This window comes from Akkermansia sp., from assembly GCF_020860705.1.
Taxonomy (GTDB): domain Bacteria; phylum Verrucomicrobiota; class Verrucomicrobiia; order Verrucomicrobiales; family Akkermansiaceae; genus Akkermansia.
Window position 1 is genome coordinate 1 of sequence record NZ_JAJBTT010000008.1, and the last position, 57,671, is coordinate 57,671.

General features: G+C 58.4%; 47 protein-coding genes and 1 CRISPR repeat array. Of the genes, 24 read left to right on the plus strand and 23 right to left on the minus strand.

The annotated features are described in order from the left end of the window. Positions 1–571 precede the first annotated feature (571 nt). The 8 genes from LIO64_RS01575 (at position 572) to LIO64_RS01610 (ending at position 9,159) form a co-directional block, all read left to right on the plus strand. Positions 572–1,306 (plus strand): PEP-CTERM sorting domain-containing protein, encoded by a 735-nt coding sequence (locus LIO64_RS01575; protein ID WP_290547697.1) that lies wholly within the window; start codon positions 572–574, stop codon positions 1,304–1,306. 157 nt (positions 1,307–1,463) lie between these two features. Then, complete coding sequence (locus LIO64_RS01580; RefSeq protein ID WP_290547698.1) at positions 1,464–2,933, plus strand: carbohydrate porin; 1,470 nt, start codon at positions 1,464–1,466, stop codon at positions 2,931–2,933. 85 nt (positions 2,934–3,018) lie between these two features. Further along, positions 3,019–4,239: a hydrogenase small subunit gene (locus tag LIO64_RS01585; RefSeq protein WP_290547699.1), complete on the plus strand. Its 1,221-nt coding sequence runs from the start codon at positions 3,019–3,021 to the stop codon at positions 4,237–4,239. Between the two features lie 24 nt (positions 4,240–4,263). Then, positions 4,264–6,021, plus strand: a complete 1,758-nt coding sequence (locus tag LIO64_RS01590) for a nickel-dependent hydrogenase large subunit (RefSeq protein ID WP_290547700.1) — start codon at positions 4,264–4,266, stop codon at positions 6,019–6,021. Beyond that, entirely contained in the window at positions 6,018–7,190 is a 1,173-nt protein-coding gene (locus tag LIO64_RS01595) for a cytochrome b/b6 domain-containing protein (protein WP_290547701.1), read from the plus strand. Before LIO64_RS01590 ends, LIO64_RS01595 begins: the two co-directional genes overlap by 4 nt. A 12-nt stretch (positions 7,191–7,202) precedes the next feature. Beyond that, entirely contained in the window at positions 7,203–7,748 is a 546-nt protein-coding gene (locus LIO64_RS01600) for a HyaD/HybD family hydrogenase maturation endopeptidase (RefSeq protein ID WP_290547702.1), read from the plus strand. Next, positions 7,741–8,082, plus strand: a complete 342-nt coding sequence (locus LIO64_RS01605) for a hydrogenase maturation nickel metallochaperone HypA (RefSeq protein WP_290547703.1) — start codon at positions 7,741–7,743, stop codon at positions 8,080–8,082. The genes LIO64_RS01600 and LIO64_RS01605 overlap by 8 nt, the downstream gene beginning before the upstream one ends. 129 nt (positions 8,083–8,211) lie before the next feature. Continuing rightward, complete coding sequence (locus tag LIO64_RS01610; protein WP_290547704.1) at positions 8,212–9,159, plus strand: hypothetical protein; 948 nt, start codon at positions 8,212–8,214, stop codon at positions 9,157–9,159. 182 nt (positions 9,160–9,341) lie between these two features. Continuing rightward, a CRISPR array of direct repeats spans positions 9,342–10,736; the repeat unit is 31 nt; unit sequence GTTTCAATCCACGCACCCGTGAGGGTGCGAC. 907 nt (positions 10,737–11,643) lie between these two features. Here LIO64_RS01610 and LIO64_RS01615 read toward each other — a convergent pair. Next, a complete protein-coding gene (locus LIO64_RS01615; protein WP_290547705.1) occupies positions 11,644–12,174 on the minus strand; it encodes a DUF4870 domain-containing protein in 531 nt (176 codons plus the stop codon). Positions 12,175–12,227: 53 nt separating this feature from the next. Between LIO64_RS01615 and LIO64_RS01620 the strand changes: the two genes are divergently transcribed. Beyond that, complete coding sequence (locus tag LIO64_RS01620) at positions 12,228–12,989, plus strand: hypothetical protein (protein ID WP_290547706.1); 762 nt, start codon at positions 12,228–12,230, stop codon at positions 12,987–12,989. 293 nt (positions 12,990–13,282) lie between these two features. Here LIO64_RS01620 and LIO64_RS01625 read toward each other — a convergent pair whose 3' ends face one another. The 5 genes from LIO64_RS01625 to LIO64_RS01645 all read right to left on the minus strand — a co-directional run bounded on the left by LIO64_RS01625 (position 13,283) and on the right by LIO64_RS01645 (position 18,849). Next, positions 13,283–15,553: a family 20 glycosylhydrolase gene (locus tag LIO64_RS01625; protein ID WP_290547707.1), complete on the minus strand. Its 2,271-nt coding sequence runs from the start codon at positions 15,551–15,553 to the stop codon at positions 13,283–13,285. 205 nt (positions 15,554–15,758) lie between these two features. Beyond that, positions 15,759–16,403, minus strand: a complete 645-nt coding sequence (locus LIO64_RS01630; RefSeq protein WP_290547708.1) for an NAD(P)H-dependent oxidoreductase — start codon at positions 16,401–16,403, stop codon at positions 15,759–15,761. Between the two features lie 32 nt (positions 16,404–16,435). Then, on the minus strand, positions 16,436–17,527 hold the full coding sequence (gene hisC / locus LIO64_RS01635) for a histidinol-phosphate transaminase (protein ID WP_290547709.1): 1,092 nt from the start codon (positions 17,525–17,527) through the stop codon (positions 16,436–16,438). 329 nt (positions 17,528–17,856) lie between these two features. After that, entirely contained in the window at positions 17,857–18,627 is a 771-nt protein-coding gene (locus tag LIO64_RS01640; RefSeq protein WP_290547710.1) for a GrpB family protein, read from the minus strand. Positions 18,628–18,696: 69 nt separating this feature from the next. Then, the gene (locus tag LIO64_RS01645; protein ID WP_290547711.1) at positions 18,697–18,849 is read right to left on the minus strand and encodes a hypothetical protein; all 153 of its coding nucleotides are present in this window, start codon (positions 18,847–18,849) and stop codon (positions 18,697–18,699) included. A gap of 216 nt (positions 18,850–19,065) precedes the next feature. On the opposite strand from LIO64_RS01645, the gene LIO64_RS01650 reads away from it, so the two are divergent. The 4 genes from LIO64_RS01650 (at position 19,066) to LIO64_RS01665 (ending at position 23,065) form a co-directional block, all read left to right on the plus strand. Further along, complete coding sequence (locus LIO64_RS01650) at positions 19,066–19,557, plus strand: hypothetical protein (protein ID WP_290547712.1); 492 nt, start codon at positions 19,066–19,068, stop codon at positions 19,555–19,557. Positions 19,558–19,785: 228 nt separating this feature from the next. Then, on the plus strand, positions 19,786–20,550 hold the full coding sequence (locus tag LIO64_RS01655; protein ID WP_290547713.1) for a hypothetical protein: 765 nt from the start codon (positions 19,786–19,788) through the stop codon (positions 20,548–20,550). Then, on the plus strand, positions 20,531–21,370 hold the full coding sequence (locus LIO64_RS01660; RefSeq protein ID WP_290547714.1) for a hypothetical protein: 840 nt from the start codon (positions 20,531–20,533) through the stop codon (positions 21,368–21,370). The genes LIO64_RS01655 and LIO64_RS01660 overlap by 20 nt, the downstream gene beginning before the upstream one ends. 48 nt (positions 21,371–21,418) lie before the next feature. Next, positions 21,419–23,065: a fumarate hydratase gene (locus LIO64_RS01665; protein WP_290547715.1), complete on the plus strand. Its 1,647-nt coding sequence runs from the start codon at positions 21,419–21,421 to the stop codon at positions 23,063–23,065. A gap of 100 nt (positions 23,066–23,165) precedes the next feature. On the opposite strand, the gene LIO64_RS01670 is transcribed toward LIO64_RS01665, so the two are convergent. Then, on the minus strand, positions 23,166–23,702 hold the full coding sequence (locus tag LIO64_RS01670) for a hypothetical protein (protein ID WP_290547716.1): 537 nt from the start codon (positions 23,700–23,702) through the stop codon (positions 23,166–23,168). Positions 23,703–23,874: 172 nt separating this feature from the next. Here LIO64_RS01670 and LIO64_RS01675 point away from each other — a divergent pair, with 172 nt between their 5' ends. Beyond that, positions 23,875–24,327 carry a 6-carboxytetrahydropterin synthase gene (locus LIO64_RS01675; RefSeq protein ID WP_290547717.1) on the plus strand — a complete coding sequence of 151 codons (453 nt, stop codon included), beginning with the start codon at positions 23,875–23,877 and terminating at the stop codon, positions 24,325–24,327. A gap of 199 nt (positions 24,328–24,526) precedes the next feature. On the opposite strand, the gene LIO64_RS01680 is transcribed toward LIO64_RS01675, so the two are convergent. The 8 genes from LIO64_RS01680 to ffh all read right to left on the minus strand — a co-directional run bounded on the left by LIO64_RS01680 (position 24,527) and on the right by ffh (position 33,268). Then, positions 24,527–25,285: a hypothetical protein gene (locus LIO64_RS01680; RefSeq protein WP_290547718.1), complete on the minus strand. Its 759-nt coding sequence runs from the start codon at positions 25,283–25,285 to the stop codon at positions 24,527–24,529. A 215-nt stretch (positions 25,286–25,500) separates the two neighbouring features. Next, entirely contained in the window at positions 25,501–26,670 is a 1,170-nt protein-coding gene (locus LIO64_RS01685; RefSeq protein ID WP_290547719.1) for a radical SAM protein, read from the minus strand. A gap of 68 nt (positions 26,671–26,738) precedes the next feature. Beyond that, positions 26,739–27,023 carry a hypothetical protein gene (locus LIO64_RS01690; RefSeq protein ID WP_290547720.1) on the minus strand — a complete coding sequence of 95 codons (285 nt, stop codon included), beginning with the start codon at positions 27,021–27,023 and terminating at the stop codon, positions 26,739–26,741. Positions 27,024–27,246: 223 nt separating this feature from the next. Continuing rightward, a complete protein-coding gene (locus LIO64_RS01695) occupies positions 27,247–27,447 on the minus strand; it encodes a hypothetical protein (RefSeq protein WP_290547721.1) in 201 nt (66 codons plus the stop codon). 141 nt (positions 27,448–27,588) lie between these two features. Continuing rightward, positions 27,589–27,981 carry a hypothetical protein gene (locus LIO64_RS01700; protein ID WP_290547722.1) on the minus strand — a complete coding sequence of 131 codons (393 nt, stop codon included), beginning with the start codon at positions 27,979–27,981 and terminating at the stop codon, positions 27,589–27,591. Between the two features lie 317 nt (positions 27,982–28,298). After that, entirely contained in the window at positions 28,299–29,708 is a 1,410-nt protein-coding gene (locus tag LIO64_RS01705) for an alpha-L-fucosidase (protein WP_290547723.1), read from the minus strand. A gap of 309 nt (positions 29,709–30,017) precedes the next feature. Further along, the gene (locus LIO64_RS01710) at positions 30,018–31,667 is read right to left on the minus strand and encodes a beta-N-acetylhexosaminidase (RefSeq protein WP_290547724.1); all 1,650 of its coding nucleotides are present in this window, start codon (positions 31,665–31,667) and stop codon (positions 30,018–30,020) included. A 152-nt stretch (positions 31,668–31,819) separates the two neighbouring features. Continuing rightward, positions 31,820–33,268, minus strand: coding sequence for a signal recognition particle protein (ffh, locus tag LIO64_RS01715; RefSeq protein ID WP_290547725.1), 1,449 nt, complete (start codon positions 33,266–33,268; stop codon positions 31,820–31,822). A gap of 111 nt (positions 33,269–33,379) precedes the next feature. On the opposite strand from ffh, the gene nadA reads away from it, so the two are divergent. From nadA to LIO64_RS01730, 3 genes are all read left to right on the plus strand, one after another. After that, a complete protein-coding gene (gene nadA, locus LIO64_RS01720; protein WP_290547726.1) occupies positions 33,380–34,315 on the plus strand; it encodes a quinolinate synthase NadA in 936 nt (311 codons plus the stop codon). Between the two features lie 31 nt (positions 34,316–34,346). Further along, a complete protein-coding gene (locus tag LIO64_RS01725; RefSeq protein WP_290547727.1) occupies positions 34,347–35,345 on the plus strand; it encodes an SAM-dependent methyltransferase in 999 nt (332 codons plus the stop codon). 178 nt (positions 35,346–35,523) lie between these two features. Next, positions 35,524–35,646 carry a hypothetical protein gene (locus tag LIO64_RS01730; protein WP_290547728.1) on the plus strand — a complete coding sequence of 41 codons (123 nt, stop codon included), beginning with the start codon at positions 35,524–35,526 and terminating at the stop codon, positions 35,644–35,646. A 175-nt stretch (positions 35,647–35,821) separates the two neighbouring features. Here the strand turns inward: LIO64_RS01730 and LIO64_RS01735 are convergent, their stop codons facing one another. Beyond that, positions 35,822–36,832 (minus strand): IS110 family transposase, encoded by a 1,011-nt coding sequence (locus LIO64_RS01735; protein ID WP_290547729.1) that lies wholly within the window; start codon positions 36,830–36,832, stop codon positions 35,822–35,824. A gap of 543 nt (positions 36,833–37,375) precedes the next feature. On the opposite strand from LIO64_RS01735, the gene LIO64_RS01740 reads away from it, so the two are divergent. From LIO64_RS01740 to LIO64_RS01770, 7 genes are all read left to right on the plus strand, one after another. Then, on the plus strand, positions 37,376–37,630 hold the full coding sequence (locus LIO64_RS01740; protein ID WP_290547730.1) for a hypothetical protein: 255 nt from the start codon (positions 37,376–37,378) through the stop codon (positions 37,628–37,630). Between the two features lie 447 nt (positions 37,631–38,077). Next, the gene (gene nuoB / locus LIO64_RS01745) at positions 38,078–38,659 is read left to right on the plus strand and encodes an NADH-quinone oxidoreductase subunit NuoB (RefSeq protein WP_290547731.1); all 582 of its coding nucleotides are present in this window, start codon (positions 38,078–38,080) and stop codon (positions 38,657–38,659) included. Positions 38,660–38,708: 49 nt separating this feature from the next. After that, positions 38,709–39,293, plus strand: a complete 585-nt coding sequence (locus tag LIO64_RS01750; protein ID WP_290547732.1) for an NADH-quinone oxidoreductase subunit C — start codon at positions 38,709–38,711, stop codon at positions 39,291–39,293. Between the two features lie 35 nt (positions 39,294–39,328). Next, a complete protein-coding gene (locus LIO64_RS01755) occupies positions 39,329–40,147 on the plus strand; it encodes a hypothetical protein (RefSeq protein ID WP_290547733.1) in 819 nt (272 codons plus the stop codon). Then, positions 40,144–40,455, plus strand: a complete 312-nt coding sequence (locus tag LIO64_RS01760; RefSeq protein ID WP_022397389.1) for a hypothetical protein — start codon at positions 40,144–40,146, stop codon at positions 40,453–40,455. The genes LIO64_RS01755 and LIO64_RS01760 overlap by 4 nt, the downstream gene beginning before the upstream one ends. Positions 40,456–40,467: 12 nt before the next feature. Further along, on the plus strand, positions 40,468–41,595 hold the full coding sequence (locus tag LIO64_RS01765; protein WP_290547734.1) for an AMP-binding protein: 1,128 nt from the start codon (positions 40,468–40,470) through the stop codon (positions 41,593–41,595). 280 nt (positions 41,596–41,875) lie between these two features. Then, entirely contained in the window at positions 41,876–44,656 is a 2,781-nt protein-coding gene (locus LIO64_RS01770) for a hypothetical protein (protein WP_290547735.1), read from the plus strand. 148 nt (positions 44,657–44,804) lie between these two features. On the opposite strand, the gene LIO64_RS01775 is transcribed toward LIO64_RS01770, so the two are convergent. The 7 genes from LIO64_RS01775 to argS all read right to left on the minus strand — a co-directional run bounded on the left by LIO64_RS01775 (position 44,805) and on the right by argS (position 57,535). Continuing rightward, a complete protein-coding gene (locus tag LIO64_RS01775) occupies positions 44,805–48,461 on the minus strand; it encodes a LamG-like jellyroll fold domain-containing protein (protein ID WP_290547736.1) in 3,657 nt (1,218 codons plus the stop codon). Positions 48,462–48,629: 168 nt separating this feature from the next. Then, positions 48,630–49,442: a hypothetical protein gene (locus LIO64_RS01780; RefSeq protein WP_290547737.1), complete on the minus strand. Its 813-nt coding sequence runs from the start codon at positions 49,440–49,442 to the stop codon at positions 48,630–48,632. A gap of 449 nt (positions 49,443–49,891) precedes the next feature. Next, positions 49,892–51,214, minus strand: a complete 1,323-nt coding sequence (locus LIO64_RS01785) for a Gfo/Idh/MocA family oxidoreductase (RefSeq protein WP_290547738.1) — start codon at positions 51,212–51,214, stop codon at positions 49,892–49,894. Positions 51,215–51,235: 21 nt separating this feature from the next. After that, positions 51,236–53,338, minus strand: a complete 2,103-nt coding sequence (locus tag LIO64_RS01790; RefSeq protein ID WP_290547739.1) for a M3 family metallopeptidase — start codon at positions 53,336–53,338, stop codon at positions 51,236–51,238. A 144-nt stretch (positions 53,339–53,482) separates the two neighbouring features. Beyond that, positions 53,483–54,037 (minus strand): DapH/DapD/GlmU-related protein, encoded by a 555-nt coding sequence (locus LIO64_RS01795; RefSeq protein ID WP_290547740.1) that lies wholly within the window; start codon positions 54,035–54,037, stop codon positions 53,483–53,485. Between the two features lie 114 nt (positions 54,038–54,151). After that, positions 54,152–55,765 (minus strand): hypothetical protein, encoded by a 1,614-nt coding sequence (locus tag LIO64_RS01800; protein ID WP_290547741.1) that lies wholly within the window; start codon positions 55,763–55,765, stop codon positions 54,152–54,154. Between the two features lie 12 nt (positions 55,766–55,777). Beyond that, a complete protein-coding gene (gene argS, locus LIO64_RS01805) occupies positions 55,778–57,535 on the minus strand; it encodes an arginine--tRNA ligase (RefSeq protein ID WP_290547742.1) in 1,758 nt (585 codons plus the stop codon). Positions 57,536–57,671 lie beyond the last annotated feature (136 nt).

Below are 57,671 nucleotides of genomic sequence, written 5' to 3' on the forward strand. Positions count from 1 at the left end.
GCGGATTAGAAATCCGTACAGGCAAACAGTTTTTTATATTTCAAATCCGCAGGCTCCTCTTATTTATTCCCTTCGTCCATATCACCTCATGCCATGGATGCATCAAAATCAAGCTAATGCATTCCTAAGTTCACAAACCATATTTGTTCTTTCTGCACGCCGCAGAAAAAGATGAATCATGAATCTCGTTCCGGTATTTTCGACCATAGACTTCCATAAAAGAAATTTCAGAAAAACAGGAAAGCTCGCCGTCTCCATGTGAGCGTCAACCGGAGCTCCTTCGTCATTGAGCCCGGAATCTATGCTCCGCTTAAAGAGATGACGAATTCTTAATCCGTCAACAATGCTAAATACTAAGAAGCAAACTTATAAGGTAACCCAAGTCATTCCATATTAACAAAATACATAGCCGTTGGTCTTTTTTTATTAAAATTTCCTACATGATAATAAGAAGGTTATCCAATTTATACACGGAAGGTGAATAACCACCCGGATTAAGAATCCGCTATAATTTCAATCGTTATCAGGAATACCATTCTTTATTCTCTATTTTATCCATTCATTTCCCAGTATGAAAAAAACCATTACCTTACTATTGGCCGTATCCGCCTTGGCTTCAGTATCCCACGCGGCAACGGTATTTACTTACCAAACCGAGCAAACGGGTAGCACCGGCGTTGCCCAGGTGTACGGATTCCAGTTATCTCTCAGTTCTGGCGTCCTGTCCCCGTCCAACAGTGATTCTCCACCTTCCCTCACCGGTGACGTCCAATTGAACCAGCTGACCATTGCGGGCCGTACTGGCTACGGAAGTAATGTAACTTACGGTCTGCTGGTGCTGAATTTAGCTGACAATACCGTAATCGGTAAAAGCACTAATACAGGAACGGCCGTAAACAATCCCACTTTCACTTTCTCAGCTACGGATGGAGCTTCCCCTCTGATTCTGGACGCCAGCAGCACCTACCGTTTTCTGGCGGTCACAGAAGACACGCTGAAGTTGGTTACAGGGGGCTCCGGCGTAACCTATCTGTATAATGCAGGAGGAGAGAACGCTGTTACATCTTCCCAAGAAAATAATACCGTTACCATTTCCCAGGGGCTTGCCAGGCCAGGAGTCACGGTTCAGACAAACGGTAAGGCTGATGACAAATGCAACTTCATCAGCAGCACGGATGGACAAAGCATCGTCAACTGGAATCCCATCCTGACGGGAATCGAAGTAACCCAGGTTCCGGAACCGGCCGCGGCGTCCCTCAGCTTGATTGGACTGGCCGCCCTCATGATGCGCCGCAGACGCGTCTGAACGAAAAACCATCTATCATTCTATTTGCCGGAGGCGGGAGAAATCCCGCCTCCTTCTTTTTCCGGAAAGAAGGAAAAACAGTATTCGTGTCAGCATTCCAGTTGAGTTATGACAGTTGCAGGCGCAGCCTTGTCTGTTTGTCTATATGAAACATGTCATGCTCCCCTCCTTGTGCGCGGCTGCTGTCGTGACCTCCTGTGATCCCGTTCTGGCCCAGCAGGCCACGCCGCCCGTAACCGCGGCCCCTTATCTGAATACGGAACGCGGCCTGCGCGTGAAAGCCCTGGAAGGCAGGGAAATAAGCCCCAGCCTCCTGAAGGGGATGCGGCCGGAAGAACAAATCACCAAGAGGACGCCCGGTGTTCCCACCAAGCCCAGCGTGCTTCTCCAGCATGAAGGCAGGCCCTCCGTCCCCGGCATTGAATGGTTTGCGCCCAAGCCGCTGAAGATGATGCCGTATCTGGACAGTTCCTACGTCTTTGGCAACACTTGCGTGGAACCGAATGCCTGGATCCGGGAAGACATGATCTCCACCGGGGCGCAGAAGCTTAAGACCGCCCTGTCCAAATACGGCATCACCTATTCCGCCCAGTTCGGATTCAACTACACGGGACTGACGGGCGGAGGCCTGACCGGAAAAACGGATTTCCCCTCTTACAACGGCTCCCTGCTGAGCAATATCACCATTTTCCGCAACAACTCCACGGGCAGCGGCCTGTATCTGGCCTCCGAGTTCGACTTCGGCAACGGCTTTGACTTCAATGAAGGGAGGAAAGGCCCCCAGACCACTCTGGGCTCCCTCCAGAACCCCACCAGCTCCTTCCAGGGGCCGGACCCGCACCTCAGCAACCTGAGCCTGGCATGGGTGGGAGCAGGCGGGAAGCTCCTGCTGATGGCGGGCCAGCTGGACACCACCAACTACATGGACCACAACGCCTACGCCAACTCCCACAACAACAACCTGACCAACAGCGTTTTCGGCAACAACCCCATGCTGCCCCTGACGGACAATTCCCTGGGCTTCCATTTCGCATGGCAGCCCACCACCTCCTTTTATGTGATGGGCGCCACCGCCGCCAACAACATGACCCAGAACCACAACCCGTTCAAGAACATGAATTCGGACAACTGGACGAACGTTCTTGAGTTCGGCTATGTGGCGGAGGATTTCTGCGGATGGGGGCCGGGCGTGTACCGCCTCCAGCCCTTCTTCACCACCAGCGACAGTGAAAACGGCGGCGGGGTGGGGGTCAACTTCCAGCAGCAGCTCGGACGCCACAGCCACCTGGGCTGGTTCTTCCGCGGCGGCTGGGCCAGTGAGGACGCCGCCACGCTTACCGGCGTGCGCTGTGCGGCCACCACGGGGCTGGTGCTTCTTTCCCCCTTCCAAGGAAAAGGCGCTTCCAATGACGGCTACCTGGGCCTGGGATTCCTCTGGCAGCAGGGAGCCAAGAAAAATGGCCCGTACGTGAACAAGAATGAATACGGCATTGAATTGACCTATGTAGCGCAGGTGACGCCCACCATGACGCTCCAGCCGGACATCCAGCTGGTCAAGAATCCCGTCAACGGCCGCAGGGGCCAGACGGCCGTAGTCTTCCAAATCCAGAACGTCTGGTCCTGGTAGGAACTCCCGCTGGAAAATTGGAAAATATTGATCGCATTTATTGGAAAATGTGTCTAAATGGAAACGATTTATTTGGACCACGCACATGAAGCGCACTCAGCAACCTTCCATGCAGGAGGCGGAGCAGGCCTCCCTGAATCATGAGATCCTAACCACATGGCGCCCCGGAGAAACCCTGGGGGAACACATGGAGCGCCGCGGCGTCAGCCGGCGTGAATTCAACAAATGGTGTCTGAAAATGATCGCCCTGATGGGCGTAGCCACCGTAACCGGAGGCGTTTCCAACGCCCAGGAGATTGCAGACAAGATGGCTGGCCTGAAACGCCCGGTAGTCATCTGGCTCCAGCTCCAGGAATGCACCGGATGCCTGGAAAGCACCATCCGCAGTTACAATGAGGAAATAGGGGACATGGTGCTTTCCGCCGTTTCCATGCCTTATGTGGAACTGCTCATGGCCCCTTCCGGAGAAGCCGCGAACCAGGCGCTGGAAGAAGCGATCAAGGAGCCCCACATCCTCGTCATCAACGGATCCGTTCCGGTCAATGACGGCGGCGTGTACTGCACGGTGGCCGGGGATACGGTGGAGCACATGCTGCGCCACTGCGCTGAAAACGCCTCCTACATCCTGGCGGTGGGCTCCTGCGCGTACTTCGGCTCCATCCAGGCCGCCCGCCCCAACCCCACCGGGGCCGTAGGCATACGGGACATCCTGACGGACCGCACCGTCATCAACGTGCCGGGCTGCCCGCCCATCGGGGACGTCATCACGGCCGTCATCATGTACATCCTCACCTTTGACCGCGCCCCGGAATGCGATCTGGAAACACGCCCCCTGATGGCGTACGGCACCCGCATTCACAACAACTGTCCGCGCCGTGCCCACTTTGACGCCGGACAGTTCGTCAACGTGTTTGACGACGAGAACGCGAGGGAATGCTTCTGCCTGTACAAAGTCGGCTGCAAGGGGCCGGACACGTTCTCCCCCTGCCCCATCGTCAAATGGAACGGAGGCGTCAGCTTCCCCATTCAGTCCGGCCATCCATGCATCGGCTGCACGGAGCTTTACTTCTTTGACCGCATGACTCCCTTCTACAAGACGCTGCCGAACGTGAACGGCTTCGGCGTGGAGGCCTCCGCCAACGTGATTGGCGCCGTGGGCGTGGCGGCCGCTGGCACGGCCATTGCCGCCCATGCCGTAGGTTCCGCCATCCATTATAAAAAGCAGCACATGAAGGAAGAGGCAAACGTGGCGCTTCCCGCCTTCGGGGACGCCCCCGGCACCCCTGACAAGGAAACGGAAGAATAAGGACACCTTTACTACCAGATTACCATGAGTAACTACACATCAGCGGACGTTCCGGAATCCAGCCGCGTCGTCATTGACCCGGTCACACGCATTGAAGGCCACCTGCGCGTGGAAATGGAAGCCGGGGACGGCGTGATCAAAAACGCCTGGACGTCCACCACGCAGTACCGCGGCATTGAGGTGATCGCCTGCAAGCGGGATCCCCGGGACGTATGGGCCTTTGTAGAACGTATCTGCGGCGTCTGCACGGGCACGCACGCCATTGCGGCCCTGGCCGCGGTGGAAGACGCCCTGCAATACCCCGTGCCCATCCAGGCCAGACTCATGAGGGACCTGGTCAGCGGAGCCCTGGGCATCCAGGACCACGTCATCCACTTTTACCAGCTCCAGGCCATGGACTGGGTGGACGTGGTCTCCGCGCTGAAGGCGGACCCCAGGGAAACCGCCGCCATTGCCAAATCCCTTTCCGACTGGCCTCTGTCCTCCGCCACGTACTTTGCCGGAGTGCAGCAAAAGCTGAAGGACTCCATCGCCCACGGCCAGTATTCCATCTTCACGAACGGCTACTGGGGCCATCCCGCCTACAAGCTGCCGCCGGAGGTGAACCTGCTGGGCGTGGCCCACTACCTCCAGGCCCTGGTCTGGCAGCGGGACATGATCAAGATCCACACCATCCTGGGCGGCAAGAATCCGCACCCGAACTTCCTGGTGGGCGGCATGGCCTGCGCCATCAACATGAACAATGACCAGGCCATCAACCAGTTTTCCCTGAGCTACCTGAAGCAGCTGGTGCAGACCTGCCATGATTTCATCCACAAGGTGTATTACCCGGACATCGTGGCCATTGCCGGGTTCTACAAGGATTACGCCCACATCGGCGCGTCCAACCCCAATTTATTCTGCACCGGGGGCCCGTCTGAAATCAACACCGGCGCTCCCGCCGGCAAGGGCTTGATCAAACCCGGCGTTCTGCTGAACGGGGATTATAAAAACGTCCTCCCCTTTGACCAGGACAAGATCAAGGAATTCGTCACGAGCGCCTGGTACAAGTACACGGAAGGGCGGGACGCGGGACTGGCTCCGTACGACGGGGAAACGAACGCGGATTACAACGGCCCCAGGCCGCCCTACAAGTGGGTCTCGGACCATCCGCAGTACACCTGGGTGAAAGCCCCGCGCTATGACGGCCACGCGATGGCCGTGGGCCCGAACGCCCGCATGATGATCGGCTACGCCCAGGGCGTGCCCGCCATCGTGGAACGGGTGGACGCAGCCTGCGACAGGCTGGGCCTGCCGCGCGACAACGCGTTCATGAACTCCACGCTGGGCCGCGTGTACGGCCGCGCCCTGGACGCCCTGATCAACGTGGACATGATGGTGGACCAGCTTCAGGAAATGACGGACCGCATCAAGAACGGGGAAACCGCCACCTTCAACCCGGAAAAATGGGAACCGGAAACCTGGCCCTCCTCCTGCAAGGGCGTGGGCTGGGTGGAAGCGCCCCGCGGAAGCCTGAGCCACTGGGTGAGGATTGAAAACGGCCAGACGGCGAACTACCAGGCTGTGGTGCCCAGCACCTGGAACAGCTCCGGCCGGGATGCGGAAGGGCAGATGGGGCCGTATGAATATTCCCTGGCCCATACCGGGAAACACCCGCTGGTGGATCCCACCCGCCCGGTGGAGCCCCTGCGCACCATTCACAGTTATGACCCGTGCCAATCCTGCGCCGTCCATTTGTTTGACGAGGAAGGGGAGGCCATTCTGACCAGACAGGACCCGTGAAAACGACGCTTATCGACAAAGACCTCACCCTGGCGGTGGAGGACGCCATTCCGGCAGCCCCGGACTATACGCCGGAGGAAATCCTGGCCCTGGCCGTATGCGCCTCCCCCAACGGAAGCAGCGACCCGGGAGACCTGGCCCTGCTCCATGCCGCACGGGAACGGGGCGTGGCGCTCCCGTATGCCCAGCAGGAAAACTCCTGGGAGGCACCCTCCCGGGAAAGGCCGTACAGCACGGCCGTGCTGAAAGCCACGGACAAGGAGGACGCCGTCCCCTTCATGGTGGCCCGCGGCAACCTGAAGGCCCTGGCCCGGCTGTGTGAAGTCGGCCACCAGGAAAAAGAGAGCCTGAACAAGGCCTTTGAGGAATATTCCCCTTCCGGCTTTGAACCCGTAGCCGTAGCCGTCCACCGGCCCGGCGCTCCGTGGCGTCTGCTGGGCGTGGTGCCCATGCACGCCATGAGGGACGTGCGCCACCTTTCCATGGCCAAGGCGAACTTCCGCTACTTCCATGTGTGGGACTGGCCGCTGCGCGTGCTGCACTGGACCTGGGTGTTCTGCATCATCGGTCTGGCCGTCACCGGCATCTGCATTGCGGAAGGGTGGTTCCTGAAAATGGGGGACCTGCACGGGGCCTTCCAGTTCGGCACGCTCCGCTTTGTGCACTACGCGCTGGGGTGGACCCTGGTGGTGGTGATGATGCTGCGCTTCTCCTGCTTCTTCATGGCGTCCAACAAGTACCAGAGCTTCCGCGCCCTCTTCCCCGTCTCCAGGCAGCAGTGGAAGGACCTGTACGCCACAGCGGTGGACTACGTTTTTGCGCGGAGCTATGACGGCCCGCGCTACATCGGCCACAATCCCCTCCAGCAGTGGACGTATACGGGCGTCTACATCCTGTTCACCACCATGATTGTGACCGGGCTGGCCCTGTACGCGCTGTATGAGCCGCGCCACTGGTTCTATCACTGGTTCATGCCCCTGAACGACCTGATCGGGGTTCCGTATGTGCGCCTGGTTCACCTGATCGGCATGTGGTGCTTCATCATCTTTGCCATGGTCCACGTGTACCTCTCCATCCTTTCCGGGAACGTGGACCGGGACGGCACCATCTCCTCCATGTTCAGCGGAGGACGCTGGCTGCGCAAGGGCGTCAAATTCCGGGATGAATAACCTGCTCCCTCCATGGAAACTGAGGAATACACGGAAGAACTCCGGGGCTGCCCCGTCAAGGGAAACGCCTATCCCGTGCTCGTGCTGGGCGTTGGCAACCCGCTCATGGGGGACGACGGCATAGGCGTGGAACTGGCCCACCGGCTCCAGAAGCGGGACTACGGCCCGCTGGTCCAGGTGGAAGAGGGGGGAACGCTGGGTATGACCCTGCTGCCGCTGCTGGAAGACGCGGATACGGTCATCCTGCTGGATGCCGTCAGGACGGGGGCGCCCCCCGGAACCGTCGTCACGCGCAGCCGGGATGAACTCCCCCGCCATTTTTCCCACGTCATTTCACCCCACCAGATAGGCATGAAGGAAGTGCTGGGCGCGGCCCAGCTGTGCGGCACCCTGCCCCGTGCCATCACCCTGGTGGGGGTGGAAGCGCAGCATACGGACTTCTGCCGCCCCATGTCCGCGGAGGTGCGGGAAGCCATGCCGCAAGCGCTGGACCTGGTGGAAACCCTCATTTCCCGCGCCGTGGCGGAACAGGAGGAGCGGAAAAACGCCCATGCATGAGGTAGGCATCATGGAAGGGGCGCTGGACATGGCCCGGCAACTTATGGAAAAAAACAGGGGAACCCGGCTGATGCGGGTGCACATGACCGTCGGCAGCCTGAGCGGCGTGGTGCCGGAGGCCCTTCAATTCGCCTTCCAGGCCCTGAAAGACGCATATGCGGCGCAAAATGCCGCCCTGGACGTCACCTGGGTGGAAGCGCTGTGCCGCTGTGACACGTGCAACGCGGAGTTCTCCTTCACGGAGCACGGCTACATCTGCCCCGGCTGCGGAGACCCGGCCCTGGCCATCCTCCGGGGGCGGGAACTGGAACTGACCCGGGTGGAATGGGAGTGAACCGCGTTTTTTCCATCCGGAAGAAAATAAGATAAATTTACCCGAACATTTTACCCCACTGGACGGTCTAATACTATTGGCGCATATCTACCGCGCCTCAAACGTCAAACCAACTATGGAACCAACGCCATGAGCAATATCAACCCATTCATTCTAACCGGGATGATGCCGCTTTCAGCCTCATCCATGAACCGCGTCTCCTACATGTGCCCGGTCACCATCAACAACGATGTGGTGCAGGGCCAGACGGACATTCAGGATTCCCTCACCGTTGATGTCGGCGGCAATCTTTACATCATCAACGCTCCCGTTTTCGTGGGAGGCCCCAACCAGCCGGACCACGGCCACCGCACCGCCCACCTGGTCATCCGGAACGGAGGCACCATGACGCTCCTGGGCAACCTGCCGGACCACATGACCGTTTTCTTGGGCAGCAAAGCCAACGGAAGCCTGGAAATCAACGGCGGCCGCCTTCTAATGGGCCAGGGCCGCATTCAGGGCTCCAAAGAGCATGAAGGCAGAATCGTCATGACGGATGGCTGGCTGTTCGCCGCGGAAGCGGACCTTCCCGCGGAAGGCTCGGAACTCATCATCAAGCACGGCCTGATGCGCATCAGGAAACTCTCCGGCAGCGTGTCCACCCACATTTACGGCGGCGTGCTGCATGTGAAGGAAGAAGCCCATGCCGGACGCATCCATCTGGTAGACGACGGCGTGCTGCTGCTGGGCAGTGTCAGCAGCCAGCCTTCCGCAGACGTCATGGCCGGGGCGGGCATCAACTTCCGCGGGGACGGCGGCGCGCTGGTCATCCGCGTGCCCCATCCTGAAAACGCACTGACGCGCACGAGAGAAGCGGAACATGTCTTTGACGAACTGCTCAGGAGAGGCAAGCTCTTCCATGACAGCGAACCCATGACCAGCTTCCAGGGATTCCACATGAGGGAATTCACCGGGCATGACAGCCTGACGTACGCCGCACTGCGCCCCTCCGCCCAGCTGCGTGCGGAACAAAACCAGGTCACGCGCCTGCTGCACTCTTTCATGTACGGAGGCAGTGAAAAAGAGATCCCTATCTGAACAGGTCCGGAAACAGGAACTCCTGAAAAATGCAAGCCTTCACAAAACTGAAAGGTTGGGCATCTTGTTCCAGGCTTTCTCTTCATTTCTGAAAAAAGAACAAAGGCACCCCGGCATCATTTTCCGGGGAACATCCGCGTAGGAAGCGGCGCTGGGCCAGGCAAAAAGAAAGCCCATATAAAGTTTTAATCCACGCACCCGTGAGGGTGCGACTAGCATCCTGTTTAGTATCATCCCCTCCATCCCAGGTTTCAATCCACGCACCCGTGAGGGTGCGACTGACTTGTTTTGCGTTCATAATGCATCACTTTCAAGTTTCAATCCACGCACCCGTGAGGGTGCGACTCAATCCCAGCAGGCAGCCAATGATGCAGTAACTGTTTCAATCCACGCACCCGTGAGGGTGCGACTGCAGGTGGAGCTGGATTGGGATGACGACAACACGTTTCAATCCACGCACCCGTGAGGGTGCGACCCCCGGCGGCAGACAATCCGGCGGGGGCTCCCTTGTTTCAATCCACGCACCCGTGAGGGTGCGACTGGGGATCGACGATGATTTGCTTGTCCCGGTCCGTTTCAATCCACGCACCCGTGAGGGTGCGACGTTTCTCTCTACCCGCGCTTCCAGAGGGTTGCTCGTTTCAATCCACGCACCCGTGAGGGTGCGACTTGAGGAAGGAGAATTCGCCGTTGCCCATGTGGTGTTTCAATCCACGCACCCGTGAGGGTGCGACTGTGATCAGCTGCTTTCTGGTGCTGTCCGTTCAAGTTTCAATCCACGCACCCGTGAGGGTGCGACCTGGACATACTTCAAACCGGAGCAGAAACCGCTGGTTTCAATCCACGCACCCGTGAGGGTGCGACCGGTTCCCGTGTCTCTCCTTTCCCTGTGTACCGGTTTCAATCCACGCACCCGTGAGGGTGCGACACTCGCGGGACGTTTCCACCATCTGGATGCGCTTGTTTCAATCCACGCACCCGTGAGGGTGCGACAGCTCTCCGCCCTGCGCCATACCCTTTCTGCGGGTTTCAATCCACGCACCCGTGAGGGTGCGACCATTACGACCGCCTGGCGCGCCCTGCTGAAAAACGTTTCAATCCACGCACCCGTGAGGGTGCGACTCTCGTCGTGGGGGCTCTTATAGATTTTTCTCGGTTTCAATCCACGCACCCGTGAGGGTGCGACAAATCTGAAAGCACAAATGGGATGGGGAGGAGAAGTTTCAATCCACGCACCCGTGAGGGTGCGACACACGCGCCTGACCAACCGCGCCCGGATGCTGGGAGTTTCAATCCACGCACCCGTGAGGGTGCGACACCTAAAACCTGTCTTACACGGCTCCGGTAATGAGTTTCAATCCACGCACCCGTGAGGGTGCGACGGGCGGAAGAGCAGCGTGCGCGTGCTGAAGGGTGGTTTCAATCCACGCACCCGTGAGGGTGCGACCCGGAACCGGGCGCAGGCCGGGCGCGAGTACCAGTTTCAATCCACGCACCCGTGAGGGTGCGACCTGGGTGCCCTCCGCCATCCTCGAAAAAGCGGACGGTTTCAATCCACGCACCCGTGAGGGTGCGACGGCGGAAGGGAATATGCGTTGAAAGTTAATGGTGCAAACAGCTTTTTGCGCCAACCTCTTCCCTTAGCGATATTCCCCACGCTTTTTATGTTGTTTCCAGGTATGTCAATCTTCCGTTTCCAATGACTTATAGAAATCGCCGATCTCCCGGGGAATTTCTGTGAGCCTGGGGTTGGCGCAAACAAGGCAACAGTTTTTCAACAACTGGCAGGCAAGATTGTCGTTTTTCTTTTTCTTGAAGCACCCTGTATGGTGTTTATGCTAGACATTCCCCTTCCTTTCGTCCAGCAACTTTTCCATGCTGTTCTGAACATGGAAGGCCATTCCGTTATCCAAGGCAAAAGGACCGGAAAGGAAAAGCAGGCGTAAGTTGATTTTTTCACGTCCCTCTCTTCAGTCTAAGATTTCCCGGATGACCTCCAAGGATCGTGGGGAGAAGCCGGCGAAAGAATCCATCGCCGGGCGAAACGAATTTTCTCTCATTTCTCCGTCAGGCATTCCAGAGAACAGACAGGCATTCCAGGGCAATACGGACATCCCGACAACCTCTCCTTTCCTGCCTTTCACGGCAGTAACAGCAAGTTCATGCTCCCCCCACGTCCGGGCCATTTCTTCTGGAAAAACGCATTCCAACCCTGACCGGAATCGCTTACCGGAACAGGCCGGCCTTCACGTCTTCCCTGGACAACGTGAAAACAGGGCACACACAGGCCCTCCGCCGCCCGCAATAGCAGGAAGAGACGAGAACCGACAACGGAAATAAATACTTCCCGGCCGCCTCCGTGTCAGGAAGCCCTTTTTACCTCCATCCTTCCAACCACTCCCCGTTCAAGAAACGTCAATGGAAAAGCCGCCGGCACAGGGACGGCCCACGGCTTTTCATCAACATGGAACCAACGGGAGCCGGTTATTTCAGGAACGTAATCGTCAGGGGCATCACGTAGTTGTAATCCCTGTTCGCTATCTTGACGGCAGTGATAATGGACAGGACGATCCATGCGATCCCCACAATGATTAACAGAGGAATACCGATCAGGAAGGGCCACAGCAGGATGCATACAAGGGTGTAGATCGTCCAGGAAATCTGGGCATTGAGAATATTCTTGCCCAAGCGGTCCACGAGGGGATTTTCATTTTTCCAGATCAGCCAGCATATCAGCGGAGCAACGATGTTCACGCCAATGGGCCCCACTAAAAGAAGGGCAACCAGGGGAGAAACCCCGGTAATCGTCGCCTGGGTCGTATCAGGCTGTTTTTCAGGGGCGGGCTCCTGAACCGGTTCCTGTGTTATTTGCTGTTCTTCGTCCATATCATTCAAGGGATGGGAAGCGGGGAAGGAACGGAAGCTTTTTCCGTTCTTTTCCGCCGCCATTAATCCCTTTTTTACATATTCCGCCATGCAGTCAAGCTCCCAGACCGTTTCCGGAACAAAAAGCATGACTCCGCAATCATCCTTGCCGCCGCGGAAGGAAAGAGATACACATGCAAGCCATGACCAACGCCCTGATGCCGCTCACTCTTTCCGTCCTCCTGGGGGCCTGTTCTCCCGGCGTTCCGGAGATTCTTCCGCCCGCCTCTTCCGTCACCCGCCGTGAAGCTCTGGAAACCAGCAGGGCTTACACCTCCATGACCTGGAAGGGCACGATCCGGAATGTCCGCCACGGGGTGGATGAAGACGGCGTCCGGATAGATACGCCGGATGCAGCCGCCCCCGGACTTCCTGCCGGCACATGGTGGAAACCCGGCCAATGCTCCACGGGCATGCCGTACAAATGGGGCGGCTTTGACACCCCGCGGCAGTTCGCACGCCGTTTGAAGGCGGATGCCGCCAACGAAGGATCCCCTGCCGCAGCCGGGGACATGGGCACCGTGGAAAAACAGGCGGCGGGGGATGCCGCCGTCAGCCGCTTCGCCGCCGGGGTGGATTGCTCCGGCTTCGTCTCCCGCTGCTGGCGTCTGCCCAGGCCTTTTTCCACACGGGAGCTCCCCGCCCTATCCATTCCCCTCCCCTCCTGGGATGAGTTGAAAACAGGGGATATTCTGATTGTTCCGGGCCGCCATGTGCTCCTCTTCATCCAGTGGGAAGGAACGGGAAAAGACACGTTCCTGGGCAGTGAAGCCGGACCCCTCCCGGTCTGGAAATGCGGGGAGCACGTTTTCAGCCGCCGCATGCTGGAGCGCAGCGGCTACCGCCCCATGAGGTACAAGGGCATGCGTGAGACAGAGATGGATTCCGGAACAACGATACCGTAAGGCTTGACGCAGCAGCCCGTTTTTTCCGGAGGAAGGGCCATCCGGCGCTGACAGGCTGAATATGGATGACGGGCAACCCGGCCTTCCTGAAAAGCTGTAAAACGGGGATCATATGCTCCAACGCCTCTTACGGCCTGGAAAGTCCGCACATCCCGCCGGGAAGATCATCATCCAAACGTCCCTGAAGAGCAGAGACTTTCTCCTGTATCACCCTATTTTTCAAGTTTCCGTGCATCCGCGCCGCAGGCGGACATTCCCCCTTTAAGAGGCGCGGACGCACGGGACAAAAGGCGCTATAAAGGCTGAACGTTGAAGTTATACACTTTGCCCTGGAAAGATTCCCCCAGGGTGTTCAACGGCAGAACGAACGTGGAACGGTGCACTTTGGGACGGTTCTTGAAGTTTTCAATGAAGTCCTTGGATTTGTCAGAAAAACTTTTCAGCACGGCAGTTCCGGCAGGCTGTCCGTCCAGGAACAGGCTGGTTTTTTCCGGTTCGCCCACAATTTCCACCTTGACCTTTTTGCCTACAGGCAGCTTGGCGCCGAAGGAGAATTCCAGGGTGTCGTCACGACGGAAGCCGACGGTGCCGTCCTTCATGACCGCGAGCAGTTCGCCCTCCGGCGCGGAAAGAAGCACCTGTTCCTTCCCTTCCGGAGCGGCGTTCAGTTCCAGTTCCGCGGTCAGGCGGTAATTCGGTCCCAGGGCAGGCTTGTCCAGCTTCTGGGGCAGAGAGGAAGGAGTGACGGCAAAGGGCTGGGAGTCCTTCCATTTGTGAAGGGGGTTGGTGCGCGGAGCGTTGCCGATGGCCGCCACCAGCTCGCGATGCTCTTCAAACGTGTCCGGCGCTTTGGCCTTCCCCCACAGCTTCTGGCTGAGGACATCCATGGAACCGGCAAGCATTCCCCAGATATCATACGGGCCGTACCCCGTGTGCATGATATCCGTTTCATCGTTCCAGATGGCAAAGGTGCCCCCTAGGAGCTGGGGATGTCCGGCGGGAAGCGTTTCATTCCCGATGCGGTTGGGAATCCAGTTGTTGTAAAGCCCCTTGTGGTTCCTGTCCATGCGGTAGTAGTTGGCAAAGGGCACGATGTAAAGGGCTCCGTCATTCGTGTTGATGACATCGTAGCCTAGGTTGACGGCTTCCCACGCCTTCATCCAGCCGGCGCTCCAGAGGTTCATTTGCACGCCCTTGCTCACCACGGGGGTCTTGCCGGGCTTGGCGCTGAGACTGCCCCAGATGCGGGGGGTGTAGCCGCGCTTGAGGGCGTGGCTGAGCACGCCGTCCGCAAAGTGGCGGTAGTCTTCCTTGTCTCCGTAGAATTCATCCGCACCCACGTGGAACACCTTGCAGCCGGCAAAGACCGGGCGGCCCAGCTTGGGGTCTTTCAGCAGGTATTCGTCAAAGACCTTGGTCACAAAGCTGATCGTCTCCGGGTTGCCGGCATCCAGCATCTCACAGCGGCGTTTTTCATGGTTCATGGGGCCTTTGTAGATCAGGTCCGGGCGTACCCGGGTGAAGGAGAGCGCGTGACCGGGAGTGTCAAACTCCGGCACGATGTTGACGCCGTGGCGCCTGGCGTAACTGATCAGGTCCGCAAATTCCTTTTTGGTGTAGGAGAGGTCCCTGGCGGTGAGCGGCGTGCCGTCCTTCCCCTTCACGTTGGATTCCAGGCGGAAGGCGGAGTAGGATTCCTTGAACGGGTCATGCCCGTTGTCCACGTAGTGTTCGTGGAAAATGTAGTTGTTGTTGATGACCAGGTGAAGATCGTTCAACTTGTACCAGGACATGGTGCGGATCAGGTCCTTGAGGTAGCTGAGGGGATAGGGCGTGCGCGCAATGTCCAGCATGAAGCCGCGCACCGGATAGCGGGGGAAGTCCACGGCGGTGCCGCAGGGCACGCCGGCCGGGTTCTGGCGCAGCATCTGGAGCAGGGTGCGTGTGCCCCAGTACAGGCCCGTGGGGGTAAGTGCCCCGATGCGGATGCCGCCGGAATTCACGGCAAGGCTGTACCCTTCCTTCCCCACGTTGCTTTCCTTGAACAGGGAGAAGGAGATGTCCGCCTTTTCCTTGGGAGAGACGAGCCTGACCTTGCGGCCCAGCACGTCTTCCAGGTCGGCGACAAAGGCACGGGCCAGCTCCTTGTCCGGACAGGCGACGGTGACGGTGGAACCCAGCTTGTATTCCCCTTTGCCGCCCTTCCATTGCAGGATTTCCGGGATAACCCGGGGCTTGGGGTTGCCCTGCACGGCTGCCGGGGCCTTCAGGGTGATTTCATAGTCCTTGCTGATGGCCTCCTGGCCGCCCTTGGTCACCTTGAAGCTGACGTTTACCGGAGTGTCCGAGAGGACGGGGAATATTTTCCCCTTGCTGTTGACAAGTTCCTCGTAATCGGCTCCCAGAAGCTTGATCTGCGCGCCGGAGGCGCTGGGCATCGGCAATTGTCTGGTCCCGGCCTTGATTTCCGGGATGGAGAGGGAGTCGGCAATCTGCCGGGCATCCTGCCCCATCAGCGGACCCGCCGCAAATGCGGCCATCATTAAAAGTACGTTCTTGTTCATGTTCGTGTGTCGTTCCGGGAAGAATGGCATGCCCGAGTCGTTGTAATTACGCAGCATCCACCCTTTTCTTGCAAGGAAATAAAAAAGCGGCTGAAAGGCTGCCTGCCATTCCGCCAAAGGACGGCCACGGAGGAAGAAGGATTTTACGAAAAAAAAGGGCCGGACTGCCTCAAGACAGCCCGGCCCCGTAAGAGGGGAATCCGGTTCAGGCGCGGATGTCGATCACCTCCCCGGCAGGGAAGCGAACCTTGGCTTCCCTGGCGTGCTCGTCGTCCCTGGCCCGGTAGCCCAGGGCCACGCTCACCACGGAGCGGTACGGCGTGCCGTCCAGCCCCAGAATTTCATCATATTTCTCACGGTCCATGCCGCCGATGGTACAGGAATCCACCCGCAGGGCGGCGGCGGCGCTGAGCAGAAACCCCACGGCAATGTACACCTGGCAGTCCAGCCACGTGTTCATTTTTTCCGGAGTCAGGGATTTCACGTAGCCGCCGTAAAAATCAGCGGAGGCAGCCAGCTTTTCCGCTGAGGGATGGCGCGTGAATTCAATCTGGGCCAGATAGCGGTCCACGTCCTTCTGGGTAGCGTCCCACCGGGCGCACAGCACCACGTAATGGGAGCAATCCTCCACGTGGGGCTGGTTCCAGGAAACCTCCCGCAGGCGCGCCTTCAGTTCCCTGTTGGTAACCACCACAAACTTCCATAGCTGAAGCCCCAGGGAGGAAGGGCTGAGGCGCAGGCTTTCCGCCAGCGCGTGCCAGGTGGATTCCTCAATACGGGCCTGGGGATCAAATTTCTTGCAGGCGTAGCGCCATTCAAGGCCGTCAATATATTGTTCCGGAGAGATCATAAAAGGTGAGACAGATTCAACGGTGAAAATGTTTAAAGAACTTCTTTCAGGACTTCAACGCAGCGGGCGTTTTCCACCGACGTCCCCACGCTGATGCGTATCCATTCCGGCAGGCCGTAGCCGTCCTGCGCACGGACGATCACGCCCTTGGCCAGCATGTCGTTGAACACCTTTTTGCCCTGCCCCACCTTCACCAGAATAAAGTTGCCCTGGCTGGGAATCCATTCCAGCCCCATGTCCCGGAAAGCCTGTTCGTAAAAGCGCATGCCCTCGGCGTTGTTCTCCACCGTGCGGCGCACGTGCTCCTGGTCTTCCAGGGCGGCCAGGGCCGCTTCCTGCGCCAGCACGTGCAGGTTGAACGGCGCACGCGCCTTGTGCAGCATGCTGCAGACGTGTTCCGGGGCAATGCCGTAGCCTACGCGCAGGCCCGCCAGGCCGTAAGCCTTGGAGAACGTGCGGAGAATGATCACGTTGCGGCCTTCCCGCACGAACTTCAGGGTATCCGGCGGATTGTCGGAAAACTCCCGGTATGCCTCGTCAAAGCACACCAGCACATGCTCCGGCACCTTCGCCATGAACTCGTCAATCTCCTGCTGGCCGATGACGGTGCCGACGGGATTGGTGGGATTGGTGATGAACACGACGCGCGTGTTGTCCGTAATGGAGGACAAAAAACCGTTCAAATCATGGGACCAGTCCGGCTTGTTGGGAACTTCCACATAGGCGGCCCCGAACAATTTTGCCATGATGGGGTACATGGAAAAGGCGTGTTTGGCCGCCACTACCTCCGTATGGGGATTCAACAGGGCGTGGCAGATCAATTCAATCACCTCGCTGCTGCCCGTACCCACTACCGTCTGGCCGAACTCCACGCCGCAGAATTCCGCAATGGCGGAACGCAGGCGGAAAGCCGCGCCGTCCGGATAAATATTCACGCCGGCCGCCGCACGGGAAATGGCCTCCACCGCCTTCGGGGACGGCCCCAGCGGATTTTCATTGGAAGCCAGTTTCACAATATCATGGGGATCCAGGCCCAGTTCCCGGGCCGTCTCCTCAATCGGCTTGCCCGGCTGATAAGCCACCAACTCCAGCACATGTTGATTTGCGAAACTCTCAATACTCATAGCGGCGGAATGTTACCGCCATTCTCCCTGTCTGGCAATACGGATTTCCCTCCCCCGCAGCAACCCCGGAGACGGTCACTGGAAATAGCGGGCCAAAGTTCCCGGCAGGGAAACCACCGAAGGAAAAAGAGGCTGCGGATGAATTATTTTTTCTCCGCTCTGATCCGCAGGGATTCTGCATGAAAGTCCGGGAAAGGCTACCATACACCTCCTGGGAATGAGGGCCTCCCGGCCCTCATCGTTGATTTTCCCCTCTTCATTTACATAAACTGCCTAAATAGCCCTCACCTGCGCCTTCCCAGCTAATAAAAATAGAGCGTAACTCCAAATCAGCAAGCGCTCCCCGGAATATACCTGCCCGGCATTTCTTCCCGCGCGCGGCGGGTCATGGCGGCGATCAGTTCCGCCTTTCCCTCCGTATAGGCGTCCCGGTTGAACTCAAACTTCTCTTTTAAAGAGCGCTTGAGGGAGGCGTACTGCTCCGCCGCCTCCGGATGCGCAGCCAGGTAATCCCGGAAGTACAACTCGTCCCAGTCCCGGCAAGGCCGCACATGCAGATGGAACGCCTGTCCCCGGAACCCTTCCGCCGTATAGCCCTTTACCAGAACCAGGCGCATCAGCGCCTCGTCGCGGTGCATCTCCCGGTAGCCGCACTTCTGCAGCAAGGGAAGCGCTTCAAAGACAAATGAATCCGGGCGCACTTCCAGCAGAATGTCAATGATGGGTTTAGCGGCCAGACCGGGAACAGACGTGCTCCCGAAGTGGGAAAGGCGCCCGATGCACGAACCGGGCACGGCTGATTCCAGAACCTTTTTCTCCTTCCGGTAGATCTCCGCCCACTCCGGCCTGGAATCGCTTAAGATGATGGGAAACAAGCGCCACAGCTCTTCCAGGCTCATGGAGGACAGGACGGCTTCATCCGGAAGACGGCGGGACATTCCCGGAAGATAGGAAAGACGGCTGGGCAAGTCAATTCCTCCGAAGCCCTTCCCCACCCCGTTGCCCGGGGAACGGAGGCCTTTCTCCTGCCCTCCCTCACTTTCTCCGCCTGCTTCCGCGCCGCGGGCGACACCGCAGGGCTTGGTATCCGGCCACGACAAAAGCGAAGGCAGTTATCGCCAGGAAGGAGCGGAACAGCCATGTCAGCAGCTCCCAGTAAATTTCCTGAGTCATGCGGAAGGTTTTTTGCCGGAAGACGGGCCATTGCCTAAATCTTCCCGGAGACGTTTGACGGCACAGGCAATCAGGGTAGCCTTATCCAGCTGGCAGCGTTCCACGTGCAGGGCGTCCGCTTCCGCATCCCGGAAAAAATGGACGGACAAGGGCATTTTTCCCTTGATTTGAATTTTTTTCTGATTCTTTTTCTTATTTTCCGCCTTCATAGAAATCCTTTTTTTGGTGCAATAATGGCCTCAATGGCCCTCTTACGCCGCAATAATGCACCTGAAATGGTATTCCAGTCAACGAAAATATACCATTAAAGTGACGTTTTATAAAAAAGATTGAAAAATCGCACCATTTCCATTACAAATGGATGCATGAGTGAGAACCAGGATGAACTCAAAAAGCAGATCAAGGCTTGGCTGAAACAGCAGAACATCCGCCGCGATGAATTTGCGGCGGCATGTTTCGTGTCTCCCAACACGGTCCGCAACTGGCTTGCCCAAGTATCCATCCCCAGGGACAAGGAAGCTCTCATCCGGCTCATGATGGAAAAGACGGAAAGGGAGAAAAAACTGAAAGAAGCGGCGAGAGCCAATTGGAAGCCTTTTGCCGTCATGCTGAGTGCAGAGGATTACAAGCTCATTGAAGAAGCCGCCAGAATGGACAATATGACGGTGGAGGAATGGGCGGAAGCCACCCTGATCAAGGACGCCCAGAAGAGGATGAAAAATTATTACGGGGACGAAGACAATTTTGCGAACGACATTTCCCTGGCTGCGGAAATGCCGGAAGAATACGGCGCGCCCAAGCCTCCCTCTTCTTCCGCTTCACCATCCTCATCCCCACGCCGCAAGCCGCGTCAATAAATCCTGGGAAGCATGGCAGATCCGCCCACCCCGGGAACGGCCGCCCGATGGTTCTTCCGCGGACTGAATCCCCCGGTTCCCAGAGATTCCGGGGGATTTTTCCTCTAACGACATCAGGAACGCCCCCCTTTTTGCAATTTAAACCGGCATGATTGCTGCACGGGCTTGCAACACTTCTATAGTCTTTTTTCTTGTGTAATGGATTCAGGAGGATCTATCATGTTAACTATGAATCAACTTCTCTACCTTTTGCTCATGGGCGTATTCTGGTTCCCGCTTTCCTCCCGTGCGGAAACGTCTCCATCTCCCGAGCCTACCCTCTCCATCAGGATGGTGCATCCGGACAACGAGAAACTGGTCCGGGAAGGGAAACCGGCCCCGGAGGGATATACGCCATACGAGTACGAGTTCGGCGGCTACCATGGAAAAAAGCGGAAAGAACGCCTGTTTCTGAAAAACACCCCCGTCATCACGGAAGCGGACGTGGAACGGGCGGCGGTTGACCTGAGCAGGCCTGCGCATCTCAACGTTACCCTGAATGCAACGGGAGGAAGGGCCATGAAAACGGCCACCTCCGCCATGAAACTGGGACGCGACAGGCTGGCGATCGTTGTGCAGGGGAAGGTTAACTCCGCTCCCACCGTCCAGGCAGTTCTCTCCAATTTCTTTGAAATATCCGGACTGGACGGAGAGAATGAAGCCGCCAGGCTGGCGGAACTGCTCACCCGCCATGCCGCCGCTAACCAGTCCACCCCTTTCACTTCGCAGGACCTGGCCCTGTACGCCATTCATCCGGAAAGCGCCCGGCTGGTGGAAGAAGGGGTTCTTTCCGTACCGGGATACAGGCTCTGGAGCCGCCCGGCCCAACCGAGTGAAAAAAACGAAGGAAACGAGTATCTGCTTCTAGGAAACGCTCCCATCGTCACCGGGGCGGAAGCCCAATCCGCGCGCCAACCTGGACTATCAAGGGAGCGTGAACATCATCTGGAATGAAGAAGGATGGCGGAAACTGAAACAGGCATCCGCAGCATGGAGGCCAGGCAAAGACAGGCTTGCCGTCGTCCTGCACGGCGCCATTGTGGCCACGCCCTTGTTTCAGGAAACGCCCTCCCATGCCACCCTCATCCCCGGGCTGGGGGATGACCGCCAGCTGGATGCCATCTGCACGGCCATCAATACCCAGCTTCCGCCGCTGACGGAGCAGCAGAAACGGCAAGTGAAGAAGAATCTGGCCCTTTATCCCGTCCACCCGCGCAGCAGGGAACTGGCACAGCGCTTTCTTCCGGAACTCCGGCGGGGAAAAACCATCCGCCTGAAAAGCGGGTTCCGCTCCATCCCCTACACCTTTCCCGGTTATCCGGAACCTGTCCAGTCCTACGCCTTTATCCGCCCGGAATCCATCACCGGGCCGGAGGATATCCAATACACGGAACGTTACCAGAACGGCACGATTGCCTGCCAGCTGCTGCCCAGGGCGCGGGAAAAAGTGAGTTCCCTGATAGCCGCAAGCCCCGTGGGCGATGTAAACGTGGCGGTTGTCTTTCAGGGACACCTGCGCTACCAGTTGACGGTCAGGCGCTCCATTCTTCAAATGTGGGGACTCCCCGTGCTGACTTCCGTCCAGCCCGTTTCCGCCATTTACATCCTCACTCCGGAGGAAGACCAGCGCATGTACCGGGAATCCGTGAACCTCATGATCCGGTACCTCCTGGAACCCGTCTGCCCCTGGCTCTTTAAAAACGTCCCTTCCTTCCGGACGCTGGGGGACCAGCGACCCTTCTTAATGATTGATTCCGGGCTGGAGCGCCCCTGATTTTTTTGCTCGAACCGGGCGGGGGGCTCCGCTATATTGCCTCCCGTTATGGCAACACCGGATTTTCATTATCAGGATCCTTTTCCTATTGAAAAGGACGATACCCAATACCGCCTCATCACGTCCGATTACGTGAGCGTAGGGGAGTTTGAAGGACACCCCATGCTGAAGGTGGAACCGGAAGGCCTGCGCCTCCTGGCCGCGGAAGCCTTCCATGACGTGGCTTTCTTCCTGCGCCCCGCACATCTGAAGCAGGTGGCCGCCATCCTGGACGATCCGGAAGCCAGCGCCAACGACAAGAGCGTGGCCCTGACCATGCTCCGGAACGCAGAAGTGGCCTCCGCCGGCATCTTGCCTTTCTGCCAGGATACGGGCACCGCCACCATCGTGGGCAAGAAGGGCCAGCAGGTCTGGACCGGCTGCGACGACTGCGAACAGCTTTCCCACGGCGTGTACGACGCCTATACCCAGAACAACCTCCGCTATTCCCAGACCGTGGCACTGGACATGTATACGGAGAAGAACACCGGCACCAACCTGCCCGCCCAGATTGACCTGGAAGCGGTGGAAGGGATGAAGTACTCCTTCCTCTTCGTCGCCAAGGGCGGCGGCTCCGCCAACAAGACCTACCTGTACCAGGAAACGAAGGCCCTGCTCAATCCCGCCACGCTGAAAAAGTTCCTGGTGGAAAAGATGAGCACGCTGGGTACGGCGGCCTGCCCGCCTTACCACATCGCCTTCGTCATCGGCGGCACGTCCGCAGAGAAGTGCCTGAAGACGGTGAAAATGGCTTCCACGAAGTATTACGACAACCTGCCCACCACAGGCAACGAGTACGGCCGCGCCTTCCGAGACGTGGAATTGGAAAAGGAACTGCATGAAGAAGCCTGCAAGCTGGGCCTGGGCGCCCAGTTCGGCGGCAAGTGGTACGCGCTGGACGTGCGCGTCATCCGGCTGCCCCGCCACGGAGCCTCCTGCCCCGTGGGCCTGGGCGTCTCCTGCTCTGCGGACCGCAACGCGAAGGCCAAGATCACGCCGGAAGGCATCTTCCTGGAACAGCTGGAAACCAACCCCGGCCAGTACATTCCGGAAGCCCTGCGCATGACCTCCAGCGAGGCCGTCTCCATTGACCTGAACCGCCCGATGAAGGAAGTGCTGGCGGAACTGAGCAAGTATCCCGTCACCACGCGCCTGAGCCTGAACGGCACCATCATCGTGGCGCGCGACATCGCCCACGCCAAGCTGAAGGAACGCCTGGAAAAGGGTGAAGGCATGCCCCAATACATGAAGGACCATCCCGTGTACTACGCTGGCCCGGCCAAGACCCCGGAAGGGTACCCCTCCGGCTCCTTCGGCCCCACCACGGCGGGTCGCATGGATTCCTACGTGGACCTGTTCCAGGAAAACGGCGGCTCCATGATCATGATCGCCAAGGGCAACCGCAGCCAGCAGGTGACGGACGCCTGCCAGAAGCACGGCGGCTTCTACCTGGGTTCCATCGGCGGCCCCGCCGCCATCCTGGCCAAGAACAACATCAAGAAGGTGGAACTGCTGGAATACCCGGAACTGGGCATGGAAGCCATCTGGAAGATTGAGGTGGAAGACTTCCCCGCGTTCATCCTGGTGGATGACAAGGGCAACGATTTCTTTGCCAAGATCCGCGAAGGCTGGGCCTGCGCCGGCTGCGCCCATTAAGCGAATTTAAATATAATAATTAAATACGAAAGACTAAAGAACCTCCGGGAAAAGGAGGGGCTTTAGTCTTTCTTTTTTACTGCCGTTCGCCCCTGTCCTCCTAGCAGCACAGGGAATAGAGCAGCACCAGCGCCAGGTTGGCGCAGGCGGCCAGCAGCAGCCGCACCGGTTGCAAGCAGCCCGTCTTCCCCAGGACGACGGAGAGGAGAAGGAAAGAAGCGTACAGGGCCGTCCAGAACAGGAAAAATTCCGCCAGTCCCCTTCCATTGCCGCTCCCGTCCAGAGGCATCTTCCAGCCAAGGAACGGTAGAGGCAACGCGGGAAGCACGGCATACACGGCATAAACCCAGTTCCGGACGACCGTCCGGTAGGTAACTGCCAGCGGATCCCTGCCAAACAGGATATTCCTGGAATGGATTTCCCGCACGGCCTCCTTCCGCAGGGCAAAAGGCAGATAGAACGGAAGAAGCATCGGCAGCAGCACAGGCCATGCATAAAGCAGCATTCCCACCCCCAGGATGAAGGCAAAAAACGTTACGAGTGCCAGGGGAATCAAGGAGATGAGCAGCAGGACCAGCCCTGTCTTTCCGTCCGCCTTGTCTCCCATCTTCAGGAAAGACCATGAAATGTAAACCATAGGGTAAACGCTTTAGTTTTATTCATATCACCATAACAGAGCCACTTCACAAGAGAAAGCCGGAAAAGGTTTTTCCGGACAGCCTCCAGGCTCCTCCGCCACTCCGGCATGCCGCTCCGCACATACTCTGATTGGGATTGCCCCCCGTTCCAGCAAACGTTATTCTTTCTTCATGGCTTACCGAATTTGCAAATCCATTGAACTGGAAAGCGGGCACCTCCTGTCCAAGCACCCCGGCAACTGCAAATTCCCCCATGGCCATACACGCTCCGTGGAGATGGTGTTCCGGGCGGATACGCTGGACGCCAATGACATGGTGGTGGATTTCAAAGCCATCAAGCAGATGATGGGGGATTTTCTCCAGCAGTTTGACCATTCCCTGTGCGTCAATACGGAGGATCCCAATTACGCCACGTTCGTGGCCGCCTACGGGGAACGCATTATTCCGTTTGACGGGGAAGACCCCACGAGCGAAGTGATGGCCCGCACCATTTTCCACTACGCCCGGCATGCGCTGGAAAAGGCATGGAAAGGCTCCGGGGATTACCCCGTGAGGGACTGCGTGACGCTGGAACGCGTCCGCGTGTGGGAGACCAGCAGCTCCTGGGCGGAATACGGGGAATAATTCCCTTCCCCCCACCAGGCAGGGGGCGGCCCGCATGGGAAAACACCGCCTTTCCCCGCTCCTTCCACATCGGGGGGATGCGCCTTTTTCACGGTCCGTTCCATAACGGGATCCGACTTCCCCGGAATTTTCCCGGCCCTTCAGGGAACGCCGGTAGACGAAGAAAGCATCGGGCCGGATTCTCCCCTCCCTGCACTCCTTAAAACGGGTTGAGGCACATCATGAGCTTCGATGTCCTGTGCCCATAGGTGGTAGAATACACGTCCGTAATTTCCCGCGCCCATTCGTCAATGGTATGCTGATGGTGGGCATATTTTCTAAAATCCTTGGTGTCCACGCCCAGCATGGAGCTGTGGTCTTCCTCATAGTCCGCAAATTCGGAGACGATGCGGCCCTTTTCATCCCGCACGCGTCCCGCCATGGCGATGTGGCCCTTTTTAATGAACCGCTTGGCCAATCCGCCCCCCTTGATGCCGCTCAACGCCGTGACCAAGATGCCGGCCTTGGCGTTCGTGGGCGTGATGGAGATGATGGCAAGCTCCATCGTATAGGCTCCTTTGGTTCCCGGAGGCACCATGTCAAAATGCGGGTTTTTAGCGACTTCCTTCTCCATGCTGGCCGTGACTTTCTTCTGGAAGTACTCCGCCAGGTCGTGCAGGGCGGCAAATCCTTCACTGGTATCCGGCCTCACATCCATATGCCCTGTATCCACCGGAACGACGGCCATCCGGATTTTCTGGCCATTCACGCCGTTCACTTTGTCATTCCAGACTTTTTCATCAGGAGCGTTCCAGTACGCATCAAAGGGAATATGGGAGTCCCCATTCTTCACGCAGTGGGTCATGAACCCCGTCTGGGGCACATGCTTGAAGTTATTGGAACAGGAAACCAGCGCCATGCCGCCAAGCAGCACAAGCGCCATCAGGGAAACCACGAACAGAAACCGGCGTTTTCTCATAAAAAAACAAATAGCTAGAGTCATTTTATACATGCCCCGGCATCTTCTGTCAATAAAACCCTGGGCATGAAACGCTCCGGTCCGGCAACCGGCATGGAGGAAGGAAACATCCGGAAACCATGAAAAAACTTCCTGAGCCGGACAAAACCGCCGGAGGAAGAACCGTGCCCGCTACGTCCCAGAATTCCCATGGAACCTTGTTCTGCCGTACCCCGTCATTTTTCTTCCACCGCTCCGGCCTCTTCTTCCCCTCCCGCCGCAGGAAGCGTTCCGGAATAGAACTCCCGGATGAACCAGGGGTTGCGTTCCTCCCAGAGGGTTTCCGCCACATCATCCGCCACCCGGATGGAAAGCCGCTCATGAAAACACGTGAATTCCCCCACCCAGTCCGTCCTGCCGGAGGTCACGTAATTGACGCAGCCGCACCACTGCAGGCACCGCGGGCGCAGGGGGCAGAAAAAGCATTTGGGATTTTTATTGCCGCGGGCGGCGGAGAGCGTCATCTTTTTCTTCCAGTCCTCCCCCGTCCAGACATTCCCCATGCGCAGGGATTCGTTATCGTCATTGCCCACCAGGCGGGCACAGGGATACATGTTGCCGGAGACCGCCACGGCAATCTCCCGTTCCCCCAGGGTGCACATTTCACAGGCCTCATAACCGCCTTTAACATAGGCGGCAATTTTGCTCTGAATGACATTCAGCGTCAGCGGACGGCCCGCCTGGTAGCTCCGGAGGACTTCCCTCCCAATTTCTTCATAAGCGCTGGAAAGCGTTTCCAGCGCCTCCTCCGTCCACCGCGCCCCAAAGTCAGGGTTAAGCATGATATCCAGCCCGCACGTTTCCCCCATCCACCGGACGGAATCCGCCAGATGCCGCACATTGAGCGGATTGACCACGCAGATGAGGTCCGCCCTGTGTTCCCTCCCCTTGAACCATTCCAGGGCGGCGGCGCAGTCCCCGTGGGAATTGCGGCCGTCCGGATACTTGCGCCACACGCCGTGCATGGCGGCATTCCCGTCCAGGGAAAGCCCCAGCCGGAATCCTTTTTCCATCAGCCACGCCACGCGTTCCTCCGTCAGCAGGGTCATGTTGGTCGTCAGCGTCCATTTCAGCCGAATTCCGGAGCGGAGAGCCTCTTTTTCCGCATATTTCCGGCATTTCCGCAGCAGATCCCATTCCAGCAGAGGTTCCCCGCCAAAGAAACCGATCAGGATTTCAGGCTGCCTGCCAAGGGCCTTTCCTTCCTTCCGGGCCTGTTCCAGACCAAAGTCAATGGAGCGGAAAGCGGTTTCCACACTCATGGAGACAGGCCTCTTGCGGCCCGCATAGCAATACCCGCAGCGCAGGTTGCAGTCATGCGTCAGGCACAGGGTCAGATTGATCATGGCTTTTTATGGAACAACATTCAAACACCTGATGAACAACGGAGGGAATTTCCGGTTGCCCGCCTTCCTCACCGTTTTTCCCAGAAGGCAGCCGGGACTTTTCCGGGGAGAAGGAGCCTGCGGTCGTCAGAATAAGGTTCGGGCTGTTTTCCGGAATCATCAGCTTTGGGAACCTGTGTTTTCCCTTGTTCCGCAGAACCGGACGTCCCCTGACCGGATGAAGGCGGCGGTACGCAGGACATCAGGCCGCCGGCGGCAGCCAAAAGGGCGCCCGTTTTCAGCAATCTGGAAAATTCGGCCCGCGTAGGGTAGGAACGCCTGCGGCCCGGCACGGAGGAAGAGGAATGGTTCATAAGACTGTTTCCGGGAAGGAACGGGAACTCTTGAAGGCTACTTGCTCTTCAGCACCGCAACGCCGCCCGGCCTCATGCCTCCCTGCGTCTGCTGGGAGCAGGCGGTAAGGCTGCCAGCAATAACGGCGGCCACTGCTCCGGCCTTAATCAGACGGGCCAGTTCCTCCCGCGTGGGATAGCGCCGGGAAGAAGAATTTTTTCAACAGTCCCGCTCATGGCCCCGTTATTTTCCCTTGGCAGGAATAATCTTGACGGGCGGGGGCAGCGGCGCGCCACCCATCATCTGCCCCTGCTGCTGTTGCACACAAGCGGCCAGGCTGCCGGAAATAGCTGTTAAAAGACCCAGTTTGAGCAATTTTACCAGCTCTTCACGGGTCGGGTAACCGTTCTTTTGAGGCGGTTGAGGAGATATGGGGGTAGTCATGCGTCCTTATTTCCACCAATTTCACTGACAGTCAAGAAAAAAGACAATTCATCCATTCCCCCCCGGCATCCTCCGGCGGCGGGACCTCCATTCCCTGCCGGGAGATACGGCGGCTCAACCCGGCGAACCCTTTGAACCTTATTACGAGGAAGGGTCCACCTTCGGAATGGATACCCCTGAAGTGCACGACTCCATGATGATGATTTTCTCGTCCCTGGTGTCCGCCCCTTTCCGGTCGGGAACATAAAAATCTTCCTTTTGCATCTTGGTTTCCATATCCGGTTTTTCCCATCTATCCGTAGAAACCGTATCAATAACCAAGCCAGGAGTAACCCAGGCTTCCTCCATATGGGGAACATCCGCTTTTTTCTCTTTTCCTGCATCACCGGGAGATGTCCCCTGTTCCGGTCCACAGGAAAGGAGGGCTCCTGCTACGGCGGACGCAACAACGCCGCTCCTGACCAGACAGGCCATTTCCCGGCGGGTAGGATAGCCGGTTTTACGCATCGGTTCAGGAAAGGGAGCATCAGCCATATCCTCTTATTTTCACCAGTTTCCTTGACGGTCAAGAAAATATTACCACCCTTCCGGATGCATGGCTGTGGCGAGGGAACGTTCACCCGTGTTCCCGGCCTTTTTATCCAGGCAGCAGAGGTGGAGAACAGGCAAGTATCCAGGCTTTTCCTCTTATGGAGAACAGGAAGGGACGGAAAAAGTGAACAAGCCCGGTTAAACGGACAACGGAGGGCGGGCGATAAAGCTTGCCCCCGGCGCGGTGAACACAACTAGCGTGGGAACGAATCAGCCCTCTGCTCCCGGCAGGACACCTGTGAAACAACAGGGAGGATTTCCTATTTCCCACTGCGTCCAGCCGGTGCGCCTTCCAGAACCGTACCCTTTCCGGCCAGCCTGACGACGGTAGCGGAAGGCATGGCTTTCACCCCTGATACGTCCAACTCCACGCCGGAAGATGAAGCACGGACCGGAACCGCCCTGCCGTCCGCCAGAGCCGCGGCGGAAGCCGCCCCCTTCATCACATAGGGAAGAGCGATTTTTCCGCTTTTGGGAAGATGATACATGATGAGGTACAGCGTGTTCCCCTTGCGGGTAACGACTCCCCACGGAAAGGCGTTTTTAAAGGGGGATGCCTGGGTGCCGTAAATAGCTTCACCGTTCACGTGCATCCATGCCCCGATGGCCTTGAAGGAATCCACTGTTTCCTTCGGCAGGGAGCCGTCCGCCCTGGGGCCGATGTTCAGCAGGAAATTGCCTCCCTTGCTGACTGTTCCCGTCAGGCCGCGGATCAATTCCTCATGGGATTTCCACCGGTGGTTGTGCGCAGCATACCCCCAGGTTCCGTTCAGGGTCATGCATACTTCCCAGTCGTCATCGATTCCCTGCGGCGGAATATACTGCTCCGGCGTGGTGAAATCGCCATGCTCATGATCCGTTTTGACGAGGGGAGCCGTATTGTTGGAGGCATACAGACGGTTGTTGCAAATGATGCCCGGCTGCCTGGCATGAACTTTTTCCAGCAGCCCGGAGGCACGCCAGGCGCGGTCCCCGTCAAAATCCCTGGAGCTGTAATCCCACCACAGAATATCCAGCTTTCCATAACGGGTAAGCAGTTCGTCCACCTGGGCGTGCAGGAAATTCTGGTATTTGGCATGGTCCGGGTGGGCATGAACCTCCAGGCTGGTGTTCCCCTGGGGATAGGGCAGGCCCTTGGCAAGCCGCCAGTCGTAATCGGGATGGTGCCAGTCGATGACCGAATGGTACAGGCCCACCTTCAGGCCGTTTTTCCGGCAGGACGCCGCAAATTCCTTCACCACGTCCATGCCCGCAGCCTTCATGCTGGTAAAATCGGAGACCTTGGAATCAAAGAGGGAAAAACCTTCATGGTGCTTGCTGGTCAGCACGGCATATTTACAGCCCGCTTCCCTTGCCAGATCCGCCCAGGCCCGGATATTTTTCCGGTCCGGCTTGAAGAGGGGAAGCGTTTTTTGAGCGTAGGTTTCACTGTCCGTCCCGGAATAGGACTGGATCCATTCCGCGCCTCCGTCGTATTTCTTTCCGTTCAGTTCCCCGGCCAGCCCGGAATACAGGCCGTAATGGATAAACATGCCGAACTTGGCGTCGCGCCACCACTGCATTCTTTTGTCGCGCTGTGCGGGAGTTTCTCCGGGAGCCGCCTGGGAGAAACCCACACCCAGGCAAACGGAAACGAGCAAAAGTTTCGGAAAAAGGGAAATAATCTTCATGATTCCTGATTGGTCCATAGTTTTTCTTTTCCGTCTCCGAATGAAACCCGGAAGACGGAAAAGAACATAAAAATTCCTGAACGTACCTTCATGGGTACGTACCCCGCCGGGGATTCTTGCAAGCTTTTTTGCCGGGCGGCATTTCCGATCCTATGCACGCTTTACTTAAACGCCCGTGCATCATGGGTATCCTGCCCGGGCCGGAGGGCGGAGACGCTCCCCTCGCGCCAAAGGTAAAAACATGGAGCTTCCCACCCGCCCTTTCAAAAACGCTTCCCATCTCTTCCTGGCCGCCATGGGGAAAAAGCCTTAATTCTCATCATCCATCGGGCGGTACTTCACGGCCAGCTTTTCCAACAGCTTCAGCGCGGCGGATGCCCGGCTGCGGAAGGACCGGTAGTCCCTGGGATCGCAGTCGCTCCATGCCCGTTCTGACAACGCCAGCGCACGGGGCCACATCATGTATTCCACCAGCCCCATGTCGTACAGATATTCCGTCCAGATATTGGCTTGGAGGCCGCGCACCCTGGCGGCCTCCTCCGGGGTCAGTTCCGGCAGTTCATACCCGTATACCTGTTGGAGCGGTATCAGTCCGCCGATGGCCTTCGGCTCCGTAGGCGCGGAGGACTGGTAGTAATCAAAGTAGAAATGGGAACAGGGGGACAGAATGACGGGATGCCCCTTTCTGGCCGCCGCCGCGGCAAAGTCATTGCCGCGCCATGCCATCACGAAAATGTGCTTGTCCGCTTCCAGCTCCCCGCCCTCATCCCAGACGATGGCATCATAACCGCCCTGCCGCACATAGTCCGCAATCTGCCGCAGGAAATCCCGGCTCAGGGCTTTGAGATCCGTCTCATTCAGTTCCTTCAGGCGGTTCCGGCAGTACTTGCATTTTTTCCATGCTTCCGCAGATACTTCGTCGTGGCCCAGATGGATGGGGGAGCCCGGCGGGAACACGGCCTTCAGTTCATCCACCACGTCTTTCACGAACCGGAGGGTTTCCGGACGCCCCATACAGACGGCATCCCTGCCCTTTTTCCCTTCCACGGGAAAGTCCACTCCGTCACAGATCAGGTCCCCGTAGGCGTGCATGGCCGCATAGGAATGACCGGGAAGGTCAATCTCCGGAACCACGGTCACCTGGCGGCTGCGGGCATAGGCAATGATTTCCTTCATCTGCTCCTGGGTGTAAAAACCGCCGTAGGTGGCCTCCGGGTCGTGTTCCTGAATGGCCAGCTTGACCTCCTGCCAGTTCCATTCCCCGTTGGCCAGCGGCACGCGCCAGGCGCTCATGGACGTGAGGAGGGGGTATTTTTTAATTTCCATCCGCCAGCCGGGGCCGTCCGTCAGGTGCAGGTGAAGCCGGTTGAGCTTGAACAGGGACATGGCGTCAATCATACGCTTGACTTCCGCCATGGTGAAAAAGTGGCGGGAGACGTCCAGCATGATTCCCCGCCATTCAAAGCGGGGAACGTCCCGGAGGGAAAAGACGGGCACGGAGAAGCCTTCCCCAGTCCGGTTGGCATTCAACACCTGGACCATGCTCTGCCATGCGTAAAAGAGGCCCTGGGGGGCAGCCGCATTCAGATGCAGCACGCCCCGCCCTCCCTGCACGCCTTCCAGATGAGCCCCATATCCTTCTCCCGTTCCCGCGGGGATCCCTTCCAGGGAGCACACCACGTCCGCCGAATCCTTGTCCCGCGTCATGGAAAGCCCGGTCAGGGCACCCTGGGCGTTGAGCACATTCAAGAGGGCTTCCACTGCCGGAGCATCCTTTTCCGGGGCATAAACGGCCAGCCTCAACGGCAAGCGGACCAGGGAAGAAGCGTCCGACCTGCACCCGGAGGGCGCAGGCAGCAGCACGTCTTCCGCAGGAACGGCATGGCCCTTTTCCATCCCCAGGAAGGCGGCCATGGCCAGCACAGCCGTCCGCAGGTAAAACCGCCTTCCATTCATCATTCCCGGAGTACGGGAACACCACGGCCGTTCTTTCATAGAAAGCCGGAAGGCTTGCGGCGCACCATGCGCGCTCCGGTACTTCCGGCCCCTATTACAAAAACAAAAAAAGGCGCGGCCATGTTCAGCCGCGCCCGGTATCAAATCCGTTCCGCCTACTTGCGGCCTCCGAAGAGACCGCCAAGGCCCCCGCCAAGGCCGCCAAGACCTTTCAGGCCTCCTAATCCGCCAAGGCCGCCGCCCATGCCGGGAAGGCCGGGCATCTTGCCCCCCTTCCCCTTCATGGAGGCCATCTGCTTCATCATGGCGCCCATCTTGCCCTTGCCGGACATCATCTTGCGCATCTCGGAAAAGTTCTTGATCAGCTTGTTCACCTCCATCAGGGGACGGCCACAGCCGACGGCGATGCGGCGGCGGCGGGACGGATTCAGCAGGTTGGGATTGCTTCGTTCCTTCGCCGTCATGGAGAGCACGATGGCTTCCATATGCTTCATCCTCCTGGGATCCAGCGCACCGTCCGGAAGCTGCTTCTTAATCTTGCCGAATCCGGGCAGCAGGCCAAGCAGACCTTCCAGCGGCCCCAGGTTCTGCATCATCTTCATCTGGTCCAGGAAGTCGTTAAAGTCGAATTTGCCGGACATCATGCGGTCCATGGACTTGGCCGCCTGTTCCTCGTCAATGCGGGCGGCGGCATGCTCCACCAGCCCCACAATGTCCCCCATGCCCAGAATGCGGTCCGCCATGCGGCCGGGCACGAAGGGGCCGAACTGGTCCAGCTTTTCCCCCTCCCCGGAAAATTTGATGGGCTTGCCCGTCACGGAACGCATGGAGAGGGCCGCACCCCCGCGGGCGTCGCCGTCCAGCTTGGTAAGCACGATGCCCGTCACGTTCACGGCCTGGTCAAAGGTCTGGGCCACGTTCACGGCCTGCTGGCCCGTAGCAGCGTCCACGACGAGAAGGGTTTCCCGCGGAGAGAGGAAAGCGTGCAGGTGGCGCAGCTCGTCAATCAGGGCTTCATCCACTTCCTGCCTGCCCGCCGTGTCAAAGATCATGACGGTCCCGTTCTGGGTGCGGGACCATTCCAGGGCTTCGCGCGCCACGGCCACCACGTCCCGGCTGCCGGGCGCGGGCTTGTACACGGGCACTTCTATCTGCTCCGCCAGGGTAGCCAGCTGGTCCACGGCGGCGGGGCGCACCAGGTCACAGGCCACCAGCAGGGGGCGCCGCCCTTCGTTTTTCAGGCGCAGGGCCAGCTTCGCGCTGGTGGTGGTCTTACCGGCGCCGTTCAGGCCCACCACCATGATTCTGGCGGGGTCCGTCAGGTCCAGCCCCACGGCGTCGCCGCCCAGCAGGGAAGCGATTTCATCACGGAAGATTTTGACGATCTGTTCCCCAGGCTTGATGGATTTAAGCACTTCCTGCCCCATGGCCCGTTCCTTCACGCGGCCGATGAAATCCCTGGCCACGCCGAACTCCACGTCTGCTTCCAGCAACGCCATCCGGATGTCGCGCAGGGCGTCCGCAATGTTCTTTTCAGAAATCTTGCCCAGGCCGCGCAGCCGCCGGAACGTGTTATCCAGTTTATCTGCTAAAAGTGAAAACATAATCGTATGGTGCGCCAGACTGTGCCACAATTCCCCGCCCCCGTCAACAAGTGCGCCCTGCATGGGACATGATGCTTGACTTGCCGGGGGCTTCCCCCCATCTTTTCCCGCATGGCACCCTTTGACCTGAAAGAGGAAATTTTACGCCTGAAAAAAGAACGCAACGCCATCATCCTGGCGCACAGCTACCAGACGGGGGACATCCAGGACATGGCCGACTACGTAGGCGATTCCCTGGGGCTGGCCTACAAGGCGCAGAACACGGACTGCGACGTGATCGCCTTCTGCGGCGTCCATTTCATGGCGGAGACCGCCAAGATCCTCAATCCGGACAAAACCGTCATCCTGCCGGACGCGGACGCAGGCTGCTCCCTGGAAGCCTCCTGCGACGCCGGGGAACTGGAAGCCTTCCTGAAAACAAACTCACACAAGAATTATTATGTGGTGGCGTATGTGAACTGCTCCATCGGCGTGAAGGCGCTGGCGGACGTGATCGTCACCTCCGGGAATGCCGTGAAGATCGTCTCCCAGGCTCCGGAGGACCGCCCCATCCTGTTCGTGCCGGACCAGAACCTGGGCGCCTGGGTGGGCCGCCAGCTGGGCCGCCCCATGGAATTGTGGAACGGAGCGTGCCACGTGCACATGGAATTCACGCGGGACCAGATTCTGGCCCTGAAGGAGCAGCACCCCGGCGCACTGGTGGTGGCCCATCCGGAATGCACGGAAGCCGTGCGCCTGCTGGCGGACCACATCTGCTCCACGGAGAAGATGATCCCCTACTGCACGGAAGGCCCGGCTTCCTCCTTCATCATCGTTACGGAATCCGGCATCCTGCACCGCCTGCGCAAGCTGGTGCCGGGCAAGGAGTTCATTCCGGCACCCACGGAGCAGTGCTCCTGCAGCACGTGCCCGTACATGAAGATGAACACCCTGGAAAAACTGTACCTGGCCCTGCGGGACCTTTCCCCCGCCGTGGAACTGCCGGAAGACCTGCGCCGGAGGGCGGAAGCCCCGCTGCTGCGCATGCTGGAGCAGTCCAAATCCTGACCTGAAATCCTGATCCGTTTCCCCCCCGCCCATGATACGCCTTTCCGACCACATCGCGGCCACCGGAGGCTGGCTTTCCCTGGAAGCCTTCATGCAGCTGGCCCTGCACCACCCGCAGGAGGGGTATTATTCCACCGCCATTGAAAACATCGGAAGCCGCGGGGACTTTTCCACCACGCCCACGCTCTCCCCCATTCTGGCGAAAGCCGTGGTCGCCCGCTGGAAGGAGGCCTGCGCCCGCTGCGGCAAGCGGCTGCCCCTGCTGGAGATAGGAGCCGGCTCCGGAGCGCTGGCGGTCAAGGTCTTGGAACAACTGGGATTCTGGAACCGCCTGAACACGGACTACGTGATCGTGGAATCCTCCCCCAGACTGAGGGAATTCCAGCACCTGCTGCTGGGAAGCCAGGCCAAAATTTATTCCACCATGGAGAAGGCGCTGAAGCACTGCGGCGGCAAGGCCTTCATCTTTTCCAACGAGCTGGTGGACGCCTTCCCCGCCCGCGTGTTCGAGTACACGGAACAGGGCTGGCAGGAAGTGGGGCTGACCGTGAAGGACGGAGCCATCCGGGAGGAACTGTGCCCCATCCATCAACAGCCGCTCTTTTCCCATATGCTGGAATACGATTCCCAGCCGGGCCAGCGTGTGGAGATTCATGACTCCTACGCCCGCTGGTTCACCGGATGGCTGCCCCTCTGGAACAAGGGCGTCATGACGGTCATCGACTACGGGGACGAAATGGAACGCCTGTATTACCGCCGCCCCAAAGGATCCCTGCGCGGCTATAAAAGCCACCAGGTGCTGACCGGGGAGGAACTGTACCAATACCCGGGCCTGACGGACCTGACGTGCGACGTCAATTTCACGGACCTGCTGGAGCTTTCCCGCAACTGCCTGGGGGATACAGTCACCCTGATGACCCAGCGGGACTACCTGCTCCCTTATGCGGAGAACACGCCGCAGGACGCCTTCCTGACGGATGAACACGGCGCAGGCGGCCATTTCCATGTGCTGATTCAGGAACGGCTGTAATATTCTCCATTCCTTTCCCGGATTTGCATCGCTAAACTTCCTGCTTGCCCCTATGTTCGATCTTTCCGATCTTTTGAAAGATATTTTATCCTCATTGATTGGCCCTCCCTGGAGCGGCAGGGATGACGAACAATCCCGGAGGTGTCAATGGACGGGCATCATTCTCCTGTCAATGGTCATGGGATCCCTGCTGCTATGGCTACATATGGACAGCGTGGCGGCTCTTGTTCCCGGCATGGTCTTTGCCCTCTGGCTGATCGCTTATATTATTGTCCAATCCCTCCGGAATCATGACCATTAAATAAAATTGCCGTGGCTGTGCCTAGGGGAAATTTAGATACGAAGGCCGGGAGGCCTCCGTTCCCAGGCAACCGCTTCTCATGCATGCCGATGGAATTGTCCCTTCCCCAGTTTCCCATCACGGCCCAGCTTCTAGTCAACTATAATGTGATAAAATAAAGTTAACATGTTTATTTTTATATTATTAGATCATAAATATTTGAGTTTTTTTCTTCTTCTATCTTCTCCAGAACTCTCCTTGCCACGCCATTCAAATGAATAATCAGTGTCCGGCTACATGCTATCACGGCACACTTCCCGCTCTTGCCTCCTGCTATCAACCGATCATATTTCTCCCTGAGAACCTTGTTGCTTCTTACTGCGCTTACTGTTCCCATGTAAAGGATGCTCCTCAACTCTTTTCTTCCACCTTGTATTCTGCCTGCCCCCTTCATGTTTCCACTCTCCCGGACATAGGGGGCCACTCCCAATAGAGAGGCCGCCTCCTTCCGGTTGAGCCGTCCTGGTTCGGGCATCCTGCTGAGCAGGGCCATCGCGCTGCGCTTTCCTATTCCTGACACCTCCTGATAGGCCTGATACTTCCAGCTGCTTTCTTTGTTGCACTCAATAAGTTGCTCCATCTTCTCCTGGATTCTGACTATCTTCTTCTCTTCCTGTTTCAACAAGCTTTCCAGCTGCTTTTTCAAAAAGCTCTCGTTGATGGCTGCCAGTTGATTTTTTAACTGCGTTCTCCTTTTTATACAGAACCCAAGCACGCTTTCATATTCCCTGAGCAGGAGAATGCACTTGTCAGGGATGGAGTCTGCCTGGAGTTTTCTGTCTTGTCCCATCCTGGAGAGGACCAGGGCGTCCAAACGGTCTGTTTTGGCCTGGATGCCTTCACTGCGGGCGAAGTTTCTTACCCGTAGTGGATTGAGACAGCTTTGGGCGATATCATGTTGTCTGAAGAAGGGAACGAGCCTTCGGCTCAAATATCCGGTGGATTCATAGAGGGCGTGTACGGGAGCGTGTTGTCGTTTAAAAAGGGTTAATAGTCCATGATGCCCGTTGGGGTCGTTGGTGAAGCGGTAGTGACGGCGTAGCAGGCAGACGTCCAGGAAATCCTTGGAGATGTCGATGCCGGCGTAGATGGGTTGAGGAGACTGATTCCCCACTTCACGGTTGATGTTGTGCTGGTATGTGTTCATGATGATCTCTGCCTCAAATACGGACTCGTTTCAGGAAACGGCCCCTGTAACTATTCGAGCTATGGAATGACCGGATCCCGGAATGGGGCTTGAAGCGGTACCAACTAGCAAGAGTTCACGGTAAGGAAGTGAACAGGGAACAAGACGTACTCGCTTCAAGCCAGTCATGAGGGATGGTACCATCCCTCATGACTGCTCCGACTCGGAAAGAATATTACCCCCGAGACGATGAGAAGGTTAGCTTATTTTATTATTTGGGGAACAAGGGCCTCCCGGCCCTTGTAATTTAGTCCATACATCCTATCTTCCTGTGATAACTCCCATTCATCAAAGCCATACGAAGGCCGGGAGGCCTTCGTTCCCAAGCGATCGCTTCTCATGCATGCCATTGGAATTGTTCCTTCCCCGGTGTCTCATCATAGCCACACTTCCGGGAACAAGGGCCTCCCGGCCCTTGTAAATAAAGTTAGTCCATCACATCGCGGCCTTCCGGCAACAAAGCCCATCCACCAACTTCCTCCTTCCAACTCCTTTCACAAAACCATGTTTGACTTTCTTTCCTTCCTGCTGGATACTCCGTCCCTTTGTGCGGAGTTTTCCCCGCGCGCCAGGCATGACGGGGAATCCCCGTACTGGCGTTTCATTGGCCTCCTTCTTCTGGGTGCGGACCTGGCCGTGCTGTTGTTAGGAGACATCACGGAAAGCATGCCGGCTCTTTTAGCCACTATTGCCCTCAGCCTCTGGCTGGTCGCGCACCTTGTCATCCGTTCCTCCCGGCACAGGGATCACCGCGGATAAAGCATCCTCCCTCCTTCCCCAAAGCACCCTTCACGCCAACATTGCAGGGAAACCGAGTCTACACTCTGTTTTCCCTTTCAGGGTAGTAAAAACATGATGCATTCATTCTCAAAGCATCCTGTATTTCCTCCCATGGGCCTGTCATAAAATTTCCTCCTTTTTGAACGCAATCCCCTGACCGGGACTCTAACCTGCATCAGTAACAAACCGGGCGGCGGGAGGTAGAGAGACCGCCACCCAACAAGGGGAGTTCTGAGTTTCATAGGTAATATAGTTGGATAAAAAAACCCGCACGGGGGAGACCTCGTGCGGGTTTATTCATCCCTCTCCGAACGGTTTGAAAGACCAGTCGGAACGAGGCCGTAGAAAATCATGATTGAACCAAATTAAGGCTTGAGAGTTGAAGGCATCTCGTTAATCTGGCTTCAACAAGAATCATCTGTTATCATGGTCACCACAAACGAATCGAATATTTACGAAACCGGAATACTGGACACCAATGCGGAAGGCAATTTTGTCTATACCACCCTGGATGCCGCTATCAACTGGATTCGTAAAAATTCCCTCTGGCCCATGCCGATGGGGCTTTCCTGCTGCGCCATCGAGTTCATGGCCGTGGCCTGCTCCCGGTACGACCTTTCCCGCTTCGGTTCGGAAGTGACGCGCTTTTCCCCGCGCCAGGCGGACGTGATGATCGTGGCCGGCACCGTCACCTATAAAATGGCCCTGGCCGTCCGGCGCATCTGGGACCAGATGCCGGAACCCAAGTGGTGCATCGCCATGGGCGCCTGCGCCTCCACCGGCGGCATGTTCCGCTCCTATTCCGTGCTTCAGGGCGTGGACAAGATTTTGCCCGTGGACGTTTACATTTCCGGCTGCCCTCCCCGCCCGGAAGCCATTCTGGAAGGCCTGCTCACCCTGCGCAAGAAGCTGGACACCCAGCAGCCCGCACGCACCTTCTTCAAGAAGGAGGAACCGCGCGAAGCCAACGCCCCCGTGCCGGTCGATACGGAAATGTCCCTCGAATAATATTCCCGACCGTTTTCACCCACGTTCCACCTTTTACCATTCTTTTTTCATGCTTTCTCTAGAATCACAGATCAAGACCGCCGCAGACAACACCCAGAACCGTTTTGGGAAAGACATCATCACGGACCGCTACGAGTTCCGCGGCGACATCACGCTGACCGTCGCACGCCACGCCATCGCGGACGTCGTCCGCTGGCTGCGGGATTCCGCCGGATTTGACATGATGGTGAACCTCTGCTCCGTGGACAACATGGGAGAAAGCCCCCGCTTTGAAGTCAACTATACGCTGACGCAGGCGGAAACGGGCGTGAACCTGAGCCTCAAGACCAAGGTGGACGACGGCGAGGAAGTCCCCAGCGTCTCGGAAATCTTCCAGTCCGCCAACTGGCATGAACGTGAAGTGTGGGACCTGATGGGCATCAAGTTTTCCGGCCATCCGGATTTGCGCCGCATTTTGATGTGGGAAGGCTATCCTTATTTCCCCCTGCGAAAGGATTTCCCCGTTCAGGGCGTACCTACTGAGATGCCGGGCGTCGCCTTTACGGAGGCGGCCCCCACCCAGGGAGCTCCGTTCGCCACGGAACAGGGCCGCTGCCCCAGCACCTGCCGCGAACCACGTTCCCACAAGTTCTAGCCCATTTTCCAGCCCCGCAAGGCGGGGCCCCTCCCATGATCCGACTTCCCCTCATTCTCCCCGTGTGCATCATCAGCCTGCTCAGCGGCTGCCAGGACGCCAATCCGGCAGAGCGGGAATGGAAGGACCAGTTGTACAAAAACCTGGCAATCGTGGGGGCCAGGAACTGGATTGTCATCGCTGAGGCCTCCTTTCCGGCCTACACGGGCGCCGGCATCAAGACCATGGTTTCCGACAAGACGTCCGATGAAGTGCTTTTGGACGTGCTGAACATGCTGGAGGAGGAAGCCCACGTGGTCCCCCGTATCATGATCAGTTCAGAACTGCGCAGCGTGACGGAAGACTACGCCCCCGGCATCAAGCGCTACCGCCACAGTATCGATAAGATGCTTCCGGGACGCCAGCATTTTGAATTGATGAGCCGCACGATCAATTCCCTGATCGAAGACGCCGCCAAGCAGTTCAACGTGCTGGTCATCAAGACCAAGACGTCCCTTCCCTACTCCAACATTTACATTGAACTGGATTCCGGATACTGGAATTCGGAATCGGAGACGGCGCTCCGCAAGAGCCTGGAGGCCAAGGATGCCGCCAACCGCCGCGCCACTCAGGACAGGGTGCTGGACGTGCCCCTCACTCCGGGAACCGCCCCTGCGCCGCAGAACCGGAAGGTGAATCCACCGGCCCCGGGAACGCCCGCAGCCGCCCCAACGGACAACCTGCCGGAGCTTCCCCGGGAAAATAGCCAGCCGTCCTCCCCCGCCGGAGACAAGGCGCCCGGAGCACCCGGCGTGCCTCCGCCGCCCATCAAGGATCCGTTGGGCGGAAAGACCGCCATTGCCAGATTTTCATGAACCATCATATGGACAAGGCCACAGAAGAACGCCTCCGCGTGGAGGCATGGGTAGGAGATGCCATTCTGGCGCTGTACGTCAGGGAATGGATTCTGGCGGAGGAAGGAGCAATCAACGGAAAGCTTTTCATCGAATTCACCAGCAATGATTTCCTGCGCCGCACCGGCAACGCCACAGGCGTGGAAGCGGAAATAGGCCGCACCTTCAAGGCAGGCGGCCTGGAAGCGGCCTATGCCTGGATTGAGCACCATTTGAAGCCCCGTATGGAGGAACGCTGGCACACCCTGCGCAGAAAAGCCCTCCGGTAACCTGCGGCCGCCATGACCGCCTCCGGAACACCCCTGCCCTGGGACCGGGACAACGGCCCCTGCGTGATGGCTCCCCCCCATTTGAGGGACTGGGCGGAACAGGCTGCCGCCTTCCTTTCCCGGCAGGGCATGGATGAAGTCACTGCCTTTGCCACCTCCGGATCCTCCGGCTCACCGCCCAAAGCCATTTTATTCACCCGCCGCGCCCTGGACGTCTGCGCGCGCGGCGCGCTGGACCACCTGCACGCGGACCGCGGGGACTGGTGCTGCCCGCTGCCCGTCTGGCATGTGGGAGGCGCCATGATCCACCTGCGCGCGGCCCTGGCCGGGACTGCCGTCCACACTCTCCACGGGAAGTGGAATCCGCACGCTTATGCGGACCTGATGAGAAAGTCCGGCGCACGCTGGTCCTCCCTGGTTCCCACACAGGTCGTTGACCTGGTCAATCTCCGCATCCAGGCTCCCTCCACCGCCGGATGCATCATCGTAGGCGGAGGCGCCCTGGACATGGAGACGGGACGGAATGCCCGCGCCCTCGGCTGGCCCGTGGTGCAAAGCTATGGCATGACGGAGTCCGGTTCCCAGCTGGCTACGGCCCTCCCCGGCGATCCCTACCATACGGACCGCCTTTCCCTCCTCCCCCACTGGAAAGCGGCCACGGACGAGGACGGGCTCCTGCGTATCCAGGGGGAAGGAAAGCTGTGCGGGCGCCTGCTGACGCAGCCCCATGGAGATTTTGTTCTGGAACAGGTGGAACCCCATGAATGGTGGAGAACACGCGACCTGGTACGCCTGGAAGGACGGCTGCTGACCTTCCTGCGCCGGGCGGACAGGCTTGTCAAAGTCCTCGGGGAACTGGTGGACCCGGACGCCGTCCAGGACGCGTTGCGCCACAGCGTTCCGGAGGCTGTAGTGGAGGCCGTCCCGCATCCCCGGACGGGCATGGAACTGGTTGCCTGCGCTCCCGCCGCGGCATCCCTGGAACAAGCCTGCCGTGCGTGGAATGCGGCGGCCCCCGGCCCACAGCGCATCCGCGCCGTCATGGAGACAACCATCCCCCTGACCGTGATGGGAAAACTGGACCGCGGCCGCCTGCGCGCCCTGCTGAAGGAACACCCGGAAAAACTGCGGGAGGTTTAGTAAGGTGCAATCTCGCGAGGCTCTCTTAAAATAATCCGGACCGAATGGACGGAAGGGACACAGGGGGGTTAACATTCCTTGTTTACTTTGTCCGTTCCGGCTCTCCCGGCTATCATTATCCTCCACCTTGCGAGCTGCCGTGCACGTGCCCGGAGCCTCCCGTCACAGCTTCATTTGTCTTCTTTAAAAAAAGAACGTGACATCATCAATAATTAAACATTCAGTCACGTGAAAAACGCTTGTAGGACAGAGGTTTTTCCTGTTAGAAAAGAACTGACCCATGCGAGCCCGTCTTTTGCTTATTCCCTTTATTTTTTCCGTTTCGGCTTACGCCCAGGACGTTCCGTCCCAGGCGGCGGCAGATCCGCCCGGACAGGTGGAGAATGCCCCGGTCCGGGACCTTTCCCGCCTGCCCATGGACGGCGGCTGGACATACGGAGAACTGCTTGACAAGGCCGCCACGGGCGACTTCCGCGCCAACATGCTGGCCGGGGAGTACTGGATGGGGCTTTATTACCTGAACCGCGGAGACCTGCCGCTGGCCTGCCTGGAACACATGCAGCATTTTTTCCGGGAAGCGGCCGCCAAATCCGGCCATCCGGCCCCCAGGCTCATGATGACGGACCCCTACGGGATTTTCGGAATTTTCAAAACACAGCCCATGCAGCCGGAGCATGCGGAATGGCTGGACGCCTGCCGCAAGCTGGCCGAGAAAGGGGATATGGACGCCATTACGGCGCTGTACACAGTCACGGACCTGCCTGAGGCGGAGTTGAGGCGCTATCTGGCGCCACTGGAAAAGAAAGCCGCCTCCGGCGACCCGGACGCACTGGCCCAGCTCGCTTTCATCCGTGTGGACTGGTTGAAGGAGGATCCCGCCAAGGTGCTAGAATCTCTGAGGAAGCCCCGGAAATACTATCCGCCTGTTATGAAAGCGCGGATCGGGGAACTGGCCCTTGCCCTGGGCGGCGGCCCTTCCAGCAATGATCCAAGCGGCCTGGAATGGCGGAAGATGGCCCTTGCACCTCTTTCCGGACTCTCACAGATAGGCCACGCAACGGCCATGCGGCTGCTGGCGGACATGAGGAAGGCGACCGACAAGGAACAATCCGAAAAACTTCGTAAAGAACTGGTATCCAGAGGCGATCTGGAAACCATTCTGGAAACCCTCTCCGGGTACATGAAGGAAAAACGGACCGCTGTGGACGGTGCCGCCGTCCAGCCCCTGTTTGACCGGGCCCGGAAGCTGGGCAGCAACAATGCCTATGCCTGGTACGCCCAGTTGATTGCGGATCGGAAGCCGCCTCAGGAACAGGAGCTGCGGAAGGCGGCGCAGGATTTGCTGGCCCTGCATGACGAACGGGGCATGCCCTTCCTGAAGGAGCCGCTTTCCCTCCCCCAGAAAAAACTCAACCAGCTCCCCCCTTACGCCAAAACGCACAAGGAGCTGGAACTGGCCTCCCAGCTGGGGGACGCGGATTCCAGCGTCCAGCTGGGCGAGCTGTGGAAAGAGGAACTTGCCAACACCATGGATTCCGTAGGGAAGGCCCATGAAGCGCTGGAAAACATGCGCACGTGGTACAGGAAGGCGGCGGAAGAAGGCCACCCCCTGGCCAAACTGCGCCTGGCCCAGATGGAAAACCCGGATTTGATGGACAGGCCGACCGCAGAACCTGCCAAAACCCTGTTGAGTGCTTGCCTGACAAAAGCCGCATCAGGGGACTTCATCACGCTGAAAGCGATTTCCGAATACGTTACGCCGGAACAGTGGGAAGACCTGACCGCTACCCTCCGCAAAAAAGCGCAGGAAGGAGACGCCCGCAGCCAGGCGGACCTGGCCTACCTGATGCTGTTCAGTTACAGGAGCGAGGAATCCGGCTATCCGGAAGCCCTGGCCTGGGCCCGGCTTTCCGCCGGACAGGGAGATCCCTGCGGCATGTACGTGCTCGGCCGCGCCCTCATTTACGAATTCGGCCTGGAAAAACGCATGGCGGAAGGGGATTCCTGGATGTTCCGGGGAGCCCTGAAAGGCCACGTGGATGCGGCGGACATGTGGAGCTCCAATAATGAAAACCTTCAACCCTACAGCGCCATGATACATGGCCTGGCGGCACGCGGGCACATTCCCTCCCTGCTTTTCCTGGCCAACCAGGCGGCCTATCCCCAGAACATGGAGGAGAGGGCGGCGCAGGACAACGCCAATTCCGCCTACCAGCCGGTAAAGCTGGGCACGAACGGAGAAGATGGCAATTCCCCCCCGTGGCTGAAGAAGCCGGGCCAGAAGGATAACGCGGAAGATACCGTGACGGATGCCGGCGCCGTCCCCCCCTGGATGACTCCATCCGGCAGGGAACGCAAGGCCCCGGCCCCGGAAACCATCAATCCGGAAGCCGTCAAGTTCTGGGAACAGGCCGTGGAACTGGGCAGCCTGACCGCTCTGGACGAGCTGGCCAACTATTATGAAACCGTGGCCGGTAACGTGAAGGACCCTGCGGAACGGCAGCAGCTTCTGGCCTCCGCCATGACGGCAGCCACCGCCCTGGTGAAAAAGGAGGACGTGCGCGGCCTCAAAAGGCTGGCCCGCTATTACGAACAGGGCATCGGCGTTCAGCCGAACAAGGAACTGCACAGGGACTACGTGCTGAAGGCAGCGGAGACCAATGATCCGGAAGCCCTGGTGGAAAAAGCGCGCCTGCTCATCAAGGGGGAGGACATGGAGCCGGACCCCAAGGCGGCGCTGGGAATCCTGACCAGGCTGGAACAGACCCAGACGCAACCCGTTCCGGGCATGTATTTCCTGCTGGGCTACCTGCATGAGGAAGGCCTGGGCACCCCGCAGGATACGGCCCTGGCCTACCAGTTTTACATCAAGGGAGCGGAACAGGATGACGCCAAGGCCATGAACAACCTGGGTTCCATGTATGAACGCGGCACAGGCGTGGCCAAAGACCTGCCGGAAGCCCAGAAATGGTACGAACAGGCGGCGGACCTGGGGAATGAAGACGCCCGCGCCAATGTGGAACGGGTGAAGGAAAAAATTAAAAAGAAGGGCGGCAAATAACCTCCTCCATTGCCCGGTGGATACCCCGGAATGGGGTAAAGGAGTTTAGAAGTGCTGCAGGGGCCATACCCTTCCGGGAGGGTTTGCTGCCCCATGCAAAACAGGGGGCGCAAAGACAGCGCCCCCATGACGACCAAACCGGCAAAAACTATTCCCGGGTCACTTTCAGACGCAGAAAACGGCGCGTCATTCCACTGTCGCTCATGGATTCCGTATCCCGGAATTCAGCCGCCGTCTTTCCGGCGGTCTCCACTTCCCCCAGGGAAGTCCAGTTGACCAGATCCGAAGAAACCTCCACCTCATGCTTCACGTCAGACGCCTGCGGATTCACAGGCCAGCGCAGCACCAGATGCATGTTACCGTCACTGCCCTCTTCCGCCGTCACTCTGGTAACGCTTCCGCAAGGTTTGAGCGGATCCAGGCCCGTGGCGTATTTCATCAGGTTGGTCACGCCATCCCCGGCGGGGGCGGCGTCCGCAGCCGTCTGGCCCGGAGCGGCATCCGGCGGGAAGGTATCCTGCACCCACTTGTCATATCCGGCCAGGTCGGCCCCGGCCTGCGTGATGATGACGGCGCATTCCTGCTTGTCGGAAGCCCGGAACACCACCGTTCCGGACCTTCCGCTGGCGGATTTGTTCTCTGCCGCTGTCAGCATGACCGTCGCACGGCCAATGCCGGAAGCCGCGGAAACGGAAATCCAGTCCGGACATTCCGCCACCACCCAGCCCAGGGTTTCATTCTCCATCTGCACTTCCACAGCCACTGCCCCTCCAGCGGCAGGAACGGAAGCCCCCACCAGGGACAGGCTGAAAGGCGAAGCTGTCACGGGAAACGACGTGGAAGACACGTAACGGTTGGCGGCGCGCAGCAGCGAACGCTGGTCAAAGTAGTTGCTTTCATTCCGGGAGTCGGAGATGTCTCCTCCCAGATCCCAGTACATGAAACCAGCCAACTTTTGATCGCTGATGTACTTGTTTTTTCTCCGGGTAGTGTCTACACCGTTGTAATAGTATTTTTTATTGTTGCTGTTCAGGGTAAGCTGGTCCAGCGCAGGATTATTGAGTTCTTCTTCCCCCTTCAGATCCCGGTACAGCAGAGCGTCTGTGGCACCGGATACGCCTGTCACACCGTAAAAAGGACCGCTCAGCTGGATTTTGGAATCCGGGTAGCCCCAGGACCTGAAGGTCTTGCATGCGGAGACCATGGTGCTATAGAGGGAAGCGCTGGTGTTCGGACCATAATTCTGAAATGGGAAAAAGTCCACAAACTGAATCTTGTCCTTGGGGAACCAGTAGGATACGGTGTGCAACGTAATAGTGAAGATGGGATCGGGGCCGATTTTCTCCCGGATGGTTTGAGCCAGCATTCCGTACTGCTGCCACAAGGCATCCCCCTGGTAAAGCCATTCAAAGTCCAGATCCACGCCATCCAGCAAGTCACTGTATTCGGTCAGCATTTCCCCAATCTGGGTGGCGAACTTCTCCCTAGCCGCCGCACTTTTGAGCATGGTTTTCCAGTCTGCGCCTCCTGAAAAGCAAATACGGATATGCATTCCGTCCACCCCTGCCGTGAGTGCACGCAGATAACGCAGGTCAGCCACCCATGAGGCGGAATCATGACCTTCTTCCGCTTCATTGTCCCCCCACCAGGCAACAATCTGGCGGTCTACCCAGGCATGCTGGACTGGCTTCCCCAGTTTTTTTGCGGCGCGGGCCTCCACCCAGATACGCATCTCGTCAATGCTGCCGATCAGGTTGCTCCCGATGACCGCATTGGCTGACAGCCCGTCCAGATCCTCTCCGACAGAGGCTTTGCCGGTGGCTACGGCAGCGTTGTTCAGATAAAAAGTACCCGTATCACTATTGGCATCGCGAACAAAGGCAATCCAGAAATATTCATGGAGGGGAATATCAGGCAGGTCGGCCTCCCAGGCCACGGAAGTTCCCACCTGGATGCGAGCCCGGTAATGGTCCCCTGCCCATCTCACCGTCAGAGCAACATTGTCGTTGCCAAAAAGAGTGAAGTTTTCCTCTTCTCCGGAAAGGAGCATATTGGCTTCAATCGTGAAGGTAGGGTTTCCGGCCAGCAGGTTTCCCCCCACATGCATGAAAGCATTGGGGCCGGCAAAGCGGTAGACGCAGGATCTCTCCCCGTCCCGGGAAAGGAACGTGACTCCGTTTTTCTCCTTCACATCGTTGTCCGGTCTCCAGTGGGTTACAGTACCGTCCGCCGTAAGGCCCGCACAGCCGATGTAGATAAGGTCATTGTTATTGATGATATGCGAACGCGAAAGCCAGCGGAAACGCAAGTGGCTATCCCGCACATAAGCCGTCATGAGCATGTAACGGAAGGTGTCATTGTCCGTAACAATGGAGAATTCCGTTCCGGAAGGTGTTACCGCCTGATAGGGGCGGACAAAAGAGCTGCCTGTCTTGTCAGCAAATTCCGTCCACTTGGCATCCCGGAAGTCCCCGTCCAGCCGCCAGAGGCCCACCAGGCGGTCATATTTGGGGTGCGCCATGGACAACGGCCCCGTCAGGAAAAAGTCATCCGGATCACCCCCCAATTCCGCATTCCAGAACCTTAGTTCATCCCGGGCACCCTTGAACTGCGCCGCCAGGACCAGGCCTGCCCAGCTACTTTTCATGGAAGCCAGGTAGGGAGCGGCGGGAGCGGTTCCCGCCAGCGTTCCGTCCACATACAGGCTGACGTTTTCAGCACCCAGGGAGACGGCCACATGATGCCAGGTTCCGGCGGCAAAAGGCTGGCCGGAGGCCTCCACCGAGGCCGGAGTTTCCGTATTCCCGGAATCCAGGTGCAAGCGGCCTCCGTTCAGGGAAAGCGTGGCTGCCCCCAGGGAAAGAATGGCGCCGGAAGAAGCGTCCTCTTCCGGCCTGATCCAGAGTTCGCAGGTCATTTCCCCGGTTCCGGTCCAGGCATCCGCAGGAATGGGAAGCGCCACCGGAGAAGAAAGAGCAGTCAGCGCCCTGTTATGCACCACACTGACGGGCCGCGGCTCCGGCGCCGGAGGAGCGGGAGTATCATCCGTACGGACGGTCAGCGCATTCAAATTCAAGACTCCAGTGCCGGATTCGTTACCTTCCTTGACCACGTCAAAAACGAGCGTCCCGGCGGCATCCGCTTCCGCGGACCATTCCAGGGCCATATAAGTATCGGCGTCCGTACTGTTGACGCCGCCCTTCCACTTGCCGTCCGTCCGTGAACCGGTGGAGGTCTGGAGGGCCTTCACATCCACGTGGTTTCCGGACACCAGGGAAACGGACTGATATGCCGGCTTTCCATTCCCCAGGAAAAAAGAAACCGCATATTCCTTGCCCGGAGCCAGCCCGGAAAGGGAAACGCGCACCGTTCCCGCCCTTTTCGGCACTCCGTTGGTAAACAGAAGCAAACTCGTATTCAAGGCTTCTCCATGATTTGGAAAGCCGAACACACTTTCCGCCTGCAGCACACCGCCGGACTGCGTTCCCCGGGTTTCCCCTTTTTCCCGCCAAGTGGAGGAGGTGTTGTCATAGCACATGTCTCCCACGCTCGCTTCCGACTTGGCCGTGACCGCCAGATAAACGGAACGTCCGAACAGCGTTCCGGCCAGCACGGGGGAGGAAGAGGCTTCCAGATTATTCCTCCGCAGGGGCACGCTTTTCAGAGAGGTGGACGGAGTAGTGGTCACCACTCCCATATTCGTCCAACCCGGCTGGGCCGTAGACGAGGAATTCCCGAAATCCACGCCGAAAGATTCCACTGATCCCTGTGCCTGCACGAGATTCCCCAGAAAGAAAACAGCCATGAAGCCAAGGACACGAAAAAGATATTTCTCTTGTACAGGCATAAAGTTATCAAATAATCTAACAGATAGATAGATGCTGCAAACTAAAAAGCTGCCGGACAGAAGGAAGGAATTTTTCATGTTTTCCAACCATTCCTGCCGGCAGCCTGGTCAAAAAATGCAATGGGGTTATCCCTGTATCCTGCGCCGCCGCATCATCAGGCAAGCAAGCCCCATCAGTCCCAGAGAGGCTGCAGCCGGTTCAGGAATGGGCGCAGTTGCCAAAATAAACCCGTTCAATGCGATATCTGCACTTACAACATCATCTGTACCGGCGGAGGCGCGTTCATAAGTCAGCGTCACCTGGCCTGAATCATTCGTCGTGAACGCCCATTCCATCCCCACTCCTGAACCAATCGTCCCTCCCTGGAATGTTGAACCGGTCACGGACCCAGCTCCTTCATATCCATCCATCAGGTTTCCGGTGATGTCGGTAACGCCGCCTGAGAGAGTCATGCTGGTTTTATTGGTCGATAAGCCGCTGTTTCCCAAGACGTATAAATAATAGGTGGTATTGGCAGCCAAGCCGCCCAGCGTGAATTGCAGACCGACGGACTGTCCCTTGACTCCATTGCATCTGTCAGTGATAGAAGACTGCGCCATGCTTTCTGAAAATACGGGATTCAGCGGAGACGAGCTGTTTGTGCCGTCCAGATACCCCGCACTTTGGGAGGCAGTGCTTTTGTAAGACATGCTGAACGTGACGTCACTGCCATCCAAATCCCCCAGAACCAGAGAGGAAGAAACGGCTCCCCCATCTTTGCTCAAAGAAGTAATGGATGTGTAAGAGGTGGCCTTCCCGCCTGCGGGAGCGCTTTTGGTGGTTGCTACGCCAATCCAATCATCCCCAGAGGAGGCAGATCCCAAATTAACTTTCAGAGAAGCTGCCGAAACTGCAGAGACAGAGGCGGCTAACAACAGTAGAATGAGTGATTTCTTCATGGTTTTTAATTGACTCAAACTACGGTATACCGGATTAGGAATCCGCGATAAAACAACGCCTCTGTAAAAGATGCGTATAATATTGAATATAAGGCAGATAAGTGTTATATGGAAATTTTACACCCCCTCTTATCCCTCTCACCCTTATATTCCCTATTACTCCTAACCAACTTTTCCACAGATTTTTCCTTTGACTTCGGATTCCTAATCCGCGATTTTTATAACTGTTTATTTCTGAATAATTTATATTTCCATTATTCAGATGACAAACGATCAGAATTTGCAACCTTATGCAAATATCCCATGATGAAATTTACAAAAATTGTAAAAAACTAATCTTTTTTTAATGAACCCTTTAAACAACTTCCGGGGTTCCACGGCCGGGGGACCCAACAAAAAAGAACAGGGTCCCGGCCGTGTTCCGGAAATTCAGCTGTTCAACAACTGCGTTAATACGCCAGTTCCCCCCTCATGACCCGGCGCTCGAATTCGGCCACATCCACCACCTGGCCGGTCAGCCGGGCGTGTTCCGTGGCAAAGGCCATGACATGGGAGTGGGCGGATTCTTCAATGGAGGTAGTCATGTCTGCGGGAGAGGGCACCGTCAGCATGTCATCGTAAAGCGCTTCCACAAGGCCCCAGTCCCCGCCGCCATGGCCCTGGTAGCCGCCGGGCAGTTCTTCCAGCTCCACCACGCGGGTTTTTCCGCCAAAGTGCGGCGTTACGGTGATTTCACCGGGGCCGTTTTCCTTGTAGAAGACGCCGGCGCGGATTTTTCCCCTGGTGCCGTACACCTCAATATGGCGCCCCTGTTCAAAGGCCGTCATCGTGAAGGTGCCGGTCAGGCCGCCTTCAAAGCGCATGATGGAGACCTGGTGGTCCGGCTGGTCGTTGTCGCACTGAAGGTAGTCCCTGCCCCATGGGGAGGTTTTAAGCCATTCATAGATTTCCTCCGCGGTAGCTTCCTGGGCGCGGTCGTACACCATGCCCAGCCAGCGCTTGCATTCGTCGTCCGTGGCGTATTTGCGGGCATCCCAAGGGTCTTCCCCCACCGGGGTGGTCCAGTCCGTGCAGCGTTCCGGACGGGGGGAGGAGAGCGTCTTTTTCGTGAAGAAGGTGAGCTCCCCGAAGCTGGCGACGGAGAGGCATTTGCGCCGCCCCATGAGCCAGTAGAGAATGTCCATGTCATGGCAGCACTTGGCGACGATCATGGGGGTGGAGGTCTTGCTGTTGCCCCAGTGCCCGCGCACGAAGGAGTGGGCAAAGTGCCACGCCCCCACGCCTTCATTGGCGTTGAAGGTGATGACGTCCCCTATTTCCCCGCTGTCAATGATCTTTTTCAGGGTGCGGTAGAACTGGGTGTAGCGCAGCACGTGGCACACGGCCACGCGGCGCTTCAGCAGGCGCGCCATGTCACGCAGTTCCAGCGCCTCTTTCAGCGTCTTGGCGATGGGTTTTTCCAGCAGGACATGGTAGCCCAGTTCCATGGCCTTCCTGCACGGGGCGTAGTGGTAGTCGTCCTGCGTGCCGATGATGGCTACGTCCGCCAGGCGCGGTTCCGCCAGCAGGGAGGCGGCGTCCTTGAACAGGCGGATGGAGTTCCGCTCCTCCTCCGGAGCAAAGTCCCGCACGGCTTCCGTGCGTTCCTTCACGGGGTCCGCCGCGGCGGCGATGCGGTAGCGGTCCTTTTGTTCCATGGCCAGCTTCATGTAGGTGCGCGTGCGGGAACCGCACCCGATGCCGGCGAGAGAGAGTCTTTTTTGTGCAGACATGGCGTTGTGCAGGATGATGGTTTAGAGAACTCCGGATTTGACGAGCAGGGCTTCCGCGTCCGGATCACGCCCCATGAAGTCGCGGTACAGTTCCGCGGCAGGCTTGCTGTTGCCCTTGCTGAGGATGCAGCGGCGGAAGTCCCGGCCGGTCTGCGGGTTCAGCACTCCTTCCTTCAGGAAGCGGCTGAACGCGTCCGCTTCCAGCACTTCCGCCCATTTGTAGGAGTAGTAGCCGGAGGCATAGCCCGTGGGGTCCGCAAAGATGTGCGTCAGGCGGCGCGCCACGGAGGGGCCGCGGTCCGTCATCGGAACCCGGTAGTCCGCCAGAATGCGCTCATCCGTTTCTTCCAGCGGCGCGCCCTTGTATTCCGGCCAGTTCACGTGAAGCTCCAGGTCCAGCTTGCCGAAGCAGAGCTGGCGCATGAAGTCCGTGCCGCTCATGTAGTTGCGCGCGGCGCGCATTTTGGAGAACAGTTCGTCCGGGATTGTTGCACCCGTTTCATAATGGGCGGCGAAGAGGTCCACGGATTCCCGCTCCCAGCACCAGTTTTCATTGATCTGGGAGGGCAGTTCCACAAAGTCCCAGGCCACGTTCGTTCCTGCCAGGGATTTTACTTCCACATCGGAAAGGAGCTGGTGCAGCAGGTGGCCGAATTCGTGGAAGATGGTTTCCACCTCCCGGTGGGACAGCAGCGCGGGCTTGTCCCCCACGGGCTTGGTCATGTTCCCCACCATGAGGCCCAGGTGAGGCACGCGGGGCTTCCCGCCGTGCGGCGGTTCCCCCACGCTCAGATAGTTCATCCATGCCCCGGCGCGCTTGGAGTCCCGCGGATGCCAGTCCGCATAAAAGGAGCCCAGATGCTCCCCGCTTTCCGCATCATGCAGTTCATAGAACAGGACGTCCGGATGCCATACTTCCACCGCGCCTTCCGGCACTTCCCCGGATTCCCCGGGCTTGAAGGCCACAGTGGGGCGCGGCGTCACCGTAATGCCGTACAAGCCGGAGTAAATGGAGAACAGGCCGTCCATCACCTTTTCCACGGAGTAGTACGGGCGCAGGTCCTCCTCATCAAAGGCGTACAGTTCACGGCGGCGTTTTTCAGACCAGTAGCCGGTTTCCCACGGGGAGAGTTTTTCCACGGGTTTTCCGGTCTTTTCCTCCTTGTACCGCCGCACGGCTTCCATGTCTTCCAGGAAGGAGGGCTTCACCTTGTCATGCAGGTCGTTGATGAAGTTCAGGGCGTTGGCTCCGCTCCCCGCCATGCGGCGGGAGGTGGCGTAGTCCGCAAAGCAGCCATATCCCAGCAGATGGGCCTTTTTATCCCGCAGTTCCAGGATTTCCGCGATGAGGGCTTCGTTGTCGTATTCCCCGTCCTTCCCGATCGAGCAGGAGCCTTCCCACATCTTCCGGCGCAGGTCGTCCGAATCCGCAAACTGCATGACGGGCTGGAGGGAGGTGAATTTCTGCGTGAAGCGCCAGCAGGGGGATTCTTCCGTGCCGTGGCCGCTGGCCAGGGCGTCCAGGCGCGCGGCTTCCTTCGCGGAGTCCGGCAGGCAGGAGAGCTCCGCTTCATCTTCCACGATGAGTTCCCACGCATTCGTGGAGTCCAGCACGTTTTCCGCAAATTTTTTCGTTTTCAGGGAAAGCTGCGCTTCAATTTCCGCATATTCCGGCTTTACGTCGTCCGGCAGGTCCGCACCGCTTTCGCGGAAGTCCGCCAGCGTTTCCTGTATGAAACGCTGCCTGACGGGGGAAAGATCCTTCACCCAGTCACAAGCCGCGGCGGCTTTCAGGACCGTCCACAGGCACGGATTCAGCGGCACGGAGGAGGAGAAGGCCACTACCTCCGGCAGCATTTCACCGATGGCCTCCCGCTGGGCCGGTTCGTCATTCACGGAGTCCAGATGCATGATGCGGCCCCAGCCCAGGTGCAGGTCCTCGGAGGCTTTTTCCAGCGCGCCGAAGGTGCTTTCATACGTCAGGGAGTCCAGCGGCTGGTCGCAAATGGCCTGGATGTTCGCTTTGGCACGGGAGATGGCTTCCATAATGTCCGGCTTGATGGAGTCCGGCGTAAGCCGTGACCAGGAAACCAGGAAGGAGGGGTCCAGATAGGGATGATTCATGTTGATTGATGTGTTTATTATTGAAAATGAGCAATAACCGTATGCGGAACATCAGAATCCACAAGACTCTGATACGGCCTGCAACGATCGTGAAAAGATGAAATTGACCATGCTTGGAAGAATGAAATGGAGCGGTTTGGCTTGTTAAATATTCTTGATGAACCTGGCAGGATTTCCGCCCACAACGGTGTGCGGCTCCACGTCTTTCGTTACTACGGAACCGGCGCCCACCACCGCCCCTTCACCTACCGTCACGCCGGGACATAGAACCGCCTTTGAACAGATCCACGCCCCTTTTTTTATCACGACAGGCTTATTTTTCAAGATGAACAAGTTGTTGAAGTCATGATTGGAGGTCAGTATGGAAACCTGCGGTCCAATCAGCACGTCATCTTCTATCGTCACGCTGCCTGCCGCCATCACATCAAGGCCTTCATTGATAAAAACCCGTTCACCTACCGTCACGCAATGCCCGCGGTCAATCTGCAGGGGAGGAGAGATGTTGGAAGATTCGGGAAACCTGCCTTCGAACAATTCGTCCATCAATGTCCGCACTTCCCCGTCAAACGGCGGAAGCGAATTAATTTTCTGGCAGAGCGTACGGCTTCTCACCGTTTCCGGCCATAGGATTTCCTTGAATTCCCTGGACTCCCGGGTGTTAATCGGCTCTCCGTTTTTTAATCTTTCGTAGATATCCATTTCATTGACGCTCCCTGAAGCGTTTATTCAACCTCTCCCCTGGCCTGCCGGAATGATCTCCCCGGTCCATTTCTTCAAAGGCCGTCAACGGGATCATCATATGGGCAGGATGAATTATTTGACGGCGGCGCGGGCCTGCTTCCTGGTTTCCAGTACCCCGGCGTGGTTGGGAAAGCGTTTCAGCGCCTGCTCGCACATGTCCAGGCATTCCCGGTATTTGCCGCCCTGCAGGTAGGCCTGCGCCAGTTTCCATTCCGCGGGGTACGGCACCACGGGAGGAAGCAGCAGGGACGGAAACCGCTGGCTCCGGATGGCTTCCGACATCCAGACATTAGCGGAGTCCGGAAACATCAGGGAGCGGATTTCCGAGGAATACAGGCTGCCCATCTGAAGACAGCGCGCCCAGTAGGAGACGCTCATCTGCCGCCGGGCGATTTCCGCTCCGTCCATGAACAGCCGCAGGATGCCGGACAATTTGTCAAAGCCGGACGCCACCGCATCCGGCCTGCCCTGCCTGGCGGCATAACGGGCGCCCATGTACTGGGTGACCACCGCCATCATGCCGTTGCTCAAATCCGGGAAGCCCTTGGGCAGCGGGCCGGGAGAAGCCTTGAGCAGATGCGTCTGCCCGGGAAGGTCCGGCCTGGCCAGCATCAGGCGCACGGGCAGCGTTCTGGCCTCCCAGAGCTGGAGGAGCGTGCCGGGAGCCAGCGGATGTTCCTTGTTTAAAGGAATGGCAGCGGCACGGGCGGCAATGGCGTCCGCCTCCTTGTAACGGCCGGCGCAAAATTCTGAAACAGCACGGTAAACGATGGAGCGGAACCAGGCGTCATCCAGCGCAGGGGGCACGTTCTCCGCTTTTTCCCAGGCCAGGCACAGGTTCTCTGAGGCCTGGAAGGCGGCGGACGCCCCTTCATAGTCTCCCGTGCGGAACAGGAAGTGGCCCAGCAGGTGATGGGCGGACGCGGAAAGGGGATTGGCGGCCACGGCCTTGCGGGCGGTTTCCACCGTTTCCGGGGAAATGACCGGGGCTACTTCTTCCAGCAGGGCGCGCATGAACAGGGCCGCCTGGGAGCCGGGGCGTTCCTTCAGGACGGCATCCACCACGCGGACAGCCTCCTGCTGCCCTTCACCGGGCTTGCCCTGCCCGTCAAAGCCGTCCCGCAGGAGCATCGCGTAAAACAAGGGGGCGTAAGGGTCGCGCTTCCAGGTGGAGCAGATGGTTTTCCACGCTTCCTGCGCCTTCACGGGGCCATCCATCAGCAGCACGGCCAGGGCGTCCGCATAGGCGCGCTCCTGCTCCGGGCAGTCAGGACGCAGCGCCAGCTCTTTCATGCGCTTCATGGACTGGACGCGCTGGGACTGGAAAGCCGGGCCCGCGCCCATCAGGCTCATGCACCGTCCCCAGTGGGCCATCAGGCAGTCCGGGTCCAGCCTGAGGGCGGCGTCAAATTTCACGAAGGCCCGCATGTCCCCGAAGGAGAGCAGATGCGTCATTCCCTCCAGCACCAGTCTTTGCACGGCGGGGGAAGAAGAACCCACCATCATCATTTCCACGCCGGGCGGCAGTACGGCAGGCTGAGCCGGAACGCCGGCGCGGAAGACCGCCTCCCGCCAGCCGTTCAGGGCCGGACTGCTCATCCAGTGCTCATGGCCGCCGCCCGGAGCGGCGGAACAGCATCCCGCCATGGCGGCGGACAGGAGAACATAACGGAAGGAGGTGTTCATGGGCGGAAACGGTTACATTCTATCCGGCAGCTGGATGCCCAGCAGGCCCAGCCCGTGCTTCAGGGTGCGGGCTGTCAGCTCGCACAGGGCCAGGCGGGAATGCCGCACCGCCCCTTCCGATTTCAGAACCGGACAGGCTTCATAGAAGGAATGGAAGGCGCGGGCCAGGTCAAACAGGTAGGCGGCCAGTACGTTCGGGCGGCAGTCGTCCAGCACCTGCGGCACCACCTCCCCGTAACGGGCCAGGAGCCGCGCCAGGTGGATTTCCGCATCTTCTGAAAGCCGGATGGGGGCGGACCAGTCCAGCGGGCTGCCGTCCAGTTTGCGGAAAATGGAACGGACGCGCACATAGGAGTTCTGGAGGTACGGAGCCGTGTCCCCCTGGAGGGCCAGCATCTTGTCCCAGTTAAACACGTAGTCCGTCATGCGGTTCTGGGAAAGCTCCGCAAACTTCACGGCGCCGATGCCCACGACCTGCGCTACGCGCTTCTTTTCCTCCTCCGGCATGTCCGGGCTCTTTTCCTCCACCACGCGGGCGGCGCGTTCAATGGCCTCATCCAGCACATCCTGAAGGGAAACGGTGTCCCCGGAGCGCGTCTTAAACGGCTTGCGGTCTTCCCCCAGGATGGAACCGAAGGCGATGTGGCGGTAATCCCCGTCCATGCCGCGGCGGCGCTGCGTGGAAAAAATCTGCCGGAAATGCAGGGCCTGCGGGGCTCCCACCACGTACCAGATGGAATCCGCCCCCCAGGTCTTGATGCGGTGGTCCAGCGTCGCGAGATCCGTCGTGGCGTACAGGAAGCCACCGTCCGCCTTCCGGATGATGCAGGGGTTGGCGCGCCATTCCCCCTTCTCCTGCACCAGGAAGGGGTCTTCATTGGGCGGCACGGAGCCGTCGGAAAACACGCAGATGGCTCCGTCGCTCTCCCGGGCCATTCCGGCGGCGACCATGCCGTCCACCAGCGGAGCCAGGGCGTCATTGTAAAAGCTTTCCCCCAGCCAGTAGTCAAAGTGGATGTCAAGCTGGTCGTAGATTTTGGAAAGGCCGGACTTGGACACCTCCACGCAGCGCTTCCAGATCGCCAGGTTTTCCTCGTCCCCGGCCTGGAGCTTCACCAGCTCCGCCTTGCAGGTATCCAGCAGCTCCGGCTTCTCCTTGCACATCAGGTTCACGTCCTTGTACACCCGCAGCAGCTCGTCAATGGGATTGGCGGCCAGGGCCTCTTCATCCAGAATGTTCTTCCAGCCCCACAGGATCATGCCGAACTGGGTGCCCCAGTCCCCGATGTGGTTGTCCGTAATCACCTTGTGCCCCACGAAACGGGCCACGCGGGAAAGGGCGTCCCCGATGATGGTGGAACGGATGTGGCCCACATGCATCGGTTTGGCGACGTTGGGCGCGGAAAAATCAATCACGATCGTTTTGGGGTCCTGCACCTGCTCCACCTCCAGCCTGTCGTCCGCCAGCATGGCCAGCAGGCGCGCGGCGTAAAATTCCGGCCTGATCCGGAAATTGATGAACCCGGGACCGGCAATCTCCAGGGAGCAGACGTCGTCCTGCCCCATCCGGTCAACCACCTGCTGGGCGAGCGCGCGGGGATTCGTGCGGCACCGCTTGGCAAGCACCATGGCGGCGTTGCTCTGGTAGTCCCCGAACCGCAAATCCGCGGACGGCGTCACAGCGGTGCTAAAATCAGCGGGAAGCTCCTCCCCCAACACCGCCTTCAACGCGGCAGACAACTTTTCTTCAAGAATTCCGGGTATGGTCATGTCTGCTCAGATGAACGGACATTCCACCGCCGTAGTCAAGGAGTAACTGTCACTAAACAACACCCAGATATTCATTTTTCCTTATTTTTTCCTTATTTTTAAATATCACAATATTTTTAACATTTCCCAAAATTAA

Excerpts from the sequence above, each read along its gene's own strand:
- LIO64_RS01735 (WP_290547729.1), bottom strand. The coding sequence starts at position 36,832 with ATGAACACATACCAGCACAACATCAACCGTGAAGTGGGGAATCAGTCT.
- LIO64_RS01615 (WP_290547705.1), bottom strand. The coding sequence starts at position 12,174 with ATGCTTTTTGTTCCGGAAACGGTCTGGGAGCTTGACTGCATGGCGGAA.
- LIO64_RS01730 (WP_290547728.1), top strand. The coding sequence starts at position 35,524 with ATGGGATCCCTGCTGCTATGGCTACATATGGACAGCGTGGCGGCTCTT.
- LIO64_RS01800 (WP_290547741.1), bottom strand. The coding sequence starts at position 55,765 with ATGAACACCTCCTTCCGTTATGTTCTCCTGTCCGCCGCCATGGCGGGA.
- nuoB (WP_290547731.1), top strand. The coding sequence starts at position 38,078 with ATGGTCACCACAAACGAATCGAATATTTACGAAACCGGAATACTGGAC.
- LIO64_RS01725 (WP_290547727.1), top strand. The coding sequence starts at position 34,347 with ATGATACGCCTTTCCGACCACATCGCGGCCACCGGAGGCTGGCTTTCC.
- LIO64_RS01655 (WP_290547713.1), top strand. The coding sequence starts at position 19,786 with ATGAATCAACTTCTCTACCTTTTGCTCATGGGCGTATTCTGGTTCCCG.
- LIO64_RS01590 (WP_290547700.1), top strand. The coding sequence starts at position 4,264 with ATGAGTAACTACACATCAGCGGACGTTCCGGAATCCAGCCGCGTCGTC.
- ffh (WP_290547725.1), bottom strand. The coding sequence starts at position 33,268 with ATGTTTTCACTTTTAGCAGATAAACTGGATAACACGTTCCGGCGGCTG.
- LIO64_RS01605 (WP_290547703.1), top strand. The coding sequence starts at position 7,741 with ATGCATGAGGTAGGCATCATGGAAGGGGCGCTGGACATGGCCCGGCAA.
- LIO64_RS01795 (WP_290547740.1), bottom strand. The coding sequence starts at position 54,037 with ATGGATATCTACGAAAGATTAAAAAACGGAGAGCCGATTAACACCCGG.
- LIO64_RS01750 (WP_290547732.1), top strand. The coding sequence starts at position 38,709 with ATGCTTTCTCTAGAATCACAGATCAAGACCGCCGCAGACAACACCCAG.
- LIO64_RS01680 (WP_290547718.1), bottom strand. The coding sequence starts at position 25,285 with ATGAGAAAACGCCGGTTTCTGTTCGTGGTTTCCCTGATGGCGCTTGTG.
- LIO64_RS01765 (WP_290547734.1), top strand. The coding sequence starts at position 40,468 with ATGACCGCCTCCGGAACACCCCTGCCCTGGGACCGGGACAACGGCCCC.
- LIO64_RS01770 (WP_290547735.1), top strand. The coding sequence starts at position 41,876 with ATGCGAGCCCGTCTTTTGCTTATTCCCTTTATTTTTTCCGTTTCGGCT.
- LIO64_RS01600 (WP_290547702.1), top strand. The coding sequence starts at position 7,203 with ATGGAAACTGAGGAATACACGGAAGAACTCCGGGGCTGCCCCGTCAAG.
- LIO64_RS01650 (WP_290547712.1), top strand. The coding sequence starts at position 19,066 with ATGAGTGAGAACCAGGATGAACTCAAAAAGCAGATCAAGGCTTGGCTG.
- LIO64_RS01585 (WP_290547699.1), top strand. The coding sequence starts at position 3,019 with ATGAAGCGCACTCAGCAACCTTCCATGCAGGAGGCGGAGCAGGCCTCC.
- LIO64_RS01755 (WP_290547733.1), top strand. The coding sequence starts at position 39,329 with ATGATCCGACTTCCCCTCATTCTCCCCGTGTGCATCATCAGCCTGCTC.
- nadA (WP_290547726.1), top strand. The coding sequence starts at position 33,380 with ATGGCACCCTTTGACCTGAAAGAGGAAATTTTACGCCTGAAAAAAGAA.
- LIO64_RS01785 (WP_290547738.1), bottom strand. The coding sequence starts at position 51,214 with ATGTCTGCACAAAAAAGACTCTCTCTCGCCGGCATCGGGTGCGGTTCC.
- argS (WP_290547742.1), bottom strand. The coding sequence starts at position 57,535 with ATGACCATACCCGGAATTCTTGAAGAAAAGTTGTCTGCCGCGTTGAAG.
- LIO64_RS01690 (WP_290547720.1), bottom strand. The coding sequence starts at position 27,023 with ATGAACCATTCCTCTTCCTCCGTGCCGGGCCGCAGGCGTTCCTACCCT.
- LIO64_RS01575 (WP_290547697.1), top strand. The coding sequence starts at position 572 with ATGAAAAAAACCATTACCTTACTATTGGCCGTATCCGCCTTGGCTTCA.
- LIO64_RS01705 (WP_290547723.1), bottom strand. The coding sequence starts at position 29,708 with ATGAAGATTATTTCCCTTTTTCCGAAACTTTTGCTCGTTTCCGTTTGC.
- hisC (WP_290547709.1), bottom strand. The coding sequence starts at position 17,527 with ATGAGTATTGAGAGTTTCGCAAATCAACATGTGCTGGAGTTGGTGGCT.
- LIO64_RS01710 (WP_290547724.1), bottom strand. The coding sequence starts at position 31,667 with ATGATGAATGGAAGGCGGTTTTACCTGCGGACGGCTGTGCTGGCCATG.
- LIO64_RS01610 (WP_290547704.1), top strand. The coding sequence starts at position 8,212 with ATGAGCAATATCAACCCATTCATTCTAACCGGGATGATGCCGCTTTCA.
- LIO64_RS01695 (WP_290547721.1), bottom strand. The coding sequence starts at position 27,447 with ATGACTACCCCCATATCTCCTCAACCGCCTCAAAAGAACGGTTACCCG.
- LIO64_RS01775 (WP_290547736.1), bottom strand. The coding sequence starts at position 48,461 with ATGGCTGTTTTCTTTCTGGGGAATCTCGTGCAGGCACAGGGATCAGTG.
- LIO64_RS01675 (WP_290547717.1), top strand. The coding sequence starts at position 23,875 with ATGGCTTACCGAATTTGCAAATCCATTGAACTGGAAAGCGGGCACCTC.
- LIO64_RS01625 (WP_290547707.1), bottom strand. The coding sequence starts at position 15,553 with ATGAACAAGAACGTACTTTTAATGATGGCCGCATTTGCGGCGGGTCCG.
- LIO64_RS01740 (WP_290547730.1), top strand. The coding sequence starts at position 37,376 with ATGTTTGACTTTCTTTCCTTCCTGCTGGATACTCCGTCCCTTTGTGCG.
- LIO64_RS01760 (WP_022397389.1), top strand. The coding sequence starts at position 40,144 with ATGAACCATCATATGGACAAGGCCACAGAAGAACGCCTCCGCGTGGAG.
- LIO64_RS01620 (WP_290547706.1), top strand. The coding sequence starts at position 12,228 with ATGACCAACGCCCTGATGCCGCTCACTCTTTCCGTCCTCCTGGGGGCC.
- LIO64_RS01670 (WP_290547716.1), bottom strand. The coding sequence starts at position 23,702 with ATGGTTTACATTTCATGGTCTTTCCTGAAGATGGGAGACAAGGCGGAC.
- LIO64_RS01780 (WP_290547737.1), bottom strand. The coding sequence starts at position 49,442 with ATGAAGAAATCACTCATTCTACTGTTGTTAGCCGCCTCTGTCTCTGCA.
- LIO64_RS01580 (WP_290547698.1), top strand. The coding sequence starts at position 1,464 with ATGCTCCCCTCCTTGTGCGCGGCTGCTGTCGTGACCTCCTGTGATCCC.
- LIO64_RS01700 (WP_290547722.1), bottom strand. The coding sequence starts at position 27,981 with ATGGCTGATGCTCCCTTTCCTGAACCGATGCGTAAAACCGGCTATCCT.
- LIO64_RS01790 (WP_290547739.1), bottom strand. The coding sequence starts at position 53,338 with ATGAATCATCCCTATCTGGACCCCTCCTTCCTGGTTTCCTGGTCACGG.
- LIO64_RS01665 (WP_290547715.1), top strand. The coding sequence starts at position 21,419 with ATGGCAACACCGGATTTTCATTATCAGGATCCTTTTCCTATTGAAAAG.
- LIO64_RS01630 (WP_290547708.1), bottom strand. The coding sequence starts at position 16,403 with ATGATCTCTCCGGAACAATATATTGACGGCCTTGAATGGCGCTACGCC.
- LIO64_RS01685 (WP_290547719.1), bottom strand. The coding sequence starts at position 26,670 with ATGATCAATCTGACCCTGTGCCTGACGCATGACTGCAACCTGCGCTGC.